Here is a 42,056-nt window from a genome sequence, read left to right as displayed (position 1 = left end):
ATAGGAAAGACCCACTTAGTTTGAATCTATATACTTACTGTCATAATGAGCCGATTATGTATTTTGATCCAACAGGTCATTGGAAAACAGTTGTTCAAAATGGAAAAACATATGCAGTTGCTGAAAAGGGAGATACACTTGGAGGATTAGCGAAAAAGCAACTTGGTGACTCAAATAAGTGGAAACAGTTAGGGTATAAGGGTGATCCAAGAAAACTAAAGGTAGGACAGAAGATAGATATAACATCAATAAGTAAGAGTACGAAATCAAAGCAAAAGGATGTAAGTAAAAAGAAAAGTACAAATAATGTTAATTCTAGTGAAGTAAAAGCAACTGCTACAAAAAAATCAACAGGAGTTGTTAATAGTGGATTGTCCTTTAGCAAATTACCTTCAAGTGCACCAACAGAAACAGGAAAAATAACAGTAGATGGAAAAACTTATTCAATATATGTGCCAAACTATAAAAATGGGTCTAACGCTGAACTGGAGAATGATGGATGGAAAACTGAAGAAAAGTTATCAAAGGAGTTTTCTATACAGAATGCTGATGTAGCCAAAGGGTTATCAGGCTTAGAATTTGAAGAGGCACCAGAAACAAGAAATGAATGGTTTAAGGATTTAAATAGGACAATGAGGTTTCATAAGAGTATGGTTTTTGCACAGTTGGTAAAAGTTATCTCAAATTCAGCAGAAAGAATACCAGTAAAAATAGTTATACAGAAAAAGGGTAATGAATATAGAGCTATTATTCAAGCTGGAGTATCAGATACACTAACTAAATATGCAGGAAAATCTATAGATGTAATTGATAATATGCAATTAGTATATGGAGAATTGTTAAGAAAGGATTTAATTCAAACATATAACTTAAATAGGTTTATTGATTATGATATAAAATATACATTTGATTCAAAACATGAAGAAAATCCATACACTCATTATTTGTCATTTAATAATGGAGCACTTGTGGCAACTCCAATATTGTATACTGGAGATAAAATGGAAATAGGACATTATAAGGAAGATGTTATATTTAAAACAAATATGGATTGGGTAGTAGATATCGATATGAGAAATGTTTTGCAGCAATCGTCTACCTTAATAAGTCATTTAAATAGCAAAATTTTGAGAGAACTAGACAAGAGAAAGTTTATTATAAAGTAAATAAAATATAAAGAAAATTACTAGTATATAGTATATTAGAAGCAAAATAAGAATAATTTTTTGTTTTGCTTTTGATAAAAAATAAAAGTTAATAAATAAAGGTGTGAGGTGAAAAAATTATTGTGAGAAAGGATAAAGTTAATGGATTAAATAAAAAAAAATTAATAGGGTTGCAGGGTATAAAAAAGTAGAGGTATTAATGGATATAATATTGGGGCTATTACTATTAATTCCATTAATTATATATTTAAAGTATTATGATATATCAGACGTATTAATAATAACAATACTTTTAGGAAGTGCAAGTTTTCTTTTTATTTTATCAGGAATAAGAATATTTAGGAGAAATAATATGAATAAATGAATAGACCAGCGAATAACGAGTATGTAAATAATTTTGTGTAAAGTGGTTTAAGTATCTCCTTCTTGGCAAAACAATGTGGGACACATAAGAACAATGTGGGACACATAAGTATTGTTCAGAACTAATGAATAATATCTCCCTTCAAAGGAAATACTAGTTAGGAATTAAACTTTGAAGGGAGATGTTTTATTACGACAAGGATTGCAAGGCAGAAAAAAGAAGATGCCATTTTTCATGTAATGGCAAGGAGTATAAGTGAAGTTGATTTATTTAAAGATAATGAGGATAAGCTTAACTAGTTAGCCTTAGTTAAAAAATATCAAAAGATCTATGAATTCAGAGTATATGGCTACTGCCTTATGGATAACCATCTACATCTGATAATAGATGCCAACGGAGCTGATATTTCAAGGATTATGCACAGCATAAATTTCTCCTATGCACAATATTTTAACCACAGGCACAAAAGACATGGACATCTTTTTCAGGACAGATTTAAAAGTAAAATGGTAAAAAGTGAAATGTATCTCGATGCCTTATCGGCATATGTTCACAACAACCCATGTGATATAAAGGGATATGAAAACTGTCCAGAGAAATATGAGTTTTCAAGCCTTTCAATATACCTAGGCTTAAGACATGACCCCTATGAACTTGTTGATGATGGCTTTATTATGGGCATGTTCAGCAAAAAAACTAAAAAAGCCAGAGAAAGCTATATGAAATTAGTATATAAATGTTCTGATAAGGTTTTTAAAGAGGAAGTTGAATTTTTAAATGAAGAAACAGAATACAGAAGTGAAAGAAAGATTTTAATAAGAAACATTAAAACCAAAGAAATACTGGAATTTATCGCAACAAAACTTGGAATTGAAAAAATAAAGCTACATACAAAACACTGCAGAGAAATAGTTGAAGCAAAGGCACTGGCTGTACTTTTAATGAGAAGTCTTTGCAACTTAAAATGCAGTGAAATTTGCCGTATCCTTGGAAACATAACCCAAAGCAGGGTTTCAAAGCTCAGCAGCCTTGGGGTGAAACTTTTAGATGATGAGAAATATAAAAATATTACATATGAGTTTATGGAACAGTATGCTTAATTTTTAAAAAGCCAATTAAATAATTTTATTTTAAAAAGTTAAAGAGATAAATGCTTTCATAAAGCATAAAGATTGGACAAGCATAGTGTAATTTAGCAAAAAAAGTGAATAAAGTTATATTAGATAAGGAAATTACAAAGCTCTATTTAATGAGAAATATGAAAATATTTAAAAAAATATATTTCACTATGTAATTACAGTAAGTATATGTCCCATATTTCATATGTCCCATATTTCACGGAGTAAGAAACCAGCTAAAGAGAAGAATAGACCATGGTGGAAAAATACCAAATGGAGCTGCATTCACCTATGTAGACTCTAAGGTAGAAAGCTACACATATTTTGAGGACGGAAAAGTAAAAACAATTAAGGATAGAAATGGTGTAATAACAAGCTTCACCTATGACATCCATGGAAGACTAAAAACAAAAACAGCAGGAACAATATCAGTTTCATACACCTATGATAATAACAGTAATATACTAACAACGACGGATATTACGGGAGTAACAACAAGAAGATATGATGAATTAAACAGGGTGATAGAAAAATATGTTCCTGATATTGGAAAAAGTGTATATCAATATGATATAATATCAGGTGTAGACATTGGAGAAATAGCAGAAAAGGTAACAGACCCGAAGGGGAATATATCACTAAATATATATGACAAAGTAGGAAGATTAAAGAAGGTAACAGCAGATGTAATATGACAAGGAAAATACAAAAAGAGAGGTACATCCGTAAAAGGGCGTGAAAAGAAGGAAAGAAAGGGGAGAACCCTTGATATAGGCGAGGTTTAAGCGTAATAGAGGTGTGAAAAAGGTTGTCTAAGTGGGATTGTCATTGTCAGAGGGAAAACGGATAAAACCACTTAAAAGGTTGTGGATAACCTGTGGATTATATATTAATAAAAGAAACCGTTAAAAAGCATTAAAAAACCGTTAAAATATTAAAATAGAATAATGTTAAGAATGTTAAAAAGCCGATAAACAGTGAGTTTAAAGGCTTTTTTTATTACGTAAATATTTTTAATGATAGTATTAAAAAACATCTACTACATTTTAAATTTTAATGCTTTTTTATCGAGGAACTCAAGGAACTATTTTTATAGTGTCGGGGAACTAGTTCCTCGTTAAAGATTTTTATATAAGCTATATAAGTTTTAAAGATATTAAATAAGTTTTTAAACATCATTTTAATTGGCTTATTAAATTTTAAAAGTAATTTGTTACTATTAAAAACATAAAATAAAGCAGCCTTTTACTGCACTTAATTACTTATATGTAAAATTTACATATATTAGGTTGCCTGTTTTATTGATGATGAAGGAGTTTTTTCCTTCGCAAGATCATCTTCATACTCATATAATTTCCCTTTAATAATAGCTTGCTGTTTAAAATTTAAACGTCTAAAAATATTTATCATTTCTATTTCTTCATCTGTAAATTTTGGTTCGTAAGAAATTTGTTCTTGTGATTCTCCAGTTAGAAGATAATTAATATTTATTTGTAGCAAATTTGCCACTTTCAAAACCTTATCGCAAGATGGTGAATTCTTGTCCCACTTCCTTATAGTTCCTTGTCCAAAACCAAGTTCACGCTCTATTGAAGCTAGTGTCATATTTTTGTTTTTAGCAGCATTATTTATACGTTCTACCAATGACAATATAATCCCTCCCTAAAAAAATGGTATATTTAACATTTATACTATTGACTAATGGCAAATATGCCATTATAATAAAAGTAACCTATTACAACAAATAAATTATATCATACCAATAGTAGTACTAAAACAATAATTGTAAAAAATTGCAAAGGAGGTTTTGAACATGGCAAAACCATATAAGGAGCTTACTCCATTTGGAAAGTGGGTGAAGATAAAGCTTATAGAGAAAAACATGACGGTAACAGAACTTGCTGAGAAGGTTGGAACTACAAAGCATAGAATAAGCGAGATTACAAGAGGGGTTATACCAGGGAACAGATATAAGGATTTAATAGTAGATGTGCTTGCGGATGGTGAAGAAGAAAGAAAAAAATTGAAGGCTTCCTGAAGGAGGTGGTAGGACATGGAGGAGTTGCTAAAAGAGGTACTAGTAGAGCTTAAGAAGATAAATGAATATATTGATATTCAAAAAGCTAAGACCGTAATCAATATTAATAATAGCTCTACTAGTAAACAAAATCAGAAAGAAACTTCTACTTATCAAGAAGTTTTGACAACTTTTCGTCAATACTTGCAAGAATAGTAATTTTAACTTTTTCAGCAGGACTACATTGTTTAAGGTTTGATGTTGCTAGTAATATATCAGACTCTTGGCTTTCCTCACAAATGCCAAATATGCAGTCGTATTTGTCACAAATTTCATAGTTATTACATTTTTCACGTGGCATAAAAATCACCTCCCCCCAAGGAGATTATACCACAAAGAAAGGAGCGTTAAAAAATGAAAGAAAAAAGAGCAGCTGACCATGGAGGGCAAGTCCAAAGCCAGCAGCAGAATAAAGAAGAATATTGGGAAAAAATAAAAAAAGTTCTGACAGAAGAGACCGAGAAAGCAGTGAATGTAGGTCTCAGCGATATAGAAGATATTAAGCTAGGTTAATCTTCTGAAAGAAGTTTAATCAGAGCTTGTTCACAAGTTTTCACAGAATACTTGTATGTTTTTAGTAGAGATTTTGAAATAAATTCAGTTGTAGAAAATTCAGGATTATCTTTATTTGTATCAATTATGGTAATTAACTCTTTTAAAAGCTTATGTGAATATATTTTATAGAGTTCATCAAATACACTTGAAATATCTGCTTTTTTCAAATTAAACACCTCCCATCAAGGAGATTATACCACAGTTAAAGGAGCATTAAGAGATGGTTGAAGTAGTTATTCCAACTGATAAAAAGAAGCTAAAGGCTCAGATAAAGGCTTTAGAGTATCAGATTAAAGCGGATACAAATCCAAAGGATAGGAAAATACACAAGGAAGCTCTTAGGAAACTTAAGGAAGCTTTGTAGCCGAAACAGGGGAGAAGATCCTCTGTCTACCAAGGATGACCTCTTGGTACTGAAGATGGCAGGTCAGAAAGGAAAAAAATATGGAAACATTAAAAGAGCTGAAATTAAAAATGCTCAACCTTTTAGTTGAGCAGGCGGAAGTCCTTGCAAGGATTAACGCAGAACATTTTAATGAAATGGAGCCTGAGCAGGCAAGAAAGAATGCCGTAACCATTCTTTCAATCTACCAAGAGGTAGAGATGTATCTTAATGAAATTAACCAGCTAGACTCCAATAATAGTTTAGCAGATGAGGACTAAAAATTCAACAGGCAACATAAGGAAAACCGAAACAAGGGTATGTCCCTTGTCTGCTGAGGATAACCTCTCAGCACTGATGAGGTAGGTTAAAGAAAGGAGTGAAAATAAATGGCAAGCGTTTATACAGTGGTAAATATTGTTGTGGAGGTATGTTTTGACAAAAACAAAACTAAAGAAGCTGACTATGAAGAGGAAGTTCAAAGTCAGCTAAAGGATGGAATTTCTAAATTTGGTGTACCTAATACGGTTCATATGGCAGAAGATAAAAAGCAGCTCAGAGAAGCTAATGAAAGGTTAAATAAATTAAAGCTCAGGATACGTGAGTTTTGTAGAGGGAATATCAATACCAGATAAAGATAATACATCTTTTAACTGTTCATGATAAGCAATAAAAGCACCTACAGTAAGCTGAGAAATAACTATTAATGGGTCATTCAAAATGGCTTCATTAAAATCTTCAACACTAGATAGATTTTCATATTTAGGGTTGCTTTTTAGAAAGTTTCTCATTCCAAATGAGATAGCATTTAAATTGATTTCTGGTGATGAAGAAACAGTTACTTCAAATTTTGGATTTGAATTCAGCTTTAATATGGCATCTTGAAGCTTTAATAATTCAGTTTTTGAAATAGATGAATTACAAGAAGGACAAGTAAATTTTTTTAATTTTAAAAATTCAGAAGTATCAACTGTAGATGTAGAAGAACATTCTTTACATTGAATTTTAGTAAACATGATAACACCTCCTTCCAAGAAAATTATAACACATTACAACCGAAACAGGGACAAGTTCCCTGTCTGCTGAGGATAACCTCTCAGCACTGATGAGGTAGGTTGAAAGGAGTGAAGAATATAGTACAAATAATGCTCTTATGGAATGAGAATGATCCAGAGGATAAGAAATTGGTAGACAGGCTCATGAAAGGCTTTAATAAGATGGGTAGCTGGAATGTGCAGCTACCACCAAAAGGCTCTATATACAAGCAGCTTATAGTTTATGAGGGAGAAGACCTGAAAGAAAAGAGAGGGGAATAATAAGTGTTCAAGGGTTATTGTTTTAAAAATGTAAACGGAAGATATTTACCTCCAGAAGAGTTTAATAATGCATTGGAAGCTTGGAATTTTGTAATAAACAAGAAGGATAGCTTTCCAGAGCTTAGGGTTGTAGACATAGATGATAACATTGTTATCCATACTGTAAAAGGAAAGGTAGTATTTCCAGATATCAAGGGGGCTTAAGTATGTGGGTAATTGGTCTAGCTGCAGCGGTAGTGGTAATCATTATATATCCTTGCCTAGTAGCAGCTAGTAGAGCAGATGACGAGCTAGAAAAAGAATTTAAGGGATAGAGGAGGCGAGGAGATGGCAAGCGTTGATGTAATAATAACTATACCAGTAAAGGTAAGCTTTGATATGAACAAAACGGAAAAAGCTGACCAAGGAGTACAAGTCCAAAGTCAGCTTAGAAAAGCGATTGAAAAATATGGAGTACCTAAAGAAGTAGTAATTGATAGAGCTAGGGAGAGTATTACTCCATACAACGAGAGAAAAAAGACCTATTTAGACTCTAAGTAAATTAAAGAGTACTTCTTAAATAATTCAACATCATTATCATGGGTATCATAATAAACATCAGATTTTTGATTTGTTAAAAGTTCCATAGATTTTTTAAATACATAATCAAAGGAAAATATTACAAATGGGTCTGATATAAGAATTAAATCTGCAATATAGAAGTTGTCTTTTACAGAAATTGCAAACAAGTCTATAAATACTTTTAGTTGTTCAATGTATGAAAAAGCTAACTCCTCTGCAGAAATATTATTCTTTTTAATGTAGTTATCCCCATGTTTGCAATTAACTTTGTAGTGCATACACGCAAAGTTTTTCATAAAAGTATCGTTAAGCCTTGAAGCAACATCTTTAGATGATAGTGTTGGCATTATTAACACCTCCTTCCAAGAGAATTATAACATATTACAGCCGAAACAGGGACAAGTTCCCTGTCTGCCAGAGATGATCTACTGGCACTGATGAGGCAGATTATATAGCCTAAAGGCAGGTGAGAAAAGAGTGGATTTACTTACGGTAAAAGAAGTCGCTGAACTTAAAGGATGTACAGAAAGGTATATCAGAAAGATTATTAAAGATGGTAAGCTTGAAGCCCAAGAGGACAGCGACCCTAAAAATAATATAAAGCAGTATTTAGTACCAGTTTCAGCATTGCCAGAGGAGCTGCAGAAGAAATACTATGCAAAGATTAAGTCTGATGCAGTACCAATAGTACCAGAGCTGAAAGAACCAAAGAAAACTAAGAAAAAATTAATAGAGAAAAAGGCTTTTGATGCTTTTTCAGCCAGTGAACGTGAGGAAATCACACTTTGGAGTGAAATCCTTAAGGAATGGCAGGAAGTAAGAAATAGATATAAAAGCAAAACAGAGGCTGATCCTTTGTTTGTGGCATCAATGAAGCTTAAATATCCTGATTTGAGCATAAGCGAGGATATCCTATATAGAAAATATGCAGCTTACAAGGAGGGAGATTTAGAAGGACTGCTTGATAAGCGAGGCGGTTGGAATAGAGGTAAAAGTTCAATACCGCAGGAGATTTGGGAAGGGTTTTTATATTACTACCTTGATGATCGAAAGCTTCCAGTAAGCCAATGTTATCAAATAACCCAGGAATGGATGAAAGAGTTTTACCCTGAAATGCTGGCAGATATGGCTTCAGAGAGAACCTTCAGAAGGAAGATAGAAACCATACCAAAGGCAGTTTTAAAACTTATGCGTGAAGGTGAGAAGCTTGCTTTGATGAATGTATGCCATATATTGAAAGGTTATATGATGACCTTGAAGCTAATGATGTATGGATTGCAGATAATCATACTTTAGATATTATATCAAAATATGATGGAAAAGAAACAAAACATAGGCTTCATATTACAGGTTTCCTAGATGCAAAGAGTGGTGTTTTGGTAGGTTGGAATATTACAGATAATCCTTGTTCACAATCAACCATATTTGCAATAAGGCATGGAATTATGAGGTTTGGAGTTCCTAAGATGGTGTACTTTGATAACGGTACTGAGTTCTTAACCTATGATATCGCAGGTAGAGGACACAGGACTAGAAAGAGTACCAGCATTATAGAGAGACCTCCAGCAATACTTCAAAGGCTAGGCATTGAAATGAAAAATGCATTGGTTAGAAATGCGAGAGCTAAGCCTATAGAAAGGTTTTTTCTAACCTTCAAAAACAGTATTTCAAGACTATTTGAAACATTTACTGGCGGGAACATAATGGAAAAGCCTGAGAGCTTGAAGGCTAAGCTTAAAAAGGGAATTGTACCACTTGATAGTGAAATTAGAACCCTTGTGGCAGATCTTATTGATGGGACTTACAATGTTGGTCAATATGGAGGCAGCGAAAAAAAGTTCAAGGGCATGACAAGAATTGAAGTTTGGAATGAAAGCATTCAAAATAGAGTTCTTAGAAAAGTTGTAAATGAAGAAGATTTGAATTTACTTCTTATGCGTACCACAGGTTATCAGAAAATTAAAAAGAAAGGTGTGTATGTTGAAATGTCAGGTGAGAAGATTTGGTATGCAGATGAGAATATATGGCAGCATCTTAATGAGGAGGTTTATGTAAGGTATAACCCAGAAGATATAAGTTCAGTAAGGGTTTATGACAAGGAAGATAGATTTAAATTTACACTGCCAGTTGATAAAGAGCTTATGCTTAACTTTATGGAAACAGACCAAGAAGAAATTAAGACAGCTCAATCAAGGCTTAATAGGACAAAGAAGGCGGTTAAGGATTATGCTAAGGGCTTAACTTCAGGTTTATCAGCTGAACGTAAAATTGATGCATTAGATTTGATGGTTAGAAAGGCTCATGCAGCTAAGGAGGGGGTAATTGTAACAGAACCTAAGACTGTAATGCCAATAACGGTTAATGAAGAATGTGCAGAACCATTACAAAAGGCGGTAGGTGATGACACAGTTGGAGTTGTCATTGATATTAATAGGATTAACAAAAATTCAGCAAGAAAAAAATAATATTTTAGGGGGAAGAAAAAATGTATAACGCAGAACAACAGTGGGCTTTAGACAGGTTCGAGGAACTTGTTGTAAAGGCAGGAAGTCAAAACAAAGCTTGTAGCTTAGTAGGTGTTTCAGCACCAATTATGACAAGTCTTAAGAAGGGAACTTATGCAGGAGACATAGACAAGCAGTTTCAGAAGCTTATAAGTTATTTCAAGGTTAAGGAAGAAGTATCAACTACCTACCAAGAAACAGATTATGTACCGACCTCAATATCTGAAAGTGTATATGAGTATATTAGAAATTGCCAAATTAAAGGCGGTCTTATGGCAATCAGTGGAGATGCAGGGATAGGAAAAACAAGAGCTATAAGAAAGTTTGTAAGGGATAACCCAAATGATGCAATATGGATTACTGCAAACCCTTGTTTAAATACCGTTAAACCAATATTAAAGGTACTTTCAAAGAAGTTGAATGTTATTGCAAGAACCAATGATGATATGTACGAAGGCATCCTTTCAAAGCTGAGAGATGGAATGGTAATTATATTTGATGAGGCTCAGCACCTTTCAATAAAGGTAATTGAAACCTTAAGAGGTTTCTCAGATTATTTTGCAGATAATGGCATGACCCTTGGAATTGTGTTTATAGGAAACAGCACCACAATAAACAAGTTTGGTGGAAAAGAGGATGCAGTCTTTGAACAAATAGACAATAGAACCATACAGAAGCCAATATACAAGACTAGCGATATTTCAAGGGAAGATATAAAGTTGTTATTCCCAACACTAGCTGAAAATAATATGGAAAAGGAAATAGATTTCCTTCTTGGAATAGCTCAGAGCAGACAAGCTATAAGGGGAGCAACAAACCTCTTCAGCAATGCCTACGATAACGAGAATATAACTTACGAAGGTTTGGTGGCAATGGCTAAGCATATGAAGATGAGATTATAGGAGGAAGGAAAGATGGTTAAAGGTTTTAAAATACTGGTTGCTTTTATAGTGGGTATATTTTCAGGAATGTTTTTATTTATGGGAGTCAATGTATTTATGCAGAGAGATGGCTCTTTTGGAGGAGAAATTTTAATACTGCCTCTCTTCATAATGCTTATAGCCATTGGATACTGGATAGCACAGGAAACACAAGTTAATAGATATCAGATGGGGAAGCAGGAAGGCTTGAGGATAGGTAAAGATAAAGGTTACTTGATGGGAGTTAGGGATTTAACTGAAGCTTTAAAGTATATAAAACAATAACAGCATAGGAGCAGCAGCTCCTTTTGCCTTAATGCAGCCATAAGCAGGTCACAAGCCCTGGTAAATGCAGAGTGAGGTAAATAAGGAAGGTGGTTATATCATGAACAAAGAAGAATGGTTACAGGTTGAAAATGCTCTACAAAGTTTATATACGCAAGTAGTGCTGAATGTTGATGGATACAAAATAAATTTACATTTAGAAAGAATGAATACTTTTAAAAATGTTATCTCAGTTTACGTAAATGGAGAGTTCAAAGGTAAGTGGTTATTGGAAGAGTGTGAAGAACGTAGAAGATTTTTTAGAAAAAGGGAAAAATCTCTTATTTCAGCTAAAGATAGAAAAGCTCTAAATAAGTTGCCTAAAAAAGAAAGGAAAGAATTTGAAGAAGACTATGGTGGCAAGTATTCTTGGTATGAACCTTGGTGGACTTCATTTAGTTCATTAAAAAGACATCTTATAAAAGAGAATGAAAGCATTGAACTTATAGAGATTAGATAGTGGTAAGCCAATTACCACATACCTTAATGCAGCCATGGAAGGTCACAAGCCCTTGTAAATGCAGAGTGAGATAAAAGAGAGGAGATGGTATTGTGTTAAAGCACAAGAAATTAACAAGTAAAAATGGAATAACCATACCAAAGGACTTAAGAGAAGATGTTGGTCTTGATGCCGGTATGGCGGTTGATATTGAAAGTAGAAATGGAGAAATAGTAATTAAGAAGCACACTCCAATATGTAAGTTCTGTAAAAGTATACAAGGAGTAAAAAATATTATGGGAATTGAAATATGTCCAGAGTGTGCTGGAAAACTTTTAAAGGCGGTGGAGGAGAAGTATGGTGCTTAAAGAAATTGTTGAAAAAGCGGATAGGCTCGCAGAAATAAAGAAAAGCATAGAAAAGCTTAATGCTGAGAAAAGTGAAATTGAAGGATTTTTCTTAAAGTTAAGTGATGAAGATTTGAGAAATACAAAGTTTAAGTCTGTAACTTATAGGGGGACAGGTTCAAATAAAGTTATTGCTACGATGGCAGAATCTTTAAAGATGGTGTATCCTACATACTTAAAAGCTATATTTGGTGAAGCTTATAAGGATGTAGTAACAGAGGAAATAAAGTACAAGCTATCAGCTCCAGCTACAAGAATGCTTACAGGATTATGGCTCAATAATTATACAAGGCTTACAGTAGCAGAAGTTATTGCTCAGTTACCTGTTGATGATATTACAAAAAAGGCAATTGCTAAAAAGGTTAGAGGAATTAAGTATGATACGGATAAAAAGAACCTTATAGCAATTGCAGGGTTTGATGAAAAGACAGCGGAAGAATATGCTTATTTTATATCAGAGGCAGCTATATGGGAAAACTTTATGAGGCTTATGCAAGCCAATAAAAAGGCTACTGATAAAGATATTGCTGAAGCTTTAGAGCTTATAAATGGTGCAGTAGTAGTTGAAGAAACACCTAAAATAACGATAGAAGTAGGTGAAGAATGATATCTACTAATTTTTAAAAAATAAGGTAGGGGAGGGACTTTGATGTCAAAGGCTATATCAAAAGAGCAGATTAAAAGAATTTATGCACTTGGAAGTGCTATTGGAATATTAAAATCAGGTGATAAGGATGATGAGCTTCACTGTTTGGTATATTCAATAACTAAAAAAGACTCCATCAAATCTTTAACTGAAGCTGAGTTTAGGAAGGTTGAGAAGGCACTTATGGAAAAGATGAAGATATACCGAGACAACAAAGCTCCTAAACCTAAAGAAAAGGTAAAAGATGAAACTGTTGCAGGTATGATGACAAAAGCACAACAAACAAAGGCATGGAAGCTTATATATGAGCTTATAGAACTTGACTCAAGAGGAAGCAGTGCCACAGCAGGAGAAAGAATGGTAGGAGCAATTAAAAAAATACTTAACATTCAAGCAGATGTTAAAAAGCCGTTTGTATGGATTAGCTTTGAACAGGGAAGTTTCCTTATAGAGCAGCTTAAAAGATATGTAGCATCCGCTGAGTGTAAAGTTAAGAAGGTGAGGGATAATTGCTAGATGGTATAGAAATAAACGATTTACCACCTAATCAAAAAGACATTGCAGAACTTATAGGATTTGAAAATTACAAAAAATTAGTATGTAATTTTGGTGGCAATAATGTGTATATACAAAAGGAAGATACTTTAACAAAAAATGTAAGAAACAAAAAAATAGTTGAGATGTTTAATGGCAATAATTACTTGGAATTATCAAAGAAATTTAATCTTACGGAAAGAGCTATAAGAACAATAATTACAGAAGAATTAGCTGTAAAGGAAGGAGAACAGATAACTCTATTTGAAATAGAGTGACAAGTTATTGAAAAAATTTTTTGAAGTGCTTCATTTTTCAATATTTAAATAAAAAGGTATAGTTATCCTATAGAAAACAGGAAAACTATACCTTTTTATTTATATTATGGGGAGAGTGGGTCATGGAGGGATTATTAAAAGAAGGATTATCTCTTATAGTTCCAACTGTAGTGGGGATTATAGGATACTTTTTAAAGCGAACAATAGCTAAAGCAGATGAATGTGAAAAGCAGATTGAATATATAAAAGAAAATTATGCAACACAAGCTTCTGTTGAAAGACTAGAAAAAAATATTAAAGAGGAATCAACGAAGTTTCAAAATGAAATTAGAGAAAAGCTTGATGATGTTTCATCAGACCTTAAAGATGTTCAAATTAATTACATTCATAAAAATGACTTTTTCAAAGAAATGGCTAAAATTGATAACAAGATTGAGAGAATTTTAGACCTGATTATAGAGAGGGGGAAATAACAGGTGGATAATAAGACAGAGATTAAAAGGCGAATTGAAGCTGGAGAGTTTGCTGATAACAACGGTAGGATTATAAGAACCATAAATGTATTAAAAGGTAAATGGATTAAATTAAGCATAGCTCAGAGTGCGTTATCTGAAATAGATGAAGGTGAGTTTGAGCAATCGCTTATTTACTTAGAAAGAGCTGAATACATCAAAGTAAGGAATATTGCTACAAAGAGATGTGTCGAAGTGGATAGTGCTGATTATGATGCCTGCGAAGTAACTCTTACTAAGAAGGGAATTGATTTAGCTTTATACTACATTAATGATCCAGCGGTGAAGGTGTAAGTATGGGTAAAAACAAAAGAAACCGCAAGCATTCAAAAATTGATAAACTACCCACTAATCTTAAAGATACAGTTGAACAAATGATGCAGACCAATTTTACCTATGCTGAAATAGCTGATTATATTAAAAGCCATGGCTTTGATATTTCAGTAACTTCAGTATGGAGGCACGCCACAAATTTAAATGCAACAGTAGAAACATTAAGAATGGCTCAAGAAAACTTTAGAGTCATAATGGAAGAAATAAGCAGATATCCACAGCTGGATACTACAGAGGGTATTATAAGGCTTTTATCTCACCATGTAATTGAAGCAATACAAAACACAAAGGAAGAGCAATGGAAGGACATAGACCCTCTAAAACTTATTAGAGAGGCAAGCAGCTTAGTAAGAGCAGCTTCATATAAAAGTCATACAGATATTAAGAATAAGGAAATCTTTGATACAGGTCTTGAGTCAGTTAAGGTTCTTGTATTTGAATCTATGGCAAAGGAACGTCCAGAACTTTATCGTGAGGTTAGTAAGTTCCTAGATTCCAAGCGTACGGAAGGAGTGTAATAGGTGAAATTATATGTATTACACGTCCAAAGTATGAAGGAAGAGGATGTATTAAAATGCTTGTTAAATAGAGGTTTTAGAGCATATGTACCAAAGGAAATAAGACTTGAAAGGCGAGGCGGTACATGGCATCAAGTAGAGAGAATTATAATTACTGGTTATGTTTTTATTGAGGTAGAGCTTACAGCAGAAAATTATTACTCAGTAAAAGCCATACCAGGTATTATTAGATTTTTAGGTGCAGAAGAACCTGAAGCTTTAAAGGAAAATGAAGAAACATACATCAGATGGCTTTCAAATGATGGAAAGGCACTTTTACCTTCTGATATTCAGATACAGGAAGATAATAAGGTTGTAGTAATATCAGGAGCATTAAAAGGTCATGAAGGAAGAATTATTTCAGTAGATAAAAGACAGAAAAGGGCTACTATTGGTTTTGAACTTATGGGGCAGTGGAAAGAAATAGTCCTTTCAGTAAATGTAATAAAAAAGCTATAAACTGTTATGTTAAGCCATTGGCTTTAACATATATTTAATACATTTTTAGTTCCCCCTCAAAGTGTATCGGAAGAGATGGGGTTGATACGTCCCCCATCTTAACTGATATGCCACATAAAGAATAAACCAATCGGATAGTTTTTAATTATCTGAGTGGCGTAGCATGCCCTTTTGAGGGTGTTTTTTATTGGGGATATTTTTGCAGAAGATTGGGAGGAATAAAAAAATCATGGATAAAGAAATAAAGGTAGGTGTGATGGTAAGCTATAAACATACACCGTCTATGCAGATAAGAAAAGGTAAAGTAATTGCATTAGCCAAAATAATCGACTGTAAAACTAAAATGTTTGTTGGTAAAACAATTGCCTATGTTGAATATGACAGAGGCAGTATTCCAGATGAAATATTTATCGAAGATGTGACATTAATATAGTTAATCAAAAGATATATCTACATTATATTTTTATATGTGTTTAAATTCGTTTTAAAGGCATTAAAGAACGTTTAAAATATCAAAGTAATATGTTTGTATATCTTAGCTTTAAAATCAAAATAAGGCGATTTTAGAGCGTTTTATTTTTAGGGGTGGAGGTGAGGAAATTGAACAAAATAAAAAAGCAAAGTATAGCAATGTTAAATGAGGCTTTAAATGCAGCCAAGGAAAAAGCTGAAGAAGTTTCTAATACTGACTTGGATGAGCTTAGATACCTTACAGAAAAGCATTTAACTATAGACAATAATCCCTATAGAGTTAAGCTCCTGAATGAATACAGAAAAGGAGCAAAGCTTACAGGTGCAGATGGAATAAGAAGAAAACTTGGAGCTTTTGACTTAGCTTATTTTGGCAGAGCTTATCTTTCACATTATTTTAATAAGCCTTCACCAGAGTTCCATAAAGAGCTTGATAAGATATGGGAGGAAGGTGTACTAAAGGGAATAATACCTGATAGTGCTAAAAACGCAAAGATCATAAACAGAAAACAGGGGTGTAAAAGGGCTGTAGCTGCACCCCGTGGACACGCAAAGTCCACTAATCTTACATTCAAAGATAACCTTCATGCTGTACTGTATGAGTACAAACACTATATTGTTATTATCTCAGATACCTTTGACCAGGCAGCGGGTTTTCTTCAGGCTATAAAAGAAGAGCTTGAGGAGAATGAGGCTATCATTGAGGATTTTGGAAGCCTGGTAGGAAGACTATGGCGTGAAGATGTTATACTTACTAAAACAAAGATAAAAGTACAAGCTAAAGGTTCAGGGCAAAAGATGAGAGGTCTTAAGCACAAGCAGTGGAGACCTGATTTAATTGTCCTTGATGATATAGAAAATGATGAGCTTGTTAGAACGGTGGAGCAACGTCAGAAACTTGAAAACTGGTATTATAAAGCAGTTTCAAAGTGTGGAGATGGCTACACTGATTTTGTTTATATCGGAACAATGCTGCACTATGATGGACTTCTAGCAAAAGTAATGAAAAACCCTGATTATAAGAGCATTAAATATAAGGCAGTATTAAGCTTTTCATCCTCTCCATTATGGCAAAGGTGGGAGGAAATATTTACAGACCTTGATAATGAGCAGAGGGATGTGGATGCATTAAAATTTTTTAATGACCATAAAGAGGAAATGCTGCAAGGTACTCAGGTTTTATGGGAAGACAAGCTTTCTTACTATGATCTTATGAAAATGAGAGTTTCTGAAGGAGAAGCCTCATTCAACTCTGAAGAGCAGAATGAACCAATAAATCCTGATGACTGTTTATTTAATGAGGAATGGTTTGATTATTTTAATCCTCATGAGATGGACTTTTCAGCAAAGAATTTTAAGTTTTATGGATTTGTTGACCCATCACTTGGAAAGTCCAAGAACTCGGACTTTTCAGCTATTATTACAATGGCTCTGGATACGGATACTGGTTATATGTATGTAGTTGATGCAGATGTTGAGAGAAGGCATCCTGATACTATAATCAATGACATTATTCAAAAGGCTATATGGCTCAGCAAAACCTTTGAGAAAAACTATTATAAGTTTGGTGCTGAAACTAACCAGTTTCAGTGGTTTTTAAAAGAGCAGCTGGCAAAGGAAAGTGCTAGAAGGAGAGTGTATTTACCCATTGAGGAAGTAAGACAAACCTCTGATAAGGTTATGAGAATTCAAACATTACAGCCTGACATAAAAAATAAATATATCAAATTTAATAAGCAGCATAAGAGGCTTTTAGAACAATTAAAATATTTCCCTATGGCAGATCATGATGACGCACCAGATGCGTTGGAAGGCTGTAGGTCACTTGCAGCTTCACCTAAGAAACGTATGATTATTAAAAAACGCAGGGGGCTTGGAATATGAGGTTAGAAGATATTAAACCAATTACGATAGAACTTCCAGACGATACACCAGTAAATTCTCTACTCATAGAATATTGTATTAATGCCTATGAAAAGGAGTTTAAAAGGTTTGAGACCTTAAGCAGATATTACTTAAGCGGTAACGATATTAGAAACAGGGTGCTTGCAGATGACAGTTTACCCAATAATAAGCTGGTACATTCCTTTGCTAAGTACATTTCAAATATTGCTACAGCTTATTTTATGGGACGTGGTGTAAAATATGAAACCGAGGATAAGGAGTACAAGGATACTATTGACGAAATACTCTCCGATAACTATAGTGACTCAAGAAACTTTGAGGAAGCTAAAGAGATGAGTATCAATGGTGTTTCCTATGAACTTTTATATATCAATGAAGAAGGAAAGTTCAAAACTCAATACTTTAAGGCAGATGAAATAATCCCTATCTATGCAAGCAGTATAGGTAAATTTTTAATTATGGCTATAAGGTTATACAGTGAAAACCGTATAGATGGTACTGTTAATAAATATGCCGAAGTTTACACAAATAAAGAAATTATTACCTTCAGGCTTGCTAAAAAAGGCAGCAATGAAGTGTGGGAAGAGATAGCAAGAAGATCTCACCTGATGAGTGATGTTCCAATAATTATCCGCAGAAACAATGAAGAAAGAAAAGGTGACTTTGAAGATGTTAAGAGCCTTATTGATGCCTATGATCGTGCTCAGTCTGATACAATGAATGACTTGGATTATTTTACTGATGCATACCTTACTGTTTTTGGTGTAGATGATATTGTAGAAGAGGAAGAGTCTAATGATGGTACTGTGAGGCAAAAGCAGACTAAAGGCATGAAGCAGAGAAGGACATTATATTTTCCTGAAGGCGGAGATGCCAAGTTTTTAATTAAGGACATTAATGATACAGCCACCGAAAACTTTAAAAATAGAATATACAAGGACATATTCTTTTTGTCCCAAGTTCCAAACCTTACTGATGAAACCTTTAGTGGTAATCTTTCAGGGGTTGCCATAAAGTACAAACTCTTTGGTATTGAGGAACTGTCAGCTGAGAAGGAGAAATACTGGAAATCAGCTGAACGCAAGAAGCTTAAGCTAATGACAGAGTACATCAATACTTTAAAGGGGACAAAGTATGATTGGAAAAGTGTTAAGGTAACATTTGACAGGTCACAAATTGCTAACTTATTTGAGATTTCTCAAATGATGAATAATCTAAGGGACATACTATCTCAAAAGACCATAATTGAGCTATTTCCAGAGGTTGAAGATGCCCAGGAAGAATTGGACAGGTTCAATGAGGAAAGAGCTAAATCAGAAAATAACGGTACACCGCCAGAGGTGGTGTATTAATGAATGGCTAAGAGCAATAGTGAGTATTGGTTGGACAGGGGTGTCCAAAACATTAAAAAGGCTGATAGATATGCATTAAGACAGGCTGACTTAATAACTAGGTGGTTTAAGAGGGCTACCAAGAAGATGACTGATAAAATAAATGAGTTTTATCAAAAGTATGCTGAAGATAATGTTATAACCATTAAAGAGGCAAAGGCAGCTCTTAACGATCCAAAGCTATTAGATAGAACCATAGAAGACTATTATGCCCTTGTAGAAAAGTATATGGACGATCCTGAAACTAAAGCCTTGCTTGATAAATTAAACTATGCAAGAAGTATAAGCAGAGAAGAATTTTTAAAGCTACAGCTGAATACTATTTTATCAGAGCTTTATTTTAAGTATGATGAAATAACAACAGATACTTTAACAAAGGCTTTTGAAGAAACATACTACAAAGAAATATTTGATTATCAGCAGTTTACAGGTGTTGGTTCAAGTTTTCAAAGAATAAGCACTCATCAAATACTTGCAGCAGTCAGTACCAATTGGAGCGGAAAAAATTACTCCGAGAGGATATGGGATAATCAAAGAGCTTCACTTGCTAGGCGAGTTAATAGAATTATTACCACTGGAATGATTACAGGTCGTTCAGCTAAAGAAATGAGACAAGACCTTGAAAAGGAAATGAATACAAGTACCTATAATGCTAGAAGGCTTATCCGTACAGAGTGCAACTATGTTACTGGACAAGCAAGACTTAGGGCATATAATGAGAATGGGACAAAGCAGTATCAATTTTTGGCAGTGCTTGACCTTAGAACCTCTGAAATATGCAGGAGCCTTGATTTAAAAGTATTTGATGTGGACAAAGCTAAGGTTGGAGTAAACATGAACCCTATGCATCCACATTGCCGTTCCACCACAGTTCCTTATATTCCTGATGAGGAATTTGACGAAGATGAAACAAGAGTTGCAAGGGGACATGATGGAGAGGTTTATAAAGTACCTGCTAATATGAAATATGAGGACTGGTATAAGAAGTATGTCAAGGGTAATCCAGAAGCAGAACTTCAGGAAACAATGCTTAAGCATATTTATGGAGATAATGCTCAATTTAAGAAGTACAAGGACTTGTTAGGAAAAGAAATGCCTAAGTCTCTTGAAGATTTCCAAAAATTGAAATATACTGATAGTGATGGATGGAAAGACTTAAAGGAGTTTGCGAAGTATAAAAGAAAATATCCTGAAAGCGACAGGGCATATTATGATATAAACAAGGAAATTCAAGTATTAAGAGAAAAGGGACTTGTTGATAAAAGAATAGGAATTGCAATAAAGCCTAAGCCAGTTAAAATAGAGGGATATGATAAACACGCACTTGATAGAATGATTGAGCGTAATTTTGGTACTGAAGATTCAGCGGATTATATAAAAAATTCTATTGTAGCCTTCTCTCAATTTAAGGGAACCAGGACTACATTTTATTCAAATAAGGGCGTTGCAACTATATTAAATTCCAATAAAAATATGATTACTGGATGGAGCAAAGCTGATTTTGATGAAGGATCAGATTTAATCATGGAGGTGGTAAATAAATATGTCAGAAAATAATTTAATTAAGTGCAAGCTATTAAAAAAGGAAATAGCTGCAGGTTTATGCCAAGATATTTTTAGTGTTTCCTGTAAGCTCATAAAGAGGGAAGCAGTAAAAGAAATAGATGGGTACACTCAGGAACAAATAGAAAAAGCTTGTGAAAGCTGTCCATATACAGATTAGATTAAAGCTCCATTTAGGGGCTTTTTATATTGCATTAAAATTTGTTTAAAACACCTTTAAAAGGGTGTTTTTTATATTACCAAAATTTAAGGAGGATACGAAGATGGATGGTAAAGAAACAACTGTAACTACAGGAACTGAAACGAAAACTGATACAACTCAAAAACCAGAGGTAGAAACAAAGCCTGCTGAAACAACTACAGAAACAACAAAGACTTTTACTGTAGCTGATATTGAGAAAATGAAAAAGGAATGGGCAAAGGAAGCTAAGAAGCAGGCTGATGAAGCAGCTAAGAAAGCTGAAGAACTTGCAAAGCTTTCAGAGGATGAGAAAAAGCAAAAGCTTTTAGAAGAGGCTAATGCAAGAGCAGCTGAACTGGAACAGAAAATCAAACAGCAGGAGCTTGCGAATTTCACCAGAACAAAGCTTGCTGAGCTTGAAGTGCCTGAAGCTGCTTCAAAGTTTATAACAGGTGAAGATGAAGAGGCTATTACTAAAAACGCAAAGGAATTTAAGGAATTGCTTTCAAAGCTAGTTCAGGAAGGCGTTGATAAGAGATTTAAGGATAATGGTTACACTCCACAAGGTGGAAACGGAAACCAAACAGTACAAACTGGAACTTTTGAGGATGCTGTGGCATCTGCATTAGGATTATTTAAATAATAGGAGGATGATGGTATATGCCAGTTACATTAGCACAAGCACAAAAACTAACACAGAATAAGCTCACAGCTCAAATCATTAATGAGTTTAGAAAAGATGGACTTTTTGAAATGATGATCTTTGATGATTGTGTAGCATTAAATGGTGGCTCAACTTTATCTTATGTTTATAACAGGTTAAAGACATTGCCAACAGCTGATTTTAGAGCAATTAATAGTGAGTATGTTGCACAAGAGTCAGATACTGAACAGTTTACAGTAAACCTTAAGGTATTTGGTGGGTCTTTCAAGATTGACAGAGTTATTCAGAATGATGTTAAAGGGATTACTAACCAAGTGTCCTTTCAATTACAACAGAAAATAGAAGCAACAAAGGCTCTATTTGCAGATGCCTTTATAAATGGTGATAGTGGTACAAATGCCAATGCTTTTGATGGAATTGACAAGGCAGTAACAGGAAGCTCTACAGAGAAGAATACAGTTAATCCGATAGATCTTTCTAGTTCTGCCAATATAACTGCAAATGCAAATGCCTTCATGGACGCACTTGATGATATGCTTGCAGATATGAACGGAACACCAGATGCTCTTTTTATGAATAGAAAGCTACTTGCCATTATGAATGGTATTGCAAGAAGAAGCGGATACTTTTCAACCAGTGATGTAGATGCATTTGGAAGACCAGTTACAAAATATGCAGGTATTCCTTTACTTGCTTTAGGGGATAAGCCTGGTACTTCTAATCCTATAATAGGAATAGACCCTACAGACAAGACCACAAGCATTTATGGGGTTAGATTTGCACTTGATAATGTTCATGCGGTTACACCACAGGGAAGTGATGTAATAAAAACATATCTCCCAGACTTTAATCAACCAGGAGCAGTTAAAACTGGAGAAGTTGAAATGGTAGCAGCCATTGCAGTTAAAGCTACAAGAGGTATTGCTGCACTTAGAAAAATAAAAGTAGGATAGGAGCTGATTTAGATGGCGGTTATTAAAGCACCTAACAGTAAATATAACGGCATAAGTGCAGGGGTGCAGTTCAGAGAAGGAACTGCACAAACTGACAATGAAAGGGCTATAGAGTGGTTCAGAGAAAAGGGTTATGAGGTTATAGAAGAGCAGCCTTCTCCTGATGAGCCGCTTACAGAGGCTGAGTTAAAGAAAAAGTCAGTAGAGAAGCTTAAGGAAATTTGCGAAGAAAAGGGAATTGTTATTCCTGAAGGTGCAAAGAAGGATGAAGTAATTGCACTAATATTAAAGGGCATTAATCAAGAAACTGGTGAGTAATATGGATGTACTAAGAAACAGGGTAATTGAAAAAGTTAGTACAAAACTCCCTGAACTGTCTGCAAATGATATAGGTGATCTTGTATCAAGAGCAGAGGAATATTTTACTTCCAAAACAAAGCGAAGGGAAGTGCCTGAGAAAGCCTTTTGGCTTTGGGTTGACTTATCCTTAGCAATTCATAAGAGCTCATTAAATGAAGGTGAAGCAGTGGTATCCTCAATAAAAAGAGGGGATACCACTATTTCCTATGAAGCATCCGCTAAAACAGGATTAAGTTATTTTGATGAACAAATAAAAAGGTTTATGGTGGTGGTTTCAAGATGAATGAAAGACAGGCTATTGAAAGCACTTATTTTGATAAATGTAAAATCTTCAGGAAAGATAATAGTTTTAAAGACCCAAAGACCAAACAGACCAAGCAGTCTGAGATTGTCATAGCTGAAGATGTTAAATGTGCTTTGTCACGAAACAGTGGCAGAGAAACAAGCTTCGGCTCATCTCATGGAGAAGTTAAGGGCAGTTATACTTTGTTTTGTGCTCCTGAGATAGATATCATACCAGGGGACAAGATAGAAGTTATTACTTCTGTAGGACAATCCTTTACACTTTGGGCAGGTAAGCCTTTTAAATATATTTCTCATGCAGAAATACCAATGTCTGAGGATGAGAGAACATGATAAAGATTGATACCAAGGGTTTAAAACAGCTTAAAAATAATCTTGAGGAAGCCAAAGCCTATGCAGAGGAACTTGCTAAGGAAGAAGTCAATAGAATTACAGACAGGCACCTTGCAAGGGTAGTAAAAAATACTCCTGCAGGGGATAGCCCTGACTCTCCTACATTGAAAAATACATGGGATAGGAGTGGAGTAATAACTACTGCAGATGGAGTATCAGCGGAGGTCTTTAATCCTACAGATTATGCAAGCTACTTTGAATTTGGACACAGACAAAAGCCAGGCAGATTTGTATTTATAGAATTGACTCCTGGTGCAGAGAAGTATGGACAAAGAGCAAGAGAAATAACAAAGGGCAAACACGCTGGTAAATGGGGAATATTTATAAAGCTTAAAAGTCCTTTTGTTAAGGGAAGGTTTGTACTTACAGACAGTGAAGCAAAAGCTAATAAGGAGCTTGAAGCAGCAGCTAAGAGAATTTCAAAGAAGATACAGGAGGCTTTAAAGTAAATGGATATATTAAATTCAATTCTTGCAGGGGTTTCTAATGGTTTATACAAGCTTTATCCTGAGCTTGATATATTTTCAGAGTTTGTACCTGAAGAGCTTCCTGATCGTTGCTTTTTAATTGGGTTTGCAGGAGAGCCGATAATAAACAAGCATTTAGGAGAAAGGTACAAAATCACAGGTAAAATTGATATTGCTTATTTTGTGCCTAAAAAGGCTAAGGAGCTAAATGAAGAGTTTAATAAGGTATTTTGCAACCTAGCTTTTGAACTGCAGAATGTTGAGTATGAAGGCATAAGGATAAGGCTATTTAGTCATGAAAGACAAGTAGTTGATGAGGTGCTTCACGATATATGCAGCTTTGAAAGCTTTGTAGTTAAGGTTGATAATTCACCTATGATTAACAATATTTCAGTTAATAAGGAGGGCGTTGAATAATGGATGAGCCTAAATTCAAAGGGAAAGAATTAATTCGTGCTTCAAAGGGTACGGATAAGGACATACTTACAGTTTTATTAGAACCTGACAAGCTTTATACAGAGAAGGAAGTACAAAAGCTTGTAAAGGACTTTACAAAGATGGAGGTGAAGTAGTATGGCTGGTGGAAATTGGACAGCACAAAACAAAATACTGCCTGGAGTTTATACAAACTTTAAAGGAAAAGGAGCAAAGCCATCTTCAGGAGGCACAAGAGGAATTGTTGGACTACCAATAACTCTTCCATGGCTGCCTGCAGGTGAACTTATAGAAGTATACCCAGAGGATGCAGCTTCATATATAGCTGATTATGGTGATTATGCACTAACACTACAGGAAACAATGAAGAATGCTTCAAAAGTGCTTTTGTACAGGCTTAATAGTGGTACAAAGGCAACTGCTCAGCTTGGTAATTTAAAATGTACTGCAAAATATACTGGAACCTTTGGTAATAGATTAAAGGTTTCTATTGAAAATGTACTAGGAGAAACAGGCAAGTTTTATGTGGTTACATGGCTTGATACTGAAGAACTAGAAAGACAAAAGGTAAGCAATTCGAGTGAACTTAAGGGCAATGATTGGATTGACTTTACAAGTTCAGGAGATGGATCATTGGTTATCAATGCGGGTGTAGCACTCATTAATGGAGCTGATGGTATTGTTACAAACAGCAACTATGTAAGCTTTTTAAGTGCTATGGAAACCCAAGAATTTAATGCAGTTGCTTGTACTACAGATGCCGTTGATATTAAGAATTTATTTATAGCTTTTGCTAACAGGTTAAGAAATGATGAAGGCAGATATATACAAGTTGTTGTGCCTGATACCTCGGCAGGTGACTTTGAAGGAGTAATATCTGTAAAGAATGGAGTTTATCTAGAAGGTGGAGTTCATGTAGACAAGGTCAAAGCTACTGCATATATAGCAGGAGCTACAGCTGCAACACCGCTTACTGAAAGCTTAACAAATGCACCATATAAAGGTGCTGTTGATGTTGATGAGAGATATACACTATCGCAACAGGAGCAATTAGCAAAGACTGGTCAAATGGTATTTATACCTACATCAGTAGGAAGTAATAAAGTAGTAATTCAGAAGGACATAAATTCTCTTGTTACCTTTACTGATAAGAAACCTTACTCTTTCAGTAAAAACAAGATTATAAGAATTTTGGACAGCATTGGAACTGAAATCTTCACAAGAGGTACATTGAGCTTTATAGGTAAAACTCAAAATAACAAGGAAGGTAGAGATTTATTCAAAGCTGAGATATTGACATATTTTAGAACCTTACAGGCTCAAGGGGTAATAAGAGATGTTGTTCCAGAAGATATAACCGTAAATCAAGGAACATTAATTGACTCAATAGTGGTTGATTATGTGGTTCGTCCAGTAGATACAATGGACGTAATCTATAACACTATTGTAGTTGAAGGATAGGAGGGATTTAAATGGCTGAATTTTATGGTTCAGACTCAATATCCAGTAAAACTGGTAAAGCATTTATTACAATGAATGGACAAAACCATGAGTTATTTTATGCAAAGAAAATAGAGGCTACTCTTACCAAGAATAAAGAGGAAGTAAGAACTTTAGGAAGCCGAATGGTTGGACATAAAACTACTTCTATACAAGGAGAAGGAACTCTTACCATTGCTGAAATTACAAGTATGTTTAAAGAGACATTCCTGAAATATATAAATGAGGGCATTGATGTTTATTTTAATCTTCAGGTAACTAATGAAGATCCATCTACAACTTATGGAAGAGAAACAAAGGTCTTGACTCATTGTAATTTTGATGAAATCTTAATTGCAAGCCTTGATAGTGATGATGGAATATTAGAGCAGGAACTACCATTCACCTTTGAGGGTGTAGAAATACTTGAAAAATTTAAATAATAGGAGGAATAACAAATGTCATTAAGTGCATTTTTAAAGCAAAATTCAGTTACACCAGAAAATAAGAAGGTTGCTATAAGTAAGAGGTTCGTTGAGAACGGAAAGCCTATAGAGTGGGAAATAAAGGCTGTTTCAGAAGATATCAACAGCAAAATAAGAAATTCATGTACTACTACTTCTACCTTTAAGGGTAGACAAACCACTAATTTCAACAGAAATCTTTATCTGCAGAGGCTATGTGCTGCAGCTGTAGTTTATCCTGATTTAAAGGATGCAGAGCTTCAGAAAAGTTATGGGGTTGTAGGAGATGCAGAGCTTTTAGCAGAAATGCTCCTACCAGGAGAGTTTGGTTATCTGCTTGAAGTTGTCCAAGAGATGAACGGATATGATGCAGACCGTTTTGAGGAGTACAAGGAAGAAGCAAAAAACTCCTAAAGGAAGGTGATGCCGAAACCGTCTATGGATTTTATATCTTTGACGATAAGGGTCGCTTTCCTCATGAATGGATTGATCTACCGCTGAAAGAAAAAGCGGTTATTTTTGCCTATATTGATGAAAAGATAAGGCAGGAAAAGATACAACAGGCTAGGGCAAGAAATAGAAGAAAGAGGAGGTGAAGAGGTGTGTCAGCTATATCAAGTACACTGAAGCTTATAGATAGGTTTACAAGCCCTATTGAAAAAAGTATTGATGCTATTGATAGGATGATTGATGCTTTAGAAATGGCTAATAGCGAAGGTATGAACTCTGATTTGAGCAGTGCCTTTGATTTAGCAAGAAGCAGTATCAACAGTGCAGATGCAGCATTAAGTGAAATCACTCGTGACCTTCAAGGCATAGGAGTTGAAGCACCTCAGAACCTTTCCAATGGCTTTGAGGTGTTAAGGTCTAGTATTAATACCTCAAATATGTCACTGGATAAAATAAACCAAGTCCTTAATAGAATTCTTGATAGAATGGGAGGCAGTGAACCTCAAAATCTCGCAAATAACTTTGAAGAATTAAAAGATAGTGTTGCTGATTCAAGCCAAGCTTTAGAGGAGATGAGCCTTGATTTAAATAGGATTGAGGATAATGAACCTCATAACCTTACAAGTGGTATTGAAGAGCTTGAGGGCAGTATAAATTCTTCAAATGATGCCTTGGATAAAATGAACAGGGAGCTTGATAAAATTGATGGAGACGAGCCTCAAAACCTTGGTGATGATTTTGAAAAGCTAGAGGATAGTGTTAATTCTTCAAATGATGCACTAAAGAAAACTAAAAAAAGACTTGATGATATTGATGAAGACAAGCCTAAAAGAATGTCAGGTGGTTTTGGCGGTTTAAGCAAAGCCATAATCGTTGCTAATCAAGGGCTTGAATTAATGCAAAGAACATGGAACACTATTGAAAGCCTGATGAGCAAAGCAGATGAAAGAACCAATGCAGATGCCAGACTTAATTTAATAAATGATGGACTTAGGACTCAAGAGCAGCTGGAAGCTCAGGTGCTAAAGGTTGCAAATGATACTCGCTCAAGTTATGCAGATACAGCCACTTTAATTGCTACAATGGGAAGACAGGACTTCTTTAAAGGCAACAATGATTTAGCTTTACAATTTGCTGAAACTTTAAATAAAGGTTTTGTAGTTTCAGGTGCAAGTGCAGATGAAGCAAAGTTCTCAATAAGGCAGTTATCTCAAGGTCTTGCTTCAGGAGTATTAAGAGGAGATGAATTTAACTCTGTAATGGAAAATGCCTCTGTACTCGCTGAAATGATGGCTAAAGAGTTTGGAGTTTCCAAGGGAGAACTAAGGGCTATGGCTGAAGAGGGAAAGCTTACTGCAGATGCTGTTGTCACAGCAATCATGAACCAAAGTAAAGCCATAGATACTGAATTTAATAAAATGCCTATGACCTTTGCACAAGGTATGACAATCATAGGAAACCAAGCAAGTGAGCTTATGGATGACTTATCTCAGCCAGGTGCAGCTTTAAATACTGTTATTTTAAAGGTACAGGAGCTTATAGCTTGGCTTAATACCGTAGATGGTCAAGCCTTTGTAAACGGCTTAGGAATAGGAATAGGCTTTGTTATAGATGGTTTGATTTTTCTTCTTGGAGTGGCAACAGATATATATAATTTTTTCTCAAATAACTGGTCACTTATAGCTCCTATCTTTTGGGGTATTGTAGCAGCTGTCCTTGCTTATAATGCTGCCATAATAACAAATAGTATTATTCAGGGTATAAATACAGGAATACAGACAGCACAAGCTATTGCAATGGCTGTGAAAACAGGGTCAACTATAGCGGAAACAGCTGCAACTAATGGTTTAACGGTGGCACAATGGGCATTAAATAGTGCTATGTTAGCATCACCTATTACATGGATCATAATTGCAGTAATAGCTTTAATTACTGTGTTTTATTTAGTGGTGGCAGCAATTAATAAGGTTACAGGGTCGAGCATATCAGCTACTGGAATTATAACAGGAGTTTTTGCTACTCTTGGAGCTTTCCTTTGGGATTTATTCCTTGGAGTATTTGAGCTAGTGCTAGGAGTAATTAATGGTTTTGTTAATCCTTTTATAAAAATAGCAAATTTTATTGGGAATGTGTTTACAAATCCAGTATCCTCAATCATTTATTTATTCCAAGGTATGGCTGATGGTGTGCTTGCTACGCTTCAAAAGATAGCTTCAGCAATGGACTTTATATTTGGTTCAAATATGGCTGATACCGTTGCAGGGTGGCGATCAGGCTTAAAGGATTTAGCAGACTCAGCTGTAAAAGAGTATGCACCGAATGAGAACTACCAAAATGTAATGGATGAGCTTGACTTGAGTGTTGAAAGCCTTGGATTAAAGCGTATTGAATACGGTGACGCTTACAAAGCTGGATATAACTTTGGTGATAAAATAGATGATAAATTCAGCATACCTAATATTGATGATTTGCTTGGAAACAAAGCCAAGGATGAAGCTTTAAGGATGAAACCTTATGATCCAAAGGACATATCAGGAATTGCAAATGATGCAGATAAGATAAAAGATAATACTGGTAAGATTGGACAAGAGGTTGACCTCTCTAATCAAAGCCTTCAGTATCTTAGAGATATAGCAGAGGTTGAGGCATTAAAGCAGTTTGAGGCAATTGATGCCTATGCTACTGTGGTATATGAAGATACTGAAGCTAAGCTTTCAAAGCAAGATAAAGAACTTTTAATGGCTGCATCTAACAAGGACACTAATATTTATTATCTTAACTACCAGGGCGGAGTTAATATTAAAAATGATATTAAGAAGGGTGAAGATTGGGAGACCATTAAGCGTAATCTGTATGAGGAAACTGAAACAGATATTGAAGTTGGTCTTTCAGGAATTGAGGAGGTTGTTATAGCATGATAAAGACTTTTATTAATGGTGAGCAGCTTCCTGTAAATCCTTTTGAAGATTTGACCTTTTCAGCCTCGGTAAATAGTAAAGATTATGAGATAGTTGCAATTGGAGATGTAACCCAGATAGGCAATAGAAAGCTTATTGAGGTTGAAATAAAAAGCTTATTTACGGACAAGGAGTATTCCTTCAGGGTAGTAGAAAGACCAAAGCTGGCTATTGATTATGTGAATATGATGTACAAGCTTTTGAATGAAAAAAAGCCTGTGAGGTTTGTAGTTACAGGGGATAAAACTGATATTAATATGCTCTGCAGTATTACAAATTTTAAGCATAGTCAAAAGTTTGGGGAAGAGGGAGAGTATTATTACACCTTGTCATTAAAAGAATATAGAGAGTATAAAACTAAGAGGGTAATAATTCAAAAGCCAAAGGTGCAGCAACCGAAGCCAGTAGCTCAGCCAGTACCACAAAGACCAGCAGACCCACCAAAACCAAGAACTCATACGGTTGTAAGAGGAGATACATTATGGGGGATTGCTAAAAAGTATTATGGTAACGGCAGCCAATACACAAAAATATTTGATGCGAACAGAGATAAAATCAAAAATGCTAATTTGATTTATCCTAATCAAGTCTTTGTTATACCATAAGGGGGCGATAGTTTGAGTTTAGAAGTTTTGCTTCAAAAGGCAAATGATAAGGCTTATGACATAACAGAGGTTGTAACTGCAGTTTCATTTGATGACAATATAAATAAATCTGGAGTTGTAAACTTTGCTGTCGTAAAGACTGATATTATCCCTATGGAAGGGGATGCCGTTAGAATCAAATATGATGGCATAACCTACTTCTCAGGATTTGTTTTCAAGGTTGGAAAAACTCATGAGGCTGAGGTTAAAATAACAGCCTATGATCAGCTGAGATATTTGAAGACTAATGAAACTTATGTGTTTAGCAATATGACTGCCAGTGAAGTTGTACGAAGGATATGCAGTGATTACAAAAGAACTGTTGGAGAAATTCAAGATACTAGTTATAGACTTGGAAGTCAGGTGTTTGATAATAAAGATTTGCTAGATATTATTGCTGATTGTTTAAATCTTACTCTTACTAACACCAAACAGTTATTTTTTATAAAAGATAATAATGGGTTTATAGAGTTAAAGAATATTGCTACAACAATTACAGACCTTTGTATTGATACAGAGAGTTTACTCTATGGATATAATTATGAAAGGTCTATTGATAATGATACCTTTAATCAAATAAAGCTTGTAAGAGATAATAAAACCACTGGTCAAAGAGAAGTATATATCACTAAGGACAGCTCCACTATTCAAAAGTGGGGCTTATTACAGTTTTATGAAAAAGTAGATGACGATATGAACCCTGAGCGGATAAAGCAAAAGGCGGATGGAATGCTGAAGCTAAAGAATAGGGTTGAACAAAAGCTATCCGTTGATGTTATTGGAGAGAAGAGCATAAGGTCAGGCAATGTAATTTATGTTGATATTCCTGATACAGGTATAAAAAAGTTTTTACTTTGCATATCAGCAAAACATATTTTTGAAAATGCAGGACATACCGTTAAAGCTGAATTTAAAGTGGTTTAAAGGGGGATTTAATAAGTGTTTACAACAGTAGAACAGGTTAAAAAAATAATAACTAACTTCTTGAATAATACAGGACGTGGCGGCTTTATGACAGGTGTTGTATCCTCTATTTCTCCACTTAAAATAAAAGCTGGAGCACGTCTTGAAATACCTGAAGAAAATCTTTATATAACAGACAACTGCATTGGTTTAGTCATAAATTTAAGGCATAAGCATAACTACTCTGAAGGGGCACTTAACGATGGCGTTGTATTAAGAGAAGCACTGCAGGTCGGAGATGGAGTTTTGCTTCTTTGCAGACCTCGTACTGTTGATGGAACTAAATATATTGTTTTAGATAGGATACAGCCTTACAAATCAGTAAGGGAGGTAGATGGGTTATGATACCACAAAATGATATTGTAGATTTTGAATATCAGGAGCCTCCTTCTAAGACTTGGTTTTTAGATCATAAGAGTAAAAGAATTATATCTCATATAGATGGCAAAAATGCAGTGGTGCAAGCTGCATATTGTGCAATTCAAACACAGAGATATGAGCATATAATCTTTTCGTGGCAATACGGAAGCGAGCTTCATACCCTTATAGGCAAGGATGAGGCTTATGTCTTCTCTGAAGCCAAGAGAATGATCAAAGAAGCTTTAAGCGTAGATACCAGGATTACAGAGGTTAGAGATTTTGCCTTTGAGAATGGGGTAATAAGTTTTGTTATAGATACCATATTTGGAAGCGAGCAATTAACTATGGGGGTGGGTACAGTATGAAGGACTTTGATGAAATTCTGCAAGAAATGCTTGATATGGTTCCTGATGAGTTTGATAAAAGAGAAGGAGGGATTATATACTGTGCTCTTGCACCTATAGCAGCCCAAATAGCAGAGTTATATTTTTATGCAGATAATATCATGGACACCACAATGCCAGATACATCAAGAGGTGATGATTTAACTCGTGTATGTGCAACTAGTGGTGTTAATAGATACCCAGCAACAAAGGCTGTAAGAAAAGGTAAGTTTACAGATAGCCAAGGGAATAATATGGACATACCTTTGGATAGTCGCTTTGGAGCTGAAAATCTGACTTATAAGGTTGTTAAATATATTGAACCAGGCATATATGAATTAGAATGTGAAGAGGCTGGTAAGGTTGGCAATACTTATTTTGGTGCTATACTTCCTATAAATAATATAAGCGGACTAGGAACGGCTACACTGATGGATGTGCTTATTGCAGGTGAGGACGAAGAAAGTGATGAAGATCTTAGAGTAAGATTTTATAAGACAGTAAATAGTCAGCCTTTTGGAGGGAATATCGCTCAATATGAGATAGAAATCCTTAAGATACCAGGTATAGGAGGAGTAAAAGTTTTCCCTACACCTAACGGTCAAGGCGGAAAAGTTCAGTGTGTAATAGTTGATCCACAGTTTAAACCAGCCAGTCAAACTTTAGTAAACAATGTTCAAGAGATAATTCAACCAAAGGGTAAAAGTCAAGGTGTTGGACTAGCTCCTATAGGTCATGACGTTACTATTTCAACAGTAACAGAGTTTACTATAAATATTTCAACCAATATAGCACTTAAGCAAGGCTACACCTTAGAAGGGGTAAGAAATAATATAAGACAAGCTGTGGAGAATTATTTGTCATCTATATCTTTCAAGGAGAATGTTGTAAGGGTTTCAAGGATAGAGTCTATTATGCTTGATGTAGAAGGAATTGCAGATGTTACTCAGACTCTATTGAATGGAGTATCAGGCAATATAACTCTAAAGAATGAATGGGATAACTATCAGGTACCTGCCCTTGGGAATGTTGAAATAGTGGAGGTATCATAATGTTTGATTATCTTGATTATTTACCACCGCATTTAAGGGATTTTAAAGAGTATATTGCACTAGGTGAAACTACAGGTGGACAGATAAGCCTTGTACAGGATGGAGTTGTTCAAATATATAGAAATCGCTTCATAGAAGAGGCTGATTTAAGTACCATAATGAGATGGGAGAAACTATTTAATATTCAAAGTACTAGTGCAAGCTTGGAACTAAGAAGGCAGCAGGTAATTGCATATTTCAATATGAGAGCACCTATTACTGGCAAAAGGCTTCAAACCATAATAGAAAATATAACCTTGTGTAAATGTGATATAAATGTAAAGCATGATGAATTCAGGTTTGAAATTATAATTATAAACTCTGATGTTTTCATTAACTTCCCTTTAATATTTACTCAGGTTCACAAACTAAAGCCTGCAAATATGCTATTTGATGTCATTGTAGAAACACAGGTTAAAGCAGCAGTAAAAGTTGCTACAGAAAAATATAAATATCCATATAAATTAACAGGTAATGATAAGGTTGGAACACTTCCTGATATTGCTTATATAGGTTTAAATAAAGATTTAGAGCTTGATCTTAATACTGAAGAGAAGGCTTTTTCTTTTAAGTATGAAATGACAGGTACTAAGCCTTATACCAATGTAGGAGGAGTTTTAGAACCGTTAAATATTAATTTAGAGCCGAATGGTTATGGGTACACATTTAAATATGACAATGTTGGAACTGAACCTTATGAAAATACAGAAGGAGCTTTAATTCAAGGTGATTATGCTCCTGAGATTGAGGCTGAAAGCTTTAAAATTGTATATAGAAAATGTGGAACAAGTAATACAAGGGGATAGGAGGGAGTTAAAGTGCTTACATCAAATGCAATAGATGGTTTTAAGAAATACACACAAAATAATATTGCTTTTGCAAAATTTAAAGTTGGCAGCACCTATTATCAAGTAGATATTCATAAAAAAGAAGTGCTTTCTGATGGTAGACTAGCGGTTTATGTATTAATTGATGACAAGATACCTGGTGATATTACCATAAGTGAAATACAGCTTTATGACATAGATAGTAAGCTCTGGTTAACAAAGACTGAGAATATTTCTAAGAAGGCTGTACAGGAAGGTATTTTGTATAGATTTACATTTGAATTTGAAGAAAGATAGGGGTGATGGAAATTGTATAAAAAGACAGTATGGCTGGATCATGTTGTAGAAAAACCTGATACCTACAGAGAAGTGCAAAATGCTGATGGGACAGTTACTCATACTCCAGTTGAGGGACAAGTCATTCAGCAAGGTACACCAATGTCTGCAACCAATTTTAACAATATGGAAGACGGCATATTTGAAAATAATATACTAAATTCTATGCTGCTCCAAGAGGTGTTGCAGCATAGAAGGGTTATGGCAGATTTACAAGGTGAAACTGGACAAAAATTAATAACTAATAGCAAGGAATATCCGTTTAATGACTCTGCAGTGACTATATCCCTTGCAAAATCAAGAGATACCTTAAATTATAGGGTGGATACTGAAGTTGTTAGTGCTAATGGCTCTGTAGATGATGTTGAAGTATATGATAAGCAGCTTAATGGATTTAAACTGCGATTTACAGGTAATGCAAAAGAAGTAACTATTAAATATATGGTTCAAGGAGGTATGTATCAATGATAGTTCTTGAAAAGAATGAAGGGCAAAAAATAGATTATTCCACAAGGTTAACAAAGCTGACTTTAAATGATGAAATGACTCTTGATTTAAGTAAATATGAGAGGGACTTTGATATGCATATAGATATTTGCTTAAATCAGTTTGGAATGCTTACTATGGGATTAAGTGAAAGATATGTAGCACAAATAGATATTCCAGCTAGGCAATACACCTATCAGGAAAATGGTACAGATGAAGAGGGAAATCCTAAGATAGAAAAAGTACCAGTGCCCTTTGATATGAACAAGGTCACATTAACATTATGGAGCATGGAGGGATAATCAATGAAAAATTATGATGAATTTAAGTTAGCAGTAGAAGCTGCAAGTGGTGGGAAGAATACAGTAATATTTGACGATTTAGGGTATCCAAGCATAGTAGTTCCAATACCTAAGTTTAAGCTTAGTGATGTTATAGATGGAGCACCACAAACAACTCATCCTGCCTTCATAGTTGATGGACAAGAGAAGGATGTTATTTATATATCCAAGTATCAAAACATAGTAGAATTTGATAGAGCTTATAGTTTGCCAATGAAAGACCCTAGAACCTATGTAAACTTTGACCAAGCTGTGCAATATTGCAAAAATAAGGGCAAGGGATGGCACTTAATGACCAATGCTGAATGGGCAGCCTTGGCTTTATGGTGTAAGAAAAACAATACTATGCCAAGAGGAAATAACAACTATGGACAAGATGCTTCAGCACCTTTAGAAAAAGGTGTGCCTACTTATAAGGATGGTAGTGGGAAAACATTGAGGGTTGCTACTGGCAGCGGTGCAGTAAGTTGGGCACATGATGGAACTAATGCAGGGATATTTGATTTAAACGGTAATGTGTGGGAATGGACAGGCGGTTTAAGATTAAAGAATGGAGAAATTCAAATAATTGCTGATAACAATGCTTCAAAGGATATTAGCCAATCTGACACAAGTACTCTTTGGAATGCTATTATGCCTGATGGAACTTTAGTGGCTCCTGGTACTGCTGGAACTTTAAAATTTGATTATACGACTGCTACTCTAACAGGTGGAACTGGAAGTTTTCAACTAAGCGATACTATTGTAAATGCACAAGCTGATGAAACTCCTTATGGATATAAAACCTTTGAAACATTAACCACAAAAGCAGGATTAACAGTTCCTATGATACTAAAATCTTTAGGTATATATCCGATAGATGCATCATGTGGAGGAGATGGACTTTATATGAGAAATATAGGTGAGCGTCTGCCGTTTCGTGGTGGTGCTTATGGTTCTACTACTGGTGCTGGTGTTTTCGCCCTCTTTTTGTCTAATACTCGTGGTTCTAGTAGTGACAATGTGGGGTTCCGCTCCGCTTTTGTCAATCTGTAATCTGGTGCACTGTGTTCTGTTCAAGCCGATGATAATCGGCTCTAACTTGAACTTTTACAGGGAGTTGATATTGTGAATATAAATAAATATGCAGAAGTTTTAAGAGGAAACTTAAAATTAAATGGACTAGAATTATATGAAGCAATTGTCCAAAATAGAGAAATTGGAGACAAATGTGAACTTCATAATTTTGATATATCATTGAAGCAAGGAAAAACAATTTCTGAAAAATGGCAATGCTCAAATTGCGGTACAGTAGTAGATTATAGAGAGAAACGTATGTATGAGTTAGGATTAAATCATGGAAGAACTAAATAGGTGATTTTATAACAAAATAACAAATATCATCACGTAAAATGCTATAATTTTTTAGGCTATAAATGGGAGTGATGGTTATAGAAGATTTAAAAATTTTACAGAAAGTATATGACATGATCAAATACGGATATCAAGCTCTTGCACAGTTCCCAAAGTCAGAAAAATTTGCTCTTGCAGTGGACATGAAACATTGTATGCATTTAATACTTGAAAGAGTTATTGAAGCTAACAAAAAGTATTATAAAAAGACTACTCTTCAAGAATTAGATGTTGAGTTAATGAAGCTTAGAGCTTATTTAAGGATATCTCAGGAACTTGGATTTTTACCATTTAAGAAGTATGAAGTATGGTCTGGAATGGTAGTTGAAATTGGTAAAATGCTTGGTGGATGGATTAAAGCAGTTAATGCTACTCAGGAAACAAAAAAGAAATAAATTTATATTGGGAGTAAGCATGAGCGTCTGCCGTTGCGTGGTGGTAATTATGGTAATACTACTGGTGCTGGTGTTTTCGCCCTCAATTTGAATGAGTATCGTACTAACAGCAACAGTAATGTGGGGTTCCGCTCCGCTCTACTCTCGTGGTCAGATGATATATACTCAAGGGTGTATATCCAGTACAGAGAGGATAAAGGGGCTTACTTCCATGCTATAATGCAAAAAATATACTTGTTATGAATGCCGAGAGTAATCTTTCAAAGGTAAAATCTGCAACGCATAACTTAATGTGAGTAATAATTTTATATTGGGAATAAGCCATAAGCGTCTGCCGTTTCGTGGTGGTGCCTATTGGCATGGTTCTGGTGCTGGTGTTTTCGCCCTCAATTTGAACAATGTTCGTGGTATCAGCGACATTAATGTGGGGTTCCGCTCCGCTCTACTCTCGTGGTCAGATGGTATATACTCAAGGGTATGTATCCAGTACAGAGAGGATAAAGGGGCTTGTTTCCATGCCATAAGGCAAAAAATATATTTGTTATGGATGCTGAAAGTAATATTTATTAGTGAAATCTGCAACACATAACCTTAATATGGATGATAATTTTATATTGGGAATAAGCCACGAGCGTCTGCCGTTTCGTGGTGGTGCCTATTGGCATGGTTCTGGTGCTGGTGTTTTCGCCCTCAATTTGAACAATGTTCGTGGTATCAGCGACATTAATGTGGGGTTCCGCTCCGCTCTACTCTCGTGGTCAGATGGTATATACTCAAGGGTATGTATCCAGTACAGAGAGGATAAAGGGGCTTATTTCCATGCCATAAGGCAAAAAATATATTTGTTGTGAATGCTGAAAGTAATCTTTTTATAGATAAAATCCGCAACGCACAACTTTTTCATTATGGAGGAAATAATGAAAATTAAAAATGTTTATAATGAAATATGTTCCTTTGAAAATCTATACAAAGCTTATTTAAATGCAAGAAAAAATAAAAGATTTAGAGATGAAGTTTTAGGTTTTACAAATAACCTTGAAGAGTATTTATTTGATATTCAAAAGGACTTAGTAAGCCATACTTATAAAGTAGGGCAATATAGAGAATTTTATATTTATGAGCCTAAGAAGAGGCTTATAATGGCACTACCATTTAAGGATAGAGTAATTCAGTGGGCTATATACCAGGTTATAAATCCTATGTTTTCAAAGGGATATATAACTGATAGTTATGCTTGTATTGAAGGAAGAGGCACTCATCAGGCGGTGCAGAGGCTTCATTATTGGCTTAAGAAAGTCAATAGAAAGCCAGGCAAATGGTACTATTTAAAGCTTGATATATCTAAATATTTTTATAGAATTGATCATGAAGTTCTAGTTAAAATGCTTCAAAAGAAAATTAAAGATAAGCAGCTAATGAGATTACTTGAGAACATTATATTTAGTGAAACTTCCTTTGGTTTGGAACTTGGAACAATAGACCCTGCTGAGCAAGATAAAAGAGTAGCTCAATGTGGTATGCCTATTGGAAATCTTACAAGCCAGATGTTTGCTAATATATACCTAAATGAACTAGACCAGTATATAAAAAGAGAATTAAAGGTTCATCATTATATAAGATATATGGATGATATGATTTTATTGGCTGATGATAAAAAGCTTTTGCATGAATATAAGACTTTAATAGATACTTTCTTGAATGAAAAATTAAAACTTAACCTTAATAATAAAACAGCTATTAGACCTATAACTCTTGGTATTGAGTTTGTAGGATATAAGCTATGGGCAACTCATATTAAGTTAAGAAAGAGTACAGCTTTGAAAATGAGAAGGCGGTTAAATAGCCTTAAAAAACAATATTTTAAGGGGAAAGTTGAATTAAGTGATGTCCAAGCAACAGTTAATAGTTATATGGGCATGATGAAATATTGTAATAGTTATAGCTTGAAAAACAAGCTTTTTGAGGGGCTTGTATTAAAAAGAGAATATGATACTAATTTAGAAAATCAAGACTTGCCATAGGCAGGTCTTATTTTATTACAAAAAATTATTAAAAGGAGGAGATTATATGTCTCTAGTACAATCATTATTATCAACAGAAAGGTATGGGATTAAATGCCCATATCAAATGGAACCAGAAGGAGTGTGTATTCATAATACAGCAAATGATGCTTCAGCAAAGAATGAAATTGCCTATATGAAGTCAAATGATAACCAGGTATCCTTTCATATTGCTGTAGATGATAAGGAAGCTATTCAGGCTATTCCTTTCAATAGAAATGCATGGCACGCTGGAGATGGGGGAAGAGGTACAGGCAATAGGAGATATATTGCTGTTGAAATCTGCTACAGTAAATCTGTAGGAGAAAGATTTGTCCAAGCAGAGCAAAGAGCTGCAAGAGAGGTAGCAGCAATATTAAAAGGATATGGTTGGGGAGTAGAAAGAGTTAAGGCACACAGAGATTTTAGTGCTAAAAATTGCCCTCACAGAACTGATATGGATAAGTTTAAAACTATGGTTCAGGAGGAATTAAACAAGCTTAATGGTGCAAGCAATCCAGTAAATACTTCAGCAGGTAATCTTTACAGAGTAAGGTTATCATGGAGTGATGCAGGCTCGCAGAAGGGTGCATTTAGTGATTTAAATAATGCTAAAAAATGTGCTGATGATAATGCAGGGTATAAAGTTTTTGATAAGAATGGACAACAGGTTTATCCTGAACAAATATCCAATAATATCATAGGAGAGGGAGCAAAGGTAAGGGTTGTAGGCAATAAATATGCTACAGGTCAGGACGTACCAGGATGGGTAAAAAATGAGACCTATACAGTACAACAGGTAAGTGGAAATAAGGCATTATTAAAGGAAATAGTTAGCTGGGTATATATCAATGATCTTGCTTTGGTATCTGCTTCAGCTGCACCTAAAGTAACCATAGAAGTAGGTTCTAAGGTGAAGGTAACAGGAAGCAACTACGCTACTGGACAAGCAATACCAGGATGGGTTAAGAATAATACCTATACAGTAATGCAGCTCAGTGATAATAAGGCTTTATTAAAGGAAATCATGAGTTGGGTTTATATAAAAGACCTGATTTTAATGTAATTTAATGAAATTTTAATGGAGGTAAAAGTGATGGAAAACTTAATAAATTTTCTGTGGGAGTGGAGATATATAATTATTTATATTATCTCCTTTGTTATTTTCCTTGTAACACATGGGAAGCAGTGGGTTAATGCTAAGGCTTATTCCCTAATGTTATTGGCAAAGAGCAAAGCAAAAGATGGTGTCCTTAATTCAGGACAAGAGCAGGAGGATTGGACAGTGGATCAGCTCTATATTGTATTAAAGAAGCTTAAAATACCATTTGTCACTAAAGAGGCTTTAAGACCACTGGTACGTAAACTGTACAAGCTCGCCAAAGATTATATTGATGATGGTAAGCTAAATAATAGTATTTAATAAAACATAAGGGTGGTTCAAATGTGGACTACCCTTTAAATATATTTTATGAGGAGGATTTATAAATGAATAGTTTTATTCCATGGATAGGCGGTAAAAGATTATTAAGAAAGACAATAGTTAGTATGTTTCCAGAGGACTTTGATAGGTATATTGAGGTGTTTGGAGGAGCTGGATGGGTGTTATTTGCTAAGGATAAACACGCTGACCTTGAAGTTTATAATGATGCAGAGGGAGAGCTTGTAAATCTATTTAGGTGCGTAAAATACCATGCTGGAGAGGTTCAGAAAGAGCTTGATAATACACTTAATGCAAGAGAGTTCTTTGAGGATTATAAGCAGCAGTTAGGCACTAGAGGACTTACTGATATACAAAGAGCAGCACGATATTTTATGCTTATTAAGACTTCTTATGGAGCTGATAAAAGGACATTTGGATGCATTAAAAAGAATTTAACGAATTCTATTGAGTATTTAAAAGATATTAAAGAGCGTTTAAATAATGTGGTAATAGAGAACAAAGATTTTGAGAATTTAATAAAAGTATATGATAGACCAAAGGCTTTATTCTATCTTGACCCACCTTATCATGGTACTGAAAAATATTATAATACAGGTTTTAATGAAAAAGACCATGAGCGTTTAAAAGAGTGTTTAAAAGCCATTAAAGGCAGGTTTATACTATCATATAATGATGATGAATATATAAGAGAACTGTACAAGGAATTTAATATAACAGAGATAGATAGAAGAAATTCCTTGGTAGAAAGATATGCTGATAAAGATAAAAACTATAAAGAATTAATAATAAAAAACTTCTAAATATATTTTTTTAAAATTAAAATAACGTAATACGTGATAAAATCAACAAATCAAAGAAAAATACATATCTATAATGTTAGAATATCCCAAAAAGTGGGGTGTTTTTATGATTAAGATATATTTGTCCAGGCTATTAGGAGAAAGAAGAATGACTCAGGCAGACCTAGCGAGAAAGACTGGTATTAGACCAACAACAATTAATGATATATATCATGAGATGGCTGAAAGAGTTAATTTAGAGCATCTTGATTTAATTTGTGAGGTTTTAGGCTGCGATTTAACAGAATTGATGGAATACATACCAAATAAGATACCTAAAACAGGTAAGAATTTAGTTAAAAAACCAAAAAGAAAAAATAAAAAAGAAAATTAAAGCTGTTTTTAATAAGCATTAAATAGGCTTTTAACATATATTAAAAAGAATAAAGATTTTAAAAAGAAAGGGCATTTGGAGATTAAATTTTCTCTAAATGCCCTTTCTTTTTGTATTTTGCGTGTCAAAATTTTGCGTTTTGCGTGACAAGCTACAGCAGAGGGAAGAACGACAACCTATGAGTATTTTGATAATGGAAACAAGAAAGCAGTTCAATATCAGGATGGCTCAAGGGAGGAATTTACTTACTATAAGAACAATCTTCTTAAGACATTAGTAAACAAAAAATCAGAC

62 protein-coding genes, 4 other RNA genes and 1 pseudogene are annotated in these 42,056 nt (G+C 34.6%); 62 read left to right on the top strand and 5 right to left on the bottom strand.

Annotated elements, in window-relative coordinates; all coding sequences use genetic code 11:
- The 3 genes and pseudogenes from Q428_RS15620 to Q428_RS15990 form a co-directional block, all read left to right on the top strand.
- The coding region (locus Q428_RS15620; protein ID WP_152539098.1) for an RHS repeat-associated core domain-containing protein at positions 1-1,166 on the top strand (1,166 nt) is incomplete at its 5' end.
- Between the two features lie 681 nt (positions 1,167-1,847).
- Positions 1,848-2,630: pseudogene (locus Q428_RS08510) on the top strand (transposase); the annotation flags it as partial.
- A gap of 539 nt (positions 2,631-3,169) precedes the next feature.
- The gene (locus Q428_RS15990; RefSeq protein WP_242847806.1) at positions 3,170-3,343 is read left to right on the top strand and encodes a hypothetical protein; all 174 of its coding nucleotides are present in this window, start codon (positions 3,170-3,172) and stop codon (positions 3,341-3,343) included.
- 589 nt (positions 3,344-3,932) lie between these two features.
- On the opposite strand, the gene Q428_RS08505 is transcribed toward Q428_RS15990, so the two are convergent.
- A complete protein-coding gene (locus tag Q428_RS08505) occupies positions 3,933-4,298 on the bottom strand; it encodes a helix-turn-helix domain-containing protein (RefSeq protein ID WP_035380023.1) in 366 nt (121 codons plus the stop codon).
- 163 nt (positions 4,299-4,461) lie between these two features.
- Between Q428_RS08505 and Q428_RS08500 the strand changes: the two genes are divergently transcribed.
- Positions 4,462-4,686, top strand: coding sequence for a helix-turn-helix domain-containing protein (locus Q428_RS08500; protein WP_035380021.1), 225 nt, complete (start codon positions 4,462-4,464; stop codon positions 4,684-4,686).
- 145 nt (positions 4,687-4,831) lie between these two features.
- Here Q428_RS08500 and Q428_RS15175 read toward each other — a convergent pair whose 3' ends face one another.
- Positions 4,832-5,026 (bottom strand): hypothetical protein, encoded by a 195-nt coding sequence (locus tag Q428_RS15175; RefSeq protein ID WP_152539097.1) that lies wholly within the window; start codon positions 5,024-5,026, stop codon positions 4,832-4,834.
- Between the two features lie 53 nt (positions 5,027-5,079).
- Here Q428_RS15175 and Q428_RS15415 point away from each other — a divergent pair, with 53 nt between their 5' ends.
- Positions 5,080-5,238, top strand: coding sequence for a hypothetical protein (locus Q428_RS15415; RefSeq protein ID WP_161633611.1), 159 nt, complete (start codon positions 5,080-5,082; stop codon positions 5,236-5,238).
- On the opposite strand, the gene Q428_RS08490 is transcribed toward Q428_RS15415, so the two are convergent.
- A complete protein-coding gene (locus tag Q428_RS08490) occupies positions 5,235-5,447 on the bottom strand; it encodes a hypothetical protein (protein WP_035380016.1) in 213 nt (70 codons plus the stop codon). The genes Q428_RS15415 and Q428_RS08490 overlap by 4 nt on opposite strands.
- 53 nt (positions 5,448-5,500) lie before the next feature.
- On the opposite strand from Q428_RS08490, the gene Q428_RS15615 reads away from it, so the two are divergent.
- From Q428_RS15615 to Q428_RS08480, 5 genes are all read left to right on the top strand, one after another.
- Positions 5,501-5,644 carry a hypothetical protein gene (locus tag Q428_RS15615; RefSeq protein ID WP_169734716.1) on the top strand — a complete coding sequence of 48 codons (144 nt, stop codon included), beginning with the start codon at positions 5,501-5,503 and terminating at the stop codon, positions 5,642-5,644.
- Positions 5,643-5,712, top strand: an RNA gene (locus Q428_RS14895) — hammerhead ribozyme type II. The genes Q428_RS15615 and Q428_RS14895 overlap by 2 nt, the downstream gene beginning before the upstream one ends.
- 42 nt (positions 5,713-5,754) lie before the next feature.
- Positions 5,755-5,943 carry a hypothetical protein gene (locus Q428_RS08485; RefSeq protein WP_152539096.1) on the top strand — a complete coding sequence of 63 codons (189 nt, stop codon included), beginning with the start codon at positions 5,755-5,757 and terminating at the stop codon, positions 5,941-5,943.
- A gap of 24 nt (positions 5,944-5,967) precedes the next feature.
- Positions 5,968-6,034: hammerhead ribozyme type II (locus Q428_RS14890), an RNA gene on the top strand.
- Positions 6,035-6,051: 17 nt separating this feature from the next.
- Complete coding sequence (locus Q428_RS08480; RefSeq protein WP_035380012.1) at positions 6,052-6,297, top strand: hypothetical protein; 246 nt, start codon at positions 6,052-6,054, stop codon at positions 6,295-6,297.
- Here the strand turns inward: Q428_RS08480 and Q428_RS08475 are convergent.
- Positions 6,247-6,678: a hypothetical protein gene (locus Q428_RS08475; protein WP_035380010.1), complete on the bottom strand. Its 432-nt coding sequence runs from the start codon at positions 6,676-6,678 to the stop codon at positions 6,247-6,249. The two genes, Q428_RS08480 and Q428_RS08475, sit on opposite strands and share 51 nt — an antisense overlap.
- A gap of 37 nt (positions 6,679-6,715) precedes the next feature.
- Between Q428_RS08475 and Q428_RS14885 the strand changes: the two genes are divergently transcribed.
- The 4 genes from Q428_RS14885 to Q428_RS08460 all read left to right on the top strand — a co-directional run bounded on the left by Q428_RS14885 (position 6,716) and on the right by Q428_RS08460 (position 7,518).
- An RNA gene (locus Q428_RS14885) (hammerhead ribozyme type II) lies at positions 6,716-6,782 on the top strand.
- Positions 6,783-6,786: 4 nt separating this feature from the next.
- The gene (locus Q428_RS15410; protein WP_035380008.1) at positions 6,787-6,978 is read left to right on the top strand and encodes a hypothetical protein; all 192 of its coding nucleotides are present in this window, start codon (positions 6,787-6,789) and stop codon (positions 6,976-6,978) included.
- Between the two features lie 3 nt (positions 6,979-6,981).
- Positions 6,982-7,182: a hypothetical protein gene (locus Q428_RS08465; protein ID WP_035380007.1), complete on the top strand. Its 201-nt coding sequence runs from the start codon at positions 6,982-6,984 to the stop codon at positions 7,180-7,182.
- A 123-nt stretch (positions 7,183-7,305) separates the two neighbouring features.
- Entirely contained in the window at positions 7,306-7,518 is a 213-nt protein-coding gene (locus Q428_RS08460; protein WP_035380006.1) for a hypothetical protein, read from the top strand.
- Here Q428_RS08460 and Q428_RS08455 read toward each other — a convergent pair.
- A complete protein-coding gene (locus Q428_RS08455) occupies positions 7,500-7,886 on the bottom strand; it encodes a hypothetical protein (protein WP_035380004.1) in 387 nt (128 codons plus the stop codon). The two genes, Q428_RS08460 and Q428_RS08455, sit on opposite strands and share 19 nt — an antisense overlap.
- Positions 7,887-7,924: 38 nt before the next feature.
- Between Q428_RS08455 and Q428_RS14880 the strand changes: the two genes are divergently transcribed.
- From Q428_RS14880 to Q428_RS08230, 48 genes are all read left to right on the top strand, one after another.
- Positions 7,925-7,991: hammerhead ribozyme type II (locus Q428_RS14880), an RNA gene on the top strand.
- 25 nt (positions 7,992-8,016) lie between these two features.
- Positions 8,017-8,835: a DNA-binding domain-containing protein gene (locus Q428_RS14530; protein ID WP_051515064.1), complete on the top strand. Its 819-nt coding sequence runs from the start codon at positions 8,017-8,019 to the stop codon at positions 8,833-8,835.
- On the top strand, positions 8,763-10,004 hold the full coding sequence (locus Q428_RS14525) for a Mu transposase C-terminal domain-containing protein (protein WP_051515063.1): 1,242 nt from the start codon (positions 8,763-8,765) through the stop codon (positions 10,002-10,004). Before Q428_RS14530 ends, Q428_RS14525 begins: the two co-directional genes overlap by 73 nt.
- Before the next feature lie 20 nt (positions 10,005-10,024).
- The gene (locus Q428_RS08445; RefSeq protein WP_035380003.1) at positions 10,025-10,945 is read left to right on the top strand and encodes an AAA family ATPase; all 921 of its coding nucleotides are present in this window, start codon (positions 10,025-10,027) and stop codon (positions 10,943-10,945) included.
- A gap of 12 nt (positions 10,946-10,957) precedes the next feature.
- On the top strand, positions 10,958-11,248 hold the full coding sequence (locus Q428_RS08440) for a hypothetical protein (RefSeq protein ID WP_035380001.1): 291 nt from the start codon (positions 10,958-10,960) through the stop codon (positions 11,246-11,248).
- A gap of 100 nt (positions 11,249-11,348) precedes the next feature.
- Positions 11,349-11,747 carry a hypothetical protein gene (locus Q428_RS08435; RefSeq protein WP_035380000.1) on the top strand — a complete coding sequence of 133 codons (399 nt, stop codon included), beginning with the start codon at positions 11,349-11,351 and terminating at the stop codon, positions 11,745-11,747.
- Positions 11,748-11,839: 92 nt separating this feature from the next.
- Complete coding sequence (locus Q428_RS08430; RefSeq protein WP_035379999.1) at positions 11,840-12,094, top strand: AbrB/MazE/SpoVT family DNA-binding domain-containing protein; 255 nt, start codon at positions 11,840-11,842, stop codon at positions 12,092-12,094.
- Positions 12,084-12,740, top strand: coding sequence for a hypothetical protein (locus Q428_RS08425; RefSeq protein ID WP_035379997.1), 657 nt, complete (start codon positions 12,084-12,086; stop codon positions 12,738-12,740). The genes Q428_RS08430 and Q428_RS08425 overlap by 11 nt, the downstream gene beginning before the upstream one ends.
- A gap of 42 nt (positions 12,741-12,782) precedes the next feature.
- Positions 12,783-13,295, top strand: a complete 513-nt coding sequence (locus tag Q428_RS08420; protein ID WP_035379995.1) for a phage protein GemA/Gp16 family protein — start codon at positions 12,783-12,785, stop codon at positions 13,293-13,295.
- Positions 13,289-13,591 (top strand): Mor transcription activator family protein, encoded by a 303-nt coding sequence (locus Q428_RS08415; RefSeq protein WP_035379993.1) that lies wholly within the window; start codon positions 13,289-13,291, stop codon positions 13,589-13,591. Before Q428_RS08420 ends, Q428_RS08415 begins: the two co-directional genes overlap by 7 nt.
- Positions 13,592-13,713: 122 nt before the next feature.
- Positions 13,714-14,064, top strand: a complete 351-nt coding sequence (locus Q428_RS08410) for a hypothetical protein (protein ID WP_035379991.1) — start codon at positions 13,714-13,716, stop codon at positions 14,062-14,064.
- 3 nt (positions 14,065-14,067) lie between these two features.
- Complete coding sequence (locus Q428_RS08405; RefSeq protein ID WP_051515062.1) at positions 14,068-14,397, top strand: hypothetical protein; 330 nt, start codon at positions 14,068-14,070, stop codon at positions 14,395-14,397.
- Positions 14,398-14,399: 2 nt separating this feature from the next.
- Positions 14,400-14,954: a phage protein Gp27 family protein gene (locus Q428_RS08400; RefSeq protein ID WP_035379990.1), complete on the top strand. Its 555-nt coding sequence runs from the start codon at positions 14,400-14,402 to the stop codon at positions 14,952-14,954.
- A 3-nt stretch (positions 14,955-14,957) separates the two neighbouring features.
- Complete coding sequence (loaP, locus tag Q428_RS08395) at positions 14,958-15,452, top strand: antiterminator LoaP (RefSeq protein ID WP_051515061.1); 495 nt, start codon at positions 14,958-14,960, stop codon at positions 15,450-15,452.
- 229 nt (positions 15,453-15,681) lie between these two features.
- On the top strand, positions 15,682-15,885 hold the full coding sequence (locus tag Q428_RS08390; RefSeq protein ID WP_035379989.1) for a hypothetical protein: 204 nt from the start codon (positions 15,682-15,684) through the stop codon (positions 15,883-15,885).
- A 167-nt stretch (positions 15,886-16,052) separates the two neighbouring features.
- Positions 16,053-17,807 carry a phage terminase large subunit gene (gene terL, locus Q428_RS08385; protein WP_035379986.1) on the top strand — a complete coding sequence of 585 codons (1,755 nt, stop codon included), beginning with the start codon at positions 16,053-16,055 and terminating at the stop codon, positions 17,805-17,807.
- Entirely contained in the window at positions 17,804-19,180 is a 1,377-nt protein-coding gene (locus Q428_RS08380) for a phage portal protein (RefSeq protein ID WP_035379985.1), read from the top strand. The genes terL and Q428_RS08380 overlap by 4 nt, the downstream gene beginning before the upstream one ends.
- A gap of 3 nt (positions 19,181-19,183) precedes the next feature.
- Complete coding sequence (locus Q428_RS14520; protein ID WP_051515060.1) at positions 19,184-20,776, top strand: minor capsid protein; 1,593 nt, start codon at positions 19,184-19,186, stop codon at positions 20,774-20,776.
- The gene (locus Q428_RS08370) at positions 20,763-20,942 is read left to right on the top strand and encodes a hypothetical protein (RefSeq protein WP_035379984.1); all 180 of its coding nucleotides are present in this window, start codon (positions 20,763-20,765) and stop codon (positions 20,940-20,942) included. Before Q428_RS14520 ends, Q428_RS08370 begins: the two co-directional genes overlap by 14 nt.
- A gap of 103 nt (positions 20,943-21,045) precedes the next feature.
- Positions 21,046-21,606: a DUF4355 domain-containing protein gene (locus Q428_RS08365; protein WP_035379982.1), complete on the top strand. Its 561-nt coding sequence runs from the start codon at positions 21,046-21,048 to the stop codon at positions 21,604-21,606.
- 17 nt (positions 21,607-21,623) lie between these two features.
- Positions 21,624-22,580, top strand: a complete 957-nt coding sequence (locus Q428_RS08360) for a major capsid protein (RefSeq protein WP_035379981.1) — start codon at positions 21,624-21,626, stop codon at positions 22,578-22,580.
- A gap of 12 nt (positions 22,581-22,592) precedes the next feature.
- Positions 22,593-22,898 carry a Rho termination factor N-terminal domain-containing protein gene (locus Q428_RS08355; RefSeq protein WP_035379980.1) on the top strand — a complete coding sequence of 102 codons (306 nt, stop codon included), beginning with the start codon at positions 22,593-22,595 and terminating at the stop codon, positions 22,896-22,898.
- Between the two features lies 1 nt (position 22,899).
- A complete protein-coding gene (locus tag Q428_RS08350; protein ID WP_035379978.1) occupies positions 22,900-23,223 on the top strand; it encodes a hypothetical protein in 324 nt (107 codons plus the stop codon).
- On the top strand, positions 23,220-23,576 hold the full coding sequence (locus Q428_RS08345; protein ID WP_035379977.1) for a hypothetical protein: 357 nt from the start codon (positions 23,220-23,222) through the stop codon (positions 23,574-23,576). Before Q428_RS08350 ends, Q428_RS08345 begins: the two co-directional genes overlap by 4 nt.
- A complete protein-coding gene (locus tag Q428_RS08340) occupies positions 23,573-24,085 on the top strand; it encodes an HK97 gp10 family phage protein (RefSeq protein ID WP_035379976.1) in 513 nt (170 codons plus the stop codon). Before Q428_RS08345 ends, Q428_RS08340 begins: the two co-directional genes overlap by 4 nt.
- On the top strand, positions 24,086-24,520 hold the full coding sequence (locus Q428_RS08335; protein ID WP_035379975.1) for a phage tail terminator family protein: 435 nt from the start codon (positions 24,086-24,088) through the stop codon (positions 24,518-24,520). It abuts the gene before it with no gap.
- On the top strand, positions 24,520-24,675 hold the full coding sequence (locus tag Q428_RS15405; protein WP_161633610.1) for a hypothetical protein: 156 nt from the start codon (positions 24,520-24,522) through the stop codon (positions 24,673-24,675). Before Q428_RS08335 ends, Q428_RS15405 begins: the two co-directional genes overlap by 1 nt.
- Position 24,676: 1 nt before the next feature.
- Positions 24,677-25,999 (top strand): phage tail sheath family protein, encoded by a 1,323-nt coding sequence (locus Q428_RS08330; protein WP_035379973.1) that lies wholly within the window; start codon positions 24,677-24,679, stop codon positions 25,997-25,999.
- A gap of 11 nt (positions 26,000-26,010) precedes the next feature.
- Positions 26,011-26,460: a phage tail tube protein gene (locus tag Q428_RS08325; protein ID WP_035379971.1), complete on the top strand. Its 450-nt coding sequence runs from the start codon at positions 26,011-26,013 to the stop codon at positions 26,458-26,460.
- Between the two features lie 15 nt (positions 26,461-26,475).
- Entirely contained in the window at positions 26,476-26,895 is a 420-nt protein-coding gene (locus Q428_RS08320; RefSeq protein WP_035379969.1) for a phage tail assembly chaperone, read from the top strand.
- A gap of 188 nt (positions 26,896-27,083) precedes the next feature.
- A complete protein-coding gene (locus Q428_RS08315; protein ID WP_035379967.1) occupies positions 27,084-29,849 on the top strand; it encodes a tape measure protein in 2,766 nt (921 codons plus the stop codon).
- Positions 29,846-30,493, top strand: a complete 648-nt coding sequence (locus tag Q428_RS08310; RefSeq protein WP_035379965.1) for a LysM peptidoglycan-binding domain-containing protein — start codon at positions 29,846-29,848, stop codon at positions 30,491-30,493. The genes Q428_RS08315 and Q428_RS08310 overlap by 4 nt, the downstream gene beginning before the upstream one ends.
- A gap of 12 nt (positions 30,494-30,505) precedes the next feature.
- Complete coding sequence (locus Q428_RS08305) at positions 30,506-31,456, top strand: XkdQ/YqbQ family protein (RefSeq protein WP_035379963.1); 951 nt, start codon at positions 30,506-30,508, stop codon at positions 31,454-31,456.
- 15 nt (positions 31,457-31,471) lie between these two features.
- The gene (locus Q428_RS08300; protein WP_035379961.1) at positions 31,472-31,840 is read left to right on the top strand and encodes a DUF2577 domain-containing protein; all 369 of its coding nucleotides are present in this window, start codon (positions 31,472-31,474) and stop codon (positions 31,838-31,840) included.
- Positions 31,837-32,220, top strand: coding sequence for a DUF2634 domain-containing protein (locus Q428_RS08295; protein WP_035379959.1), 384 nt, complete (start codon positions 31,837-31,839; stop codon positions 32,218-32,220). The genes Q428_RS08300 and Q428_RS08295 overlap by 4 nt, the downstream gene beginning before the upstream one ends.
- Entirely contained in the window at positions 32,217-33,290 is a 1,074-nt protein-coding gene (locus Q428_RS08290; protein WP_035379957.1) for a baseplate J/gp47 family protein, read from the top strand. The genes Q428_RS08295 and Q428_RS08290 overlap by 4 nt, the downstream gene beginning before the upstream one ends.
- Positions 33,290-34,135 (top strand): putative phage tail protein, encoded by an 846-nt coding sequence (locus Q428_RS08285; protein WP_035379955.1) that lies wholly within the window; start codon positions 33,290-33,292, stop codon positions 34,133-34,135. Before Q428_RS08290 ends, Q428_RS08285 begins: the two co-directional genes overlap by 1 nt.
- Before the next feature lie 12 nt (positions 34,136-34,147).
- Positions 34,148-34,453 carry a hypothetical protein gene (locus Q428_RS08280; RefSeq protein WP_051515059.1) on the top strand — a complete coding sequence of 102 codons (306 nt, stop codon included), beginning with the start codon at positions 34,148-34,150 and terminating at the stop codon, positions 34,451-34,453.
- A 12-nt stretch (positions 34,454-34,465) separates the two neighbouring features.
- Positions 34,466-34,960, top strand: a complete 495-nt coding sequence (locus tag Q428_RS08275) for a hypothetical protein (protein WP_035379953.1) — start codon at positions 34,466-34,468, stop codon at positions 34,958-34,960.
- On the top strand, positions 34,957-35,280 hold the full coding sequence (locus tag Q428_RS08270; RefSeq protein WP_035379950.1) for a hypothetical protein: 324 nt from the start codon (positions 34,957-34,959) through the stop codon (positions 35,278-35,280). The genes Q428_RS08275 and Q428_RS08270 overlap by 4 nt, the downstream gene beginning before the upstream one ends.
- Before the next feature lie 3 nt (positions 35,281-35,283).
- Complete coding sequence (locus Q428_RS08265; protein WP_035379948.1) at positions 35,284-36,354, top strand: SUMF1/EgtB/PvdO family nonheme iron enzyme; 1,071 nt, start codon at positions 35,284-35,286, stop codon at positions 36,352-36,354.
- A 72-nt stretch (positions 36,355-36,426) separates the two neighbouring features.
- Positions 36,427-36,672, top strand: coding sequence for a hypothetical protein (locus Q428_RS08260; protein WP_035379946.1), 246 nt, complete (start codon positions 36,427-36,429; stop codon positions 36,670-36,672).
- Between the two features lie 62 nt (positions 36,673-36,734).
- Positions 36,735-37,106, top strand: coding sequence for a diversity-generating retroelement protein Avd (avd, locus tag Q428_RS08255; RefSeq protein ID WP_242847805.1), 372 nt, complete (start codon positions 36,735-36,737; stop codon positions 37,104-37,106).
- A 917-nt stretch (positions 37,107-38,023) separates the two neighbouring features.
- Positions 38,024-39,127: a reverse transcriptase/maturase family protein gene (locus Q428_RS08250; protein ID WP_242847804.1), complete on the top strand. Its 1,104-nt coding sequence runs from the start codon at positions 38,024-38,026 to the stop codon at positions 39,125-39,127.
- A gap of 46 nt (positions 39,128-39,173) precedes the next feature.
- Positions 39,174-40,211 (top strand): peptidoglycan recognition protein family protein, encoded by a 1,038-nt coding sequence (locus Q428_RS14515; protein ID WP_084478230.1) that lies wholly within the window; start codon positions 39,174-39,176, stop codon positions 40,209-40,211.
- Between the two features lie 30 nt (positions 40,212-40,241).
- A complete protein-coding gene (locus Q428_RS08240) occupies positions 40,242-40,568 on the top strand; it encodes a hypothetical protein (RefSeq protein ID WP_035379944.1) in 327 nt (108 codons plus the stop codon).
- Positions 40,569-40,633: 65 nt separating this feature from the next.
- Positions 40,634-41,389, top strand: a complete 756-nt coding sequence (locus Q428_RS08235; RefSeq protein ID WP_035379942.1) for a DNA adenine methylase — start codon at positions 40,634-40,636, stop codon at positions 41,387-41,389.
- 106 nt (positions 41,390-41,495) lie between these two features.
- Complete coding sequence (locus tag Q428_RS08230) at positions 41,496-41,762, top strand: helix-turn-helix domain-containing protein (protein WP_035379940.1); 267 nt, start codon at positions 41,496-41,498, stop codon at positions 41,760-41,762.
- Positions 41,763-42,056: the final 294 nt, after the last annotated feature.

The sequence above is a fragment of the Fervidicella metallireducens AeB genome (assembly GCF_000601455.1).
Taxonomy (GTDB): domain Bacteria; phylum Bacillota; class Clostridia; order Clostridiales; family Caloramatoraceae; genus Fervidicella; species Fervidicella metallireducens.
Note: the sequence above shows the minus strand (reverse complement) of the source record. Positions and strands in the feature narration are given on the sequence as shown.

What these genes read in the sequence shown, in the direction of transcription:
- Q428_RS08290 (WP_035379957.1), top strand. Translation starts at nt 32,217, where the DNA reads ATGAAGGACTTTGATGAAATTCTGCAAGAAATGCTTGATATGGTTCCT.
- Q428_RS08480 (WP_035380012.1), top strand. Translation starts at nt 6,052, where the DNA reads ATGGCAAGCGTTTATACAGTGGTAAATATTGTTGTGGAGGTATGTTTT.
- Q428_RS08410 (WP_035379991.1), top strand. Translation starts at nt 13,714, where the DNA reads ATGGAGGGATTATTAAAAGAAGGATTATCTCTTATAGTTCCAACTGTA.
- Q428_RS08335 (WP_035379975.1), top strand. Translation starts at nt 24,086, where the DNA reads ATGGATATATTAAATTCAATTCTTGCAGGGGTTTCTAATGGTTTATAC.
- Q428_RS15175 (WP_152539097.1), bottom strand. Translation starts at nt 5,026, where the DNA reads ATGCCACGTGAAAAATGTAATAACTATGAAATTTGTGACAAATACGAC.
- Q428_RS15615 (WP_169734716.1), top strand. Translation starts at nt 5,501, where the DNA reads ATGGTTGAAGTAGTTATTCCAACTGATAAAAAGAAGCTAAAGGCTCAG.
- Q428_RS08485 (WP_152539096.1), top strand. Translation starts at nt 5,755, where the DNA reads ATGCTCAACCTTTTAGTTGAGCAGGCGGAAGTCCTTGCAAGGATTAAC.
- Q428_RS08230 (WP_035379940.1), top strand. Translation starts at nt 41,496, where the DNA reads ATGATTAAGATATATTTGTCCAGGCTATTAGGAGAAAGAAGAATGACT.
- Q428_RS08310 (WP_035379965.1), top strand. Translation starts at nt 29,846, where the DNA reads ATGATAAAGACTTTTATTAATGGTGAGCAGCTTCCTGTAAATCCTTTT.
- Q428_RS08350 (WP_035379978.1), top strand. Translation starts at nt 22,900, where the DNA reads ATGGATGTACTAAGAAACAGGGTAATTGAAAAAGTTAGTACAAAACTC.
- Q428_RS08400 (WP_035379990.1), top strand. Translation starts at nt 14,400, where the DNA reads ATGGGTAAAAACAAAAGAAACCGCAAGCATTCAAAAATTGATAAACTA.
- Q428_RS08365 (WP_035379982.1), top strand. Translation starts at nt 21,046, where the DNA reads ATGGATGGTAAAGAAACAACTGTAACTACAGGAACTGAAACGAAAACT.
- Q428_RS08380 (WP_035379985.1), top strand. Translation starts at nt 17,804, where the DNA reads ATGAGGTTAGAAGATATTAAACCAATTACGATAGAACTTCCAGACGAT.
- Q428_RS08235 (WP_035379942.1), top strand. Translation starts at nt 40,634, where the DNA reads ATGAATAGTTTTATTCCATGGATAGGCGGTAAAAGATTATTAAGAAAG.
- Q428_RS08500 (WP_035380021.1), top strand. Translation starts at nt 4,462, where the DNA reads ATGGCAAAACCATATAAGGAGCTTACTCCATTTGGAAAGTGGGTGAAG.
- Q428_RS08265 (WP_035379948.1), top strand. Translation starts at nt 35,284, where the DNA reads ATGAAAAATTATGATGAATTTAAGTTAGCAGTAGAAGCTGCAAGTGGT.
- Q428_RS15415 (WP_161633611.1), top strand. Translation starts at nt 5,080, where the DNA reads ATGAAAGAAAAAAGAGCAGCTGACCATGGAGGGCAAGTCCAAAGCCAG.
- Q428_RS08425 (WP_035379997.1), top strand. Translation starts at nt 12,084, where the DNA reads ATGGTGCTTAAAGAAATTGTTGAAAAAGCGGATAGGCTCGCAGAAATA.
- Q428_RS08285 (WP_035379955.1), top strand. Translation starts at nt 33,290, where the DNA reads ATGTTTGATTATCTTGATTATTTACCACCGCATTTAAGGGATTTTAAA.
- Q428_RS08355 (WP_035379980.1), top strand. Translation starts at nt 22,593, where the DNA reads ATGGCGGTTATTAAAGCACCTAACAGTAAATATAACGGCATAAGTGCA.
- Q428_RS08345 (WP_035379977.1), top strand. Translation starts at nt 23,220, where the DNA reads ATGAATGAAAGACAGGCTATTGAAAGCACTTATTTTGATAAATGTAAA.
- Q428_RS08420 (WP_035379995.1), top strand. Translation starts at nt 12,783, where the DNA reads ATGTCAAAGGCTATATCAAAAGAGCAGATTAAAAGAATTTATGCACTT.
- Q428_RS08250 (WP_242847804.1), top strand. Translation starts at nt 38,024, where the DNA reads ATGAAAATTAAAAATGTTTATAATGAAATATGTTCCTTTGAAAATCTA.
- Q428_RS08435 (WP_035380000.1), top strand. Translation starts at nt 11,349, where the DNA reads ATGAACAAAGAAGAATGGTTACAGGTTGAAAATGCTCTACAAAGTTTA.
- avd (WP_242847805.1), top strand. Translation starts at nt 36,735, where the DNA reads ATGGGAGTGATGGTTATAGAAGATTTAAAAATTTTACAGAAAGTATAT.
- Q428_RS08320 (WP_035379969.1), top strand. Translation starts at nt 26,476, where the DNA reads ATGTCATTAAGTGCATTTTTAAAGCAAAATTCAGTTACACCAGAAAAT.
- Q428_RS14525 (WP_051515063.1), top strand. Translation starts at nt 8,763, where the DNA reads ATGCCATATATTGAAAGGTTATATGATGACCTTGAAGCTAATGATGTA.
- Q428_RS08325 (WP_035379971.1), top strand. Translation starts at nt 26,011, where the DNA reads ATGGCTGAATTTTATGGTTCAGACTCAATATCCAGTAAAACTGGTAAA.
- Q428_RS15405 (WP_161633610.1), top strand. Translation starts at nt 24,520, where the DNA reads ATGGATGAGCCTAAATTCAAAGGGAAAGAATTAATTCGTGCTTCAAAG.
- Q428_RS08455 (WP_035380004.1), bottom strand. Translation starts at nt 7,886, where the DNA reads ATGCCAACACTATCATCTAAAGATGTTGCTTCAAGGCTTAACGATACT.
- Q428_RS08270 (WP_035379950.1), top strand. Translation starts at nt 34,957, where the DNA reads ATGATAGTTCTTGAAAAGAATGAAGGGCAAAAAATAGATTATTCCACA.
- Q428_RS14520 (WP_051515060.1), top strand. Translation starts at nt 19,184, where the DNA reads ATGGCTAAGAGCAATAGTGAGTATTGGTTGGACAGGGGTGTCCAAAAC.
- Q428_RS08475 (WP_035380010.1), bottom strand. Translation starts at nt 6,678, where the DNA reads ATGTTTACTAAAATTCAATGTAAAGAATGTTCTTCTACATCTACAGTT.
- Q428_RS08390 (WP_035379989.1), top strand. Translation starts at nt 15,682, where the DNA reads ATGGATAAAGAAATAAAGGTAGGTGTGATGGTAAGCTATAAACATACA.
- Q428_RS08295 (WP_035379959.1), top strand. Translation starts at nt 31,837, where the DNA reads ATGATACCACAAAATGATATTGTAGATTTTGAATATCAGGAGCCTCCT.
- Q428_RS08330 (WP_035379973.1), top strand. Translation starts at nt 24,677, where the DNA reads ATGGCTGGTGGAAATTGGACAGCACAAAACAAAATACTGCCTGGAGTT.
- Q428_RS14515 (WP_084478230.1), top strand. Translation starts at nt 39,174, where the DNA reads ATGTCTCTAGTACAATCATTATTATCAACAGAAAGGTATGGGATTAAA.
- Q428_RS08440 (WP_035380001.1), top strand. Translation starts at nt 10,958, where the DNA reads ATGGTTAAAGGTTTTAAAATACTGGTTGCTTTTATAGTGGGTATATTT.
- Q428_RS08340 (WP_035379976.1), top strand. Translation starts at nt 23,573, where the DNA reads ATGATAAAGATTGATACCAAGGGTTTAAAACAGCTTAAAAATAATCTT.
- Q428_RS08240 (WP_035379944.1), top strand. Translation starts at nt 40,242, where the DNA reads ATGGAAAACTTAATAAATTTTCTGTGGGAGTGGAGATATATAATTATT.
- Q428_RS08445 (WP_035380003.1), top strand. Translation starts at nt 10,025, where the DNA reads ATGTATAACGCAGAACAACAGTGGGCTTTAGACAGGTTCGAGGAACTT.
- Q428_RS08370 (WP_035379984.1), top strand. Translation starts at nt 20,763, where the DNA reads ATGTCAGAAAATAATTTAATTAAGTGCAAGCTATTAAAAAAGGAAATA.
- Q428_RS08360 (WP_035379981.1), top strand. Translation starts at nt 21,624, where the DNA reads ATGCCAGTTACATTAGCACAAGCACAAAAACTAACACAGAATAAGCTC.
- Q428_RS08460 (WP_035380006.1), top strand. Translation starts at nt 7,306, where the DNA reads ATGGCAAGCGTTGATGTAATAATAACTATACCAGTAAAGGTAAGCTTT.